General features: G+C 72.9%; 56 protein-coding genes and 1 pseudogene (2 of these 57 cut by a window edge). 25 read left to right on the top strand and 32 right to left on the bottom strand.

The features are described from left to right. On the top strand, nt 1–618 hold the 3' portion of the coding sequence (locus ACN28A_RS03670; protein ID WP_421404126.1) for an ABC transporter ATP-binding protein. Its footprint begins 390 nt before the window's first position; only the last 618 of its 1,008 coding nucleotides appear in the window; its start codon lies beyond the left edge, outside the window; the stop codon is at nt 616–618. On the opposite strand, the gene ACN28A_RS03665 is transcribed toward ACN28A_RS03670, so the two are convergent. After that, nucleotides 564–1,136, bottom strand: a complete 573-nt coding sequence (locus ACN28A_RS03665) for a helix-turn-helix domain-containing protein (RefSeq protein ID WP_421392298.1) — start codon at nt 1,134–1,136, stop codon at nt 564–566. The two genes, ACN28A_RS03670 and ACN28A_RS03665, sit on opposite strands and share 55 nt — an antisense overlap. A 54-nt stretch (nt 1,137–1,190) precedes the next feature. On the opposite strand from ACN28A_RS03665, the gene ACN28A_RS03660 reads away from it, so the two are divergent. From ACN28A_RS03660 to ACN28A_RS03650, 3 genes are read left to right on the top strand one after another with little or no spacing between them, the layout of a single operon-like run. Next, nucleotides 1,191–1,892: an AzlC family ABC transporter permease gene (locus tag ACN28A_RS03660; RefSeq protein ID WP_421392297.1), complete on the top strand. Its 702-nt coding sequence runs from the start codon at nt 1,191–1,193 to the stop codon at nt 1,890–1,892. Then, nucleotides 1,886–2,035: a hypothetical protein gene (locus ACN28A_RS03655; RefSeq protein WP_421392296.1), complete on the top strand. Its 150-nt coding sequence runs from the start codon at nt 1,886–1,888 to the stop codon at nt 2,033–2,035. Before ACN28A_RS03660 ends, ACN28A_RS03655 begins: the two co-directional genes overlap by 7 nt. Further along, a complete protein-coding gene (locus ACN28A_RS03650) occupies nt 2,029–2,337 on the top strand; it encodes an AzlD domain-containing protein (RefSeq protein ID WP_421392294.1) in 309 nt (102 codons plus the stop codon). The genes ACN28A_RS03655 and ACN28A_RS03650 overlap by 7 nt, the downstream gene beginning before the upstream one ends. Nucleotides 2,338–2,374: 37 nt before the next feature. Here the strand turns inward: ACN28A_RS03650 and ACN28A_RS03645 are convergent, their stop codons facing one another. The 3 genes from ACN28A_RS03645 to nadA form a co-directional block, all read right to left on the bottom strand. Next, nucleotides 2,375–2,983, bottom strand: coding sequence for a DUF3043 domain-containing protein (locus tag ACN28A_RS03645; protein ID WP_278063317.1), 609 nt, complete (start codon nt 2,981–2,983; stop codon nt 2,375–2,377). 104 nt (nt 2,984–3,087) lie between these two features. Further along, a complete protein-coding gene (gene murA, locus ACN28A_RS03640) occupies nt 3,088–4,443 on the bottom strand; it encodes a UDP-N-acetylglucosamine 1-carboxyvinyltransferase (protein ID WP_421392291.1) in 1,356 nt (451 codons plus the stop codon). A gap of 258 nt (nt 4,444–4,701) precedes the next feature. Next, nucleotides 4,702–5,871 (bottom strand): quinolinate synthase NadA, encoded by a 1,170-nt coding sequence (gene nadA / locus ACN28A_RS03635; protein WP_421392289.1) that lies wholly within the window; start codon nt 5,869–5,871, stop codon nt 4,702–4,704. 69 nt (nt 5,872–5,940) lie between these two features. Here nadA and ACN28A_RS03630 point away from each other — a divergent pair, with 69 nt between their 5' ends. The 3 genes from ACN28A_RS03630 (at nt 5,941) to ACN28A_RS03620 (ending at nt 8,946) form a co-directional block, all read left to right on the top strand. Beyond that, nucleotides 5,941–7,077, top strand: a complete 1,137-nt coding sequence (locus ACN28A_RS03630) for a glycerate kinase (RefSeq protein ID WP_421392287.1) — start codon at nt 5,941–5,943, stop codon at nt 7,075–7,077. Between the two features lie 230 nt (nt 7,078–7,307). Continuing rightward, entirely contained in the window at nt 7,308–7,676 is a 369-nt protein-coding gene (gene erpA, locus ACN28A_RS03625) for an iron-sulfur cluster insertion protein ErpA (RefSeq protein WP_421392285.1), read from the top strand. A gap of 295 nt (nt 7,677–7,971) precedes the next feature. After that, nucleotides 7,972–8,946, top strand: a complete 975-nt coding sequence (locus ACN28A_RS03620; protein ID WP_421392283.1) for a carbohydrate kinase family protein — start codon at nt 7,972–7,974, stop codon at nt 8,944–8,946. A gap of 33 nt (nt 8,947–8,979) precedes the next feature. On the opposite strand, the gene ACN28A_RS03615 is transcribed toward ACN28A_RS03620, so the two are convergent. Both ACN28A_RS03615 and ACN28A_RS03610 read right to left on the bottom strand, forming a co-directional pair. Continuing rightward, the gene (locus ACN28A_RS03615; protein WP_421392280.1) at nt 8,980–9,213 is read right to left on the bottom strand and encodes a sulfurtransferase TusA family protein; all 234 of its coding nucleotides are present in this window, start codon (nt 9,211–9,213) and stop codon (nt 8,980–8,982) included. A gap of 20 nt (nt 9,214–9,233) precedes the next feature. Then, a complete protein-coding gene (locus ACN28A_RS03610) occupies nt 9,234–10,385 on the bottom strand; it encodes a cysteine desulfurase family protein (RefSeq protein WP_421392278.1) in 1,152 nt (383 codons plus the stop codon). A 172-nt stretch (nt 10,386–10,557) separates the two neighbouring features. Here ACN28A_RS03610 and coxB point away from each other — a divergent pair, with 172 nt between their 5' ends. Both coxB and ACN28A_RS03600 read left to right on the top strand, forming a co-directional pair. Then, on the top strand, nt 10,558–11,520 hold the full coding sequence (gene coxB / locus ACN28A_RS03605; RefSeq protein WP_421392276.1) for a cytochrome c oxidase subunit II: 963 nt from the start codon (nt 10,558–10,560) through the stop codon (nt 11,518–11,520). 10 nt (nt 11,521–11,530) lie between these two features. Beyond that, nucleotides 11,531–11,956: a cytochrome c oxidase subunit 4 gene (locus ACN28A_RS03600; protein WP_421392273.1), complete on the top strand. Its 426-nt coding sequence runs from the start codon at nt 11,531–11,533 to the stop codon at nt 11,954–11,956. 557 nt (nt 11,957–12,513) lie between these two features. Here the strand turns inward: ACN28A_RS03600 and ACN28A_RS03595 are convergent. From ACN28A_RS03595 to ACN28A_RS03580, 4 genes are all read right to left on the bottom strand, one after another. Continuing rightward, on the bottom strand, nt 12,514–14,136 hold the full coding sequence (locus ACN28A_RS03595) for a cytochrome b (RefSeq protein ID WP_421392270.1): 1,623 nt from the start codon (nt 14,134–14,136) through the stop codon (nt 12,514–12,516). Then, a complete protein-coding gene (locus ACN28A_RS03590; protein ID WP_421392269.1) occupies nt 14,133–15,221 on the bottom strand; it encodes a ubiquinol-cytochrome c reductase iron-sulfur subunit in 1,089 nt (362 codons plus the stop codon). Before ACN28A_RS03590 ends, ACN28A_RS03595 begins: the two co-directional genes overlap by 4 nt. Continuing rightward, nucleotides 15,218–16,066, bottom strand: coding sequence for a cytochrome c (locus ACN28A_RS03585; protein WP_421392266.1), 849 nt, complete (start codon nt 16,064–16,066; stop codon nt 15,218–15,220). Before ACN28A_RS03585 ends, ACN28A_RS03590 begins: the two co-directional genes overlap by 4 nt. 76 nt (nt 16,067–16,142) lie before the next feature. Next, entirely contained in the window at nt 16,143–16,742 is a 600-nt protein-coding gene (locus tag ACN28A_RS03580) for a cytochrome c oxidase subunit 3 (RefSeq protein WP_278063302.1), read from the bottom strand. A 142-nt stretch (nt 16,743–16,884) separates the two neighbouring features. On the opposite strand from ACN28A_RS03580, the gene ACN28A_RS03575 reads away from it, so the two are divergent. The 4 genes from ACN28A_RS03575 (at nt 16,885) to ACN28A_RS03560 (ending at nt 20,386) form a co-directional block, all read left to right on the top strand. Further along, entirely contained in the window at nt 16,885–17,805 is a 921-nt protein-coding gene (locus ACN28A_RS03575; RefSeq protein ID WP_421404124.1) for a cytochrome c oxidase assembly protein, read from the top strand. A gap of 145 nt (nt 17,806–17,950) precedes the next feature. Further along, on the top strand, nt 17,951–18,361 hold the full coding sequence (locus ACN28A_RS03570) for a hypothetical protein (RefSeq protein ID WP_421392265.1): 411 nt from the start codon (nt 17,951–17,953) through the stop codon (nt 18,359–18,361). A 75-nt stretch (nt 18,362–18,436) separates the two neighbouring features. Next, a complete protein-coding gene (gene trpD, locus ACN28A_RS03565) occupies nt 18,437–19,498 on the top strand; it encodes an anthranilate phosphoribosyltransferase (protein WP_421392263.1) in 1,062 nt (353 codons plus the stop codon). A gap of 228 nt (nt 19,499–19,726) precedes the next feature. Further along, nucleotides 19,727–20,386 (top strand): DUF4142 domain-containing protein, encoded by a 660-nt coding sequence (locus ACN28A_RS03560; protein WP_421392260.1) that lies wholly within the window; start codon nt 19,727–19,729, stop codon nt 20,384–20,386. Between the two features lie 159 nt (nt 20,387–20,545). Here the strand turns inward: ACN28A_RS03560 and ACN28A_RS03555 are convergent, their stop codons facing one another. The 6 genes from ACN28A_RS03555 to ACN28A_RS03530 form a co-directional block, all read right to left on the bottom strand. Beyond that, the gene (locus ACN28A_RS03555) at nt 20,546–21,445 is read right to left on the bottom strand and encodes an alpha/beta fold hydrolase (RefSeq protein WP_421392259.1); all 900 of its coding nucleotides are present in this window, start codon (nt 21,443–21,445) and stop codon (nt 20,546–20,548) included. 113 nt (nt 21,446–21,558) lie between these two features. Beyond that, entirely contained in the window at nt 21,559–21,846 is a 288-nt protein-coding gene (locus ACN28A_RS03550) for an Lrp/AsnC family transcriptional regulator (RefSeq protein WP_278063297.1), read from the bottom strand. Nucleotides 21,847–21,954: 108 nt separating this feature from the next. Beyond that, nucleotides 21,955–22,779 (bottom strand): nucleotidyltransferase family protein, encoded by an 825-nt coding sequence (locus tag ACN28A_RS03545; protein WP_421404122.1) that lies wholly within the window; start codon nt 22,777–22,779, stop codon nt 21,955–21,957. A 134-nt stretch (nt 22,780–22,913) separates the two neighbouring features. Beyond that, entirely contained in the window at nt 22,914–23,450 is a 537-nt protein-coding gene (locus tag ACN28A_RS03540) for an NUDIX hydrolase (RefSeq protein ID WP_421392256.1), read from the bottom strand. A gap of 99 nt (nt 23,451–23,549) precedes the next feature. Then, nucleotides 23,550–25,331, bottom strand: coding sequence for a RelA/SpoT family protein (locus ACN28A_RS03535; protein WP_421392254.1), 1,782 nt, complete (start codon nt 25,329–25,331; stop codon nt 23,550–23,552). Between the two features lie 143 nt (nt 25,332–25,474). Then, nucleotides 25,475–27,241, bottom strand: a complete 1,767-nt coding sequence (locus ACN28A_RS03530) for a DEDD exonuclease domain-containing protein (RefSeq protein ID WP_421392252.1) — start codon at nt 27,239–27,241, stop codon at nt 25,475–25,477. A gap of 127 nt (nt 27,242–27,368) precedes the next feature. On the opposite strand from ACN28A_RS03530, the gene ACN28A_RS03525 reads away from it, so the two are divergent. The 4 genes from ACN28A_RS03525 (at nt 27,369) to ACN28A_RS03510 (ending at nt 31,918) form a co-directional block, all read left to right on the top strand. Then, entirely contained in the window at nt 27,369–29,018 is a 1,650-nt protein-coding gene (locus ACN28A_RS03525) for an NYN domain-containing protein (RefSeq protein WP_421392250.1), read from the top strand. Between the two features lie 187 nt (nt 29,019–29,205). Beyond that, nucleotides 29,206–29,427, top strand: coding sequence for a hypothetical protein (locus tag ACN28A_RS03520; protein ID WP_421392249.1), 222 nt, complete (start codon nt 29,206–29,208; stop codon nt 29,425–29,427). 92 nt (nt 29,428–29,519) lie between these two features. After that, the gene (locus ACN28A_RS03515) at nt 29,520–30,779 is read left to right on the top strand and encodes a M48 family metallopeptidase (protein ID WP_421404121.1); all 1,260 of its coding nucleotides are present in this window, start codon (nt 29,520–29,522) and stop codon (nt 30,777–30,779) included. After that, nucleotides 30,776–31,918, top strand: coding sequence for a glycosyltransferase family 4 protein (locus ACN28A_RS03510; protein ID WP_421392246.1), 1,143 nt, complete (start codon nt 30,776–30,778; stop codon nt 31,916–31,918). Before ACN28A_RS03515 ends, ACN28A_RS03510 begins: the two co-directional genes overlap by 4 nt. A 79-nt stretch (nt 31,919–31,997) precedes the next feature. Here the strand turns inward: ACN28A_RS03510 and ACN28A_RS03505 are convergent, their stop codons facing one another. The 4 genes from ACN28A_RS03505 to ACN28A_RS03490 form a co-directional block, all read right to left on the bottom strand. Then, entirely contained in the window at nt 31,998–33,383 is a 1,386-nt protein-coding gene (locus tag ACN28A_RS03505) for an RICIN domain-containing protein (protein ID WP_421392244.1), read from the bottom strand. Between the two features lie 389 nt (nt 33,384–33,772). Beyond that, the gene (locus tag ACN28A_RS03500) at nt 33,773–34,441 is read right to left on the bottom strand and encodes a response regulator transcription factor (RefSeq protein WP_130460771.1); all 669 of its coding nucleotides are present in this window, start codon (nt 34,439–34,441) and stop codon (nt 33,773–33,775) included. Nucleotides 34,442–34,448: 7 nt separating this feature from the next. Beyond that, nucleotides 34,449–36,143 carry a GAF domain-containing sensor histidine kinase gene (locus ACN28A_RS03495; RefSeq protein WP_421392242.1) on the bottom strand — a complete coding sequence of 565 codons (1,695 nt, stop codon included), beginning with the start codon at nt 36,141–36,143 and terminating at the stop codon, nt 34,449–34,451. 14 nt (nt 36,144–36,157) lie between these two features. Beyond that, nucleotides 36,158–37,972: an AMP-dependent synthetase/ligase gene (locus ACN28A_RS03490; protein WP_421392240.1), complete on the bottom strand. Its 1,815-nt coding sequence runs from the start codon at nt 37,970–37,972 to the stop codon at nt 36,158–36,160. A gap of 180 nt (nt 37,973–38,152) precedes the next feature. Between ACN28A_RS03490 and ACN28A_RS03485 the strand changes: the two genes are divergently transcribed. The 4 genes and pseudogenes from ACN28A_RS03485 (at nt 38,153) to ACN28A_RS03470 (ending at nt 41,474) form a co-directional block, all read left to right on the top strand. Further along, entirely contained in the window at nt 38,153–38,608 is a 456-nt protein-coding gene (locus ACN28A_RS03485) for an SRPBCC family protein (protein WP_421392239.1), read from the top strand. Between the two features lie 503 nt (nt 38,609–39,111). Continuing rightward, nucleotides 39,112–39,645, top strand: a pseudogene (locus tag ACN28A_RS03480) (hypothetical protein); the annotation flags it as partial. Between the two features lie 107 nt (nt 39,646–39,752). After that, nucleotides 39,753–40,700, top strand: a complete 948-nt coding sequence (locus ACN28A_RS03475) for an ROK family glucokinase (protein ID WP_421392238.1) — start codon at nt 39,753–39,755, stop codon at nt 40,698–40,700. A gap of 48 nt (nt 40,701–40,748) precedes the next feature. Then, nucleotides 40,749–41,474 carry an endonuclease/exonuclease/phosphatase family protein gene (locus ACN28A_RS03470; protein ID WP_421392235.1) on the top strand — a complete coding sequence of 242 codons (726 nt, stop codon included), beginning with the start codon at nt 40,749–40,751 and terminating at the stop codon, nt 41,472–41,474. A gap of 14 nt (nt 41,475–41,488) precedes the next feature. Here the strand turns inward: ACN28A_RS03470 and ACN28A_RS03465 are convergent, their stop codons facing one another. From ACN28A_RS03465 to ACN28A_RS03435, 7 genes are all read right to left on the bottom strand, one after another. Next, nucleotides 41,489–41,689, bottom strand: coding sequence for a hypothetical protein (locus ACN28A_RS03465; RefSeq protein ID WP_421392233.1), 201 nt, complete (start codon nt 41,687–41,689; stop codon nt 41,489–41,491). Between the two features lie 265 nt (nt 41,690–41,954). Further along, complete coding sequence (locus ACN28A_RS03460; RefSeq protein WP_421392231.1) at nt 41,955–42,617, bottom strand: hypothetical protein; 663 nt, start codon at nt 42,615–42,617, stop codon at nt 41,955–41,957. After that, complete coding sequence (locus ACN28A_RS03455) at nt 42,614–43,969, bottom strand: hypothetical protein (RefSeq protein ID WP_421392229.1); 1,356 nt, start codon at nt 43,967–43,969, stop codon at nt 42,614–42,616. Before ACN28A_RS03455 ends, ACN28A_RS03460 begins: the two co-directional genes overlap by 4 nt. Then, a complete protein-coding gene (locus ACN28A_RS03450) occupies nt 43,966–44,763 on the bottom strand; it encodes an ABC transporter ATP-binding protein (protein ID WP_421392226.1) in 798 nt (265 codons plus the stop codon). The genes ACN28A_RS03455 and ACN28A_RS03450 overlap by 4 nt, the downstream gene beginning before the upstream one ends. 105 nt (nt 44,764–44,868) lie before the next feature. After that, nucleotides 44,869–45,669 (bottom strand): zf-HC2 domain-containing protein, encoded by an 801-nt coding sequence (locus tag ACN28A_RS03445; protein WP_421392225.1) that lies wholly within the window; start codon nt 45,667–45,669, stop codon nt 44,869–44,871. Then, nucleotides 45,666–46,235 (bottom strand): RNA polymerase sigma factor, encoded by a 570-nt coding sequence (locus ACN28A_RS03440; RefSeq protein WP_421392223.1) that lies wholly within the window; start codon nt 46,233–46,235, stop codon nt 45,666–45,668. Before ACN28A_RS03440 ends, ACN28A_RS03445 begins: the two co-directional genes overlap by 4 nt. A gap of 204 nt (nt 46,236–46,439) precedes the next feature. Continuing rightward, on the bottom strand, nt 46,440–47,414 hold the full coding sequence (locus ACN28A_RS03435) for a glycoside hydrolase family 6 protein (RefSeq protein WP_421392220.1): 975 nt from the start codon (nt 47,412–47,414) through the stop codon (nt 46,440–46,442). Nucleotides 47,415–47,957: 543 nt separating this feature from the next. Between ACN28A_RS03435 and ACN28A_RS03430 the strand changes: the two genes are divergently transcribed. Then, nucleotides 47,958–48,971, top strand: a complete 1,014-nt coding sequence (locus ACN28A_RS03430) for a LacI family DNA-binding transcriptional regulator (protein WP_421392219.1) — start codon at nt 47,958–47,960, stop codon at nt 48,969–48,971. Between the two features lie 14 nt (nt 48,972–48,985). Here the strand turns inward: ACN28A_RS03430 and ACN28A_RS03425 are convergent, their stop codons facing one another. After that, a complete protein-coding gene (locus tag ACN28A_RS03425) occupies nt 48,986–49,447 on the bottom strand; it encodes a hypothetical protein (protein WP_421392216.1) in 462 nt (153 codons plus the stop codon). A 128-nt stretch (nt 49,448–49,575) separates the two neighbouring features. After that, nucleotides 49,576–50,271: a TetR/AcrR family transcriptional regulator gene (locus tag ACN28A_RS03420; protein WP_421392215.1), complete on the bottom strand. Its 696-nt coding sequence runs from the start codon at nt 50,269–50,271 to the stop codon at nt 49,576–49,578. Between the two features lie 106 nt (nt 50,272–50,377). Here ACN28A_RS03420 and ACN28A_RS03415 point away from each other — a divergent pair, with 106 nt between their 5' ends. Further along, the gene (locus ACN28A_RS03415; RefSeq protein WP_421392212.1) at nt 50,378–51,322 is read left to right on the top strand and encodes a DMT family transporter; all 945 of its coding nucleotides are present in this window, start codon (nt 50,378–50,380) and stop codon (nt 51,320–51,322) included. On the opposite strand, the gene ACN28A_RS03410 is transcribed toward ACN28A_RS03415, so the two are convergent. Next, nucleotides 51,213–51,527 (bottom strand): DUF397 domain-containing protein, encoded by a 315-nt coding sequence (locus ACN28A_RS03410; protein WP_421392210.1) that lies wholly within the window; start codon nt 51,525–51,527, stop codon nt 51,213–51,215. The two genes, ACN28A_RS03415 and ACN28A_RS03410, sit on opposite strands and share 110 nt — an antisense overlap. Before the next feature lie 115 nt (nt 51,528–51,642). Here ACN28A_RS03410 and ACN28A_RS03405 point away from each other — a divergent pair, with 115 nt between their 5' ends. Both ACN28A_RS03405 and ACN28A_RS03400 read left to right on the top strand, forming a co-directional pair. Next, complete coding sequence (locus tag ACN28A_RS03405; RefSeq protein WP_421392208.1) at nt 51,643–53,043, top strand: flavin-containing monooxygenase; 1,401 nt, start codon at nt 51,643–51,645, stop codon at nt 53,041–53,043. Further along, the gene (locus ACN28A_RS03400) at nt 53,040–53,846 is read left to right on the top strand and encodes an alpha/beta hydrolase (RefSeq protein WP_421392205.1); all 807 of its coding nucleotides are present in this window, start codon (nt 53,040–53,042) and stop codon (nt 53,844–53,846) included. The genes ACN28A_RS03405 and ACN28A_RS03400 overlap by 4 nt, the downstream gene beginning before the upstream one ends. 73 nt (nt 53,847–53,919) lie before the next feature. Here the strand turns inward: ACN28A_RS03400 and ACN28A_RS03395 are convergent, their stop codons facing one another. Together ACN28A_RS03395 and ACN28A_RS03390 are read right to left on the bottom strand one after the other, a co-directional pair. Continuing rightward, nucleotides 53,920–55,335, bottom strand: a complete 1,416-nt coding sequence (locus tag ACN28A_RS03395) for an alpha,alpha-trehalose-phosphate synthase (UDP-forming) (RefSeq protein WP_421392202.1) — start codon at nt 55,333–55,335, stop codon at nt 53,920–53,922. A 183-nt stretch (nt 55,336–55,518) separates the two neighbouring features. Then, nucleotides 55,519–56,225 carry the 3' portion of a DUF308 domain-containing protein gene (locus ACN28A_RS03390; RefSeq protein WP_421392200.1) on the bottom strand. 148 nt of this gene lie beyond the right edge of the window, so only the last 707 of its 855 coding nucleotides appear in the window; the start codon falls outside the window, past its right edge — the gene reads right to left on this strand; its stop codon occupies nt 55,519–55,521.

Here is a 56,225-nt window from a genome sequence, read left to right as displayed (position 1 = left end):
CGGGCCGAACTCGACCTGGACGGCTTCCTCGACGTGCCGGTCCGGCAGCTCTCGCTCGGTCAGCGGATGCGCGGCGAGCTGACCGCCGCGCTGCTGCACGGCCCGGAGGTGCTCTTCCTGGACGAGCCGACCATCGGGCTGGACGTGGTGAGCCGGCAGGCGGTCCGGGCGTTCCTGGCCGAGCTGGGCGCGGCCGGTGACACCACGCTGGTACTCACCACGCACGACCTGGCCGACATCGAGCGGCTCTGCCGCCGGCTGGTGGTGATCGACCACGGCCGGGTGGTGCACGACGGGTCGATCGAGGCACTGCACGCCCGGTACGGCTCCCGCCGGCAGGTGGTCGCCGATCTTGACGAACCGCTCGCCGAGCCGCCGGTGCTGCCCGGTGCGCCGCTGCTGCGCGCCGAGGCCGACGGGCGGCGGCTGGTCTTCGCCTGCGAGTCGGCGACCGCCTCCGAGGTGGTGGCCGGGCTGGCCCGGGTCGCCGCGCTGCGGGACATCGCCATCGTCGAGCCGGACATCGAGGAGGTCGTCGCCCGGCTCTACCGCGCACCCGCGGCTCAGGGGTGTTCCATCACCAGCACGGCGAACGTGCCGGGGGCGAGCGCCTCGTAGCGGTGTGGGACGTCACCGGGAAACCGGACGTAGTCGCCGGGTTCGAGTTCCACCGGCTCGGTCGCCGGGCCGGTGCGCAGCCGACCGGCGGCCAGCACCAGGTGCTCGACGCTGCCCGGCAGGTGCGGGTCGGCGTCGCGTACCTGGCCGGGTTCGAGGTCGATCAGGTAGATGTCCCGCCGGGCCCGGATCGTGCCGGCGGCGAGCAGGGTGCCGGTGAACTCGGCCTGCTGGGAACGCAGCCCCGGCCCCTGCCCGGCCCGGATCACCTGGACCGGCGGCGGGGGCTGCTCGACCAGCCGGCTGAACGGTACGCCGAGGGCGACCCCGAGCGCCCAGACCGTCTCCACGCTCGGGTTTCCGTTGCCGGCCTCCAGTTGCGAGAGGGTGGACTTGGCGATCCCGGCCCGCCGGGCGAGTTCGGCGAGCGAGAGGCCGGTGCGTTCCCGTTCCCGGCGCAGCGCGGCGGCGATCGCCGGCACCGGGGAGTCACCGGAGCGGGACTGTGTTCGGTCCATCGGGCCATCCGTTCGATTTGACGAACAGGTCTCGGGTGTTCATTATTCTGAACTATGCGTACGGCGAACCGAACACCGGTACCCGAACCGGTGGCCCCCCGGGCGCTGCTGCGCGACGTCGGCGCCCTGGCGGTCGCGATGACGGCGATCGGCGCCTCGTTCGGCGCCGTCGCCCTGGCGGCCGGGCTTCCGGTGCCGGCGATCGTCGCGATGTCCTCGCTGCTGTACGCCGGCGGCGCCCAGTTCGTCGCCGTCGGGCTGGTCGCGGCCGGCAGCCCGGTCGCGGCGGTCTTCGCCGGACTGCTGCTCAACGCCCGGCACCTGCCGTTCGGGCTGGCCCTGGCGGACGTGCTCGGCCCCCGGTGGCGGCACCGGCTGCTCGGCAGCCACCTGGTGACCGACGAGGTCACCGCGTTCACCCTGGCCCAACCCGATCCGGACGGCCGGCGCCGCGCGTTCTGGCTGGCCGGGATCCTGCTCTTCCTGGCCTGGAACCTCGGCACCCTGCTCGGGGTGCTGCTGGCCAGCCGGGTCGGCGACCCGCTCCGGCTGGGGCTGGACGCGGCGTTCCCGGCCGGGCTGCTGGCCCTGCTGATGCCGGCCCTGCGGGAGCCGGAGACCCGTCGGGTGGCCCTGGCCGGCGTGGCGGTCGCCCTGCTCGTCACTCCGGTGCTGCCGGCCGGCCTGCCGGTGCTGCTGGCGCTGACCGGCCTGGCCGTACTGCTGCTGCCCCGCCGCCGGGACCGACCGTGCTGACCCGCCGGCCGGGACCGACCGTGCTGACCCGCCGGCCGGGACCGACCGTGCTGACCCGCCGGCCGGGACCGACCGTGCTGACCCGCCGGCCGGCGTACCGGCCGACGGCACCGGAGGGTCCGACCGAGGAGTACGGATGCTGATCGCGGTGATCCTGACCCTGGCCCTCGGCACGTACGTCCTCCGGCTCTCCGGGGTGCTGCTGCGGGACCGGCTGGCCCTGCTCGGCGAGGTGAGCCGGCTGCTGCCGATGGCGGCGGCGGCCCTGCTCGCCGCGCTGGCCGTGACGGCGGCGCTGACCGAGGCGGGCGCGTTCGCCGGCTTCGCCCGCCCGGCCGGGGTACTCGTCGGCGCGGTACTGGCCTGGCGCCGGGCCCCGTTCGTCGCCGTGGTGGTCGCGGCGGCCGGCACGGCGGCCCTGCTCCGCCTGCTCGGCGTCCCGTGACGCCCGGTGCGGCGGTGACCGGGATGTGCCGCGTGGCTCAGATCGGGTCGCCGAGGTTTACCCGGGGGACCGGGGCGCGCATCCGGCGGAAGGTGATCGAGCGCATGATCGCGTAGATGTAGAGCGAGCCCATCCGCTGGTCGGTCTTGGGGAAGCGCTGCCGGACCAACTTCTTGATCTTCCGGGAGATCAACACCGAGTCGACCACCAGGGCGATGGCCAGCAGCCCCCACAGCAGGTTGGAGGCGAACCGCACCTCCGGCGGCATGGTGTTCGCCGAACCGATCAGCACCACCAGGGCGCCGCCGAAGAACCAGGTCCCGACGGTACGCCGGGAGTCCACCACGTCCCGGGCGAGCCCACGCTCCGGTGCCCGGTCCCGGGGACCGCCCTCGCGGCGGAACTCGGCAGCCGCCTCGGAGCGGGCCTGTCGGCGCCGTTCCCGGGCCTCCTGCTTGGTCAGCGGCTTGGTGTCACCCACCACCCGCCGGCCGGCGCTGGGCCGCTTCGGGGTCTCCCTGCCCAGCTCCTTCTTGCTCGGGGTGTATCCCCTGGGGCGGGCGGACGCGGACTCCTCCTCGGGGGCCACCTCGACGGTGGCCTCCTCGACGAGGTCGGCGGGCTTACGGCGAAACAGCGACGGCACGGGGGCAAGGGTAGCCAACCGCCGACGGCCGCCGCACCTCGCGGTCGCCGGACCGGTCGGCCCGGACCGGTCGGTCCCGCCGACCGGTCCGGCGACCGCGTCCGCTACGGCCGCTCGACGTGTGCGCCGAGCGCGGCGAGCTTGGCCTCGAAGTCCTCGTAGCCCCGGTTGATCAGGTCCACCCCGTAGACCCGGGAGGTGCCCTCGGCGGCCAGCGCGGCGATCAGGTGGCTGAACCCGGCCCGCAGGTCGGGGATGACCAGGTCGGCCGCGTGCAGCTTGGACGGCCCGGCGATCACGGCGGAGTGCTTGAAGTTGCGCCGGCCGAACCGGCAGGGTGTACCGCCGAGGCAGTCCCGGTAGACCTGGATGGTGGCACCCATCTTGTTCAGCGCCTCGGTGTAGCCGAGCCGCTGCTCGTACACCGTCTCGTGCACGATCGACAGGCCCCGGGCCTGGGTCAGCGCCACCACCAGCGGCTGCTGCCAGTCGGTCATGAACCCCGGGTGCACGTCGGTTTCCAGTGCCACCGCCCGCAGCTCGCCGCCGGGATGCCAGAACCGGATCCCGCCCTCCTGGCCGGCGCTGCCCTGCCGGGGCGGCCGGGTGTCGGTGACCTCGTACGCCCCGCCGACCGAGCGGAAGACGTTGAGGAAGGTCATCATGTCGGCCTGCTCGGCGCCGAGCACCTCGACCCGGCCGCCGGTGGCCAGCGCGGCGGCGGCCCAGCTCGCCGCCTCGATCCGGTCCGGGATCGGCCGGTGGGTGTAGCCGCCCAGCCGGGGGACGCCCTGGATCTCGATCACCCGGTCGGTGTGCACCTTGATGATCGCGCCCATCTTCTGGAGTACGCAGATCAGGTCGATGATCTCCGGCTCGACGGCCGCGTTGCGCAGCTCGGTGACGCCCTCGGCGAGTACCGCCGTCAGCAGCACCTGCTCGGTGGCGCCCACGCTCGGGTACGGCAGCTCGAACTTGGTGCCGTGCAGCCCGGTGGGTGCGGTCAGGTGCATTCCCTCGGGTGCCTTGTCCACCACCGCGCCGAACTGCCGCAGCGCCTGGATGTGGAAGTCGATCGGTCGGGGGCCGATGTGGCAGCCGCCGAGGTCGGGGATGAACGCGTGGCCGAGCCGGTGCAGCAGCGGACCGCAGAACAGGATCGGGATCCGGCTCGACCCGGCGTGCACGTTGATCTCGTCCGTGCTGGCGCTCTCCACGTTTGCCGGGTCGAAGACGAGTTCGCCGTCCTCGACGCCGTCGGTGACCTTCACGCCGTGCAGTTCGAGCAGGCCGCGGACGACCTCGACGTCGCGGATCCGGGGCACGTCGAAGAGCCGGCTCGGCTCGTCGCCGAGGAGCGCCGCGACCATCGCCTTGGAGACGAGATTCTTCGCGCCGCGCACTCGGATCTGCCCGGAAAGGGGCGTACCTCCGTGTACGACCAGGACGTCGTCGGTCACCGCAACCTCCAGCGGGTCCATGCTGCTCTACGTCGATGCTGTCCGCGCGGGCGGACCGTGCGGTCCACCCTGCCGTCGCCCCGTGGCCCGGCCACCGGGCGTCTGTCGTGCCCTCCGGCCCGGGCTCTGTCACGGCCCCGGGCAGCATAGCGCTCGGTCACCAAAAAGGAGCGGTCACAGCGCGACGGATGGCACGAAACGGGGACAGGGGCAGGAATCCAAACCCCGATAGTTACTTTCAGTAGTTGAACGCGTCCGCTACGGCAGGGCCAGCATCTGGTCCAGCGCCACCCGGGCGTGGTGTGCGGTGTCCGGGTCCACCGTGATCTGGTTCGGCACCCGGCCGGCGACCAGCTCCTCCAGCGACCAGACCAGGTGCGGCAGGTCGATCCGGTTCATCGTCGAGCAGTAGCAGACGGTCCGGTCCAGGAACATGACCTGCTTGTCCGGGTGCGCGTTGGCCAGCCGGCGGACCAGGTTGAGTTCGGTGCCGACCGCCCAGGCCGAGCCGGCCGGCGCCGCCTCGATGGTGTTGATGATGTACTCCGTCGAGCCGACCTGGTCGGCCGCGGTCACCACGTCGTACCGGCACTCGGGGTGGACCAGCACGTTCACCCCGGGCACTCGCATCCGGACCTCGTCCACGCTGCTCTTCGTGAACCGGCCGTGCACCGAGCAGTGCCCCCGCCAGAGGATCATCTTCGCCTCGCGGAGCTGCCTGGCGGTCAGCCCGCCGCCCGGCTTGTGCGGGTCGTAGAGCACGCAGTCGTCGGCGTCCAGCCCCAGCTTCAGCACCGCCGTGTTCCGGCCGAGGTGCTGGTCGGGCAGGAAGAGCACCCGCTGGCCGCGCTCGAACGCCCAGGTCAGCGCCCGCTCCGCGTTCGACGAGGTGCAGACCACCCCGCCGTTACGGCCGACGAAGCCCTTGATGTCGGCCGAGGAGTTCATGTAGGTCACCGGCACCGTCGAGCCGGCCACCCCCAGCGCGGCAAGCGTCTCCCAGGCGGTCTCGACCTGGGGCAGCGCCGCCATGTCCGCCATCGAGCAGCCGGCGGCCAGGTCCGGCAGCACCACCCGCTGGCTGTCGGAGGTGAGGATGTCCGCGCTCTCGGCCATGAAGTGCACACCGCAGAAGACGATGTACTCCGCGCCCGGCCGGGCCGCCGCCTCGCGGGCCAGCTTGAACGAGTCGCCGGTCACGTCGGCGAACTGGATCACCTCGTCCCGCTGGTAGTGGTGACCGAGCACGAACACCCGGTCACCGAGCGCCGCCTTCGCCGCCGTGGCCCGGGCGACCAGGTCGGGGTCGCTCGGCGGCGGCAACTCGCCGGGACAGTCGACCCCGCGCTCGCTGGCCGGATCGGCGCCCCGGCCGAGCAGCAGCAGGGCGGTGGCGGTGCTGGACGGCTCTACCCAGGTCGAAGTCACGGCTTCCATGCTTCCACAGCCGGGGCCGCTTTCCGGCCGCCCCGATGTGGGCTGCCACACTCGTGCTCCATGCGGATCCTGATCTGTCCGGACAAGTTCGCCGGCACCCTCTCGGCGTCCCAGGTGGCCGAGGCGGTCCGGGACGGGTGGCGGGAGGGGGCTCCCGGCGACGAACTGGTGCTGCGGCCGCTCTCCGACGGCGGACCGGGCTTTGTCGAGGTGCTCGCCGCGGCCCTGCCCGGCCGCCGGGTGCCGGTCCTGACGGTCGACCCGCTGGGCCGGCCGGTCGACGGGGAGATCCTGGTCACGGCCGACGGGACGGCGTACCTGGAGAGCGCCCAGGCGTGCGGCCTGCACCTGCTCGCCCCGGACGAGCGCGACCCGAAGCGGACCACCTCGTACGGCCTCGGCGCGCTGCTCGCCACCGCTGCCGAGGCGGGCGCCCGGCGGGCCGTCGTCGGGCTGGGCGGCTCGGCGGTGAACGACGCGGGCGCCGGGCTGCTGGCCGCGCTGAACGCCGTACCGGTGGACGCCACCGGAACGGCCCTGCCGTACGGCGGAGCCGCGCTGCTCGCCGTCGCCGGGCTGACCGGGCGGCCCCAGACGCGCGGGATGGAACTGGTGGCGGCGACCGACGTCGACAACCCGCTGACCGGGCTGACCGGCGCCTCGAACGTCTTCGGCCCGCAGAAGGGCGCGACCCGCGAGGACGTACTCCTGCTCGACGACGCACTGCGGCGCTTCGCCGAGGTGCTGGAGCGGGACCTGCCCGGCTGCCCGTCCGGGCTGGCCGGGCTGCCCGGTGCCGGCGCGGCCGGCGGGCTCGGCGCGGCGCTGCTCGCCCTCGGCGGCCGGTGCGAGTCCGGTATCGGACTGGTGACCCGGCTGACCGGTTTGGACGACGCCTACGACCAGGCCGACCTGGTGATCACCGGAGAGGGTTCCTTCGACCACCAGTCGCTGCGCGGCAAGGTGGTGGCCGGGGTGGCCGGCGCGGCCCGGGACCGTGGGATCCCGTGCGTGGTGCTGGCCGGCCGGGTCAGCGCCGGGCGGCGGGAGTCCTCGGCGGCCGGGGTGACCGAGGCGCACAGCCTGGTCGAGCACTTCGGTGGCGAGCCGCACGGCGGCGTCGAGCGGGCGATGAGCCGGCCGGCGGAGGGGCTGCGGGCCCTGGCGGCCCGCCTCGCCGGCCAGTGGAGCCGGTGAGCGTCGCCGCCGGCCGGCGACGGCTCGGCCGTACATCCGTGGGGCGTTCGTCACATTCGTCGGCCATACCGGACGAACCGGCACGCCGGGGCGGGTTCCGGCCGAGCGCGGGTGGCCTGCGTCTCTCGGGCCTAGAATCGGTTTTGTACCCGCATTGGGAATCACCGGCCAGCCGGCTAGCGTTGGCCAGTACGGACAACCATCGCACCGGCGCAGGGGAGACTTTCATCGTGACAACGCCAGCGCAGACCGAGTCGACCGCGGCAACCGCTCCGAGCACCGTCGTCCTGACCGACGTCGCGGCGGAGAAGGTGAAGGCCCTTATCGAGCAGGAGGGCCGCGACGACCTGCGGCTGCGGGTCGCGGTGCAGCCGGGTGGCTGCTCCGGCCTGCGTTACCAGCTCTTCTTCGACGAGCGTTCGCTCGACGGCGACGTGGTCAGCGACTTCGGCGGGGTCGAGGTCGTGGTGGACCGAATGAGCGCGCCGTACCTGACCGGCGCGACCATCGACTTCGCCGACCGGATCGACGCCCAGGGCTTCACCATCGACAACCCGAACGCGCAGAACTCGTGCGCGTGCGGTGATTCGTTCCACTGATTAGTGCTTTGTCCGGGTTTGCCCGGTAGAGCCCGATCCAACGTTCCATACTGACTGCCTGAGCGGGTCGCCCCGACGGGCGGCGTGACGTTTACCCGGAGAGTCCGTCACGCCGTACCGGCCGGAGGCGGCCCGTTCGGCGTTCCGGCGTTCCGGGCCGGTTCAAGGCCAGGTGAGGGCAGGGTGAGGGACGGGTGACATCCGGATGGCTGGTACCCGATCGATCGGGGGCGTGGCGGAGGACGGACCGGTAGGCTGACCCGGCCGCAATTCCGTCTCCGACCAAAGGGCCGACATGAAGATCGCCGTCACCGGCTCGATCGCCACCGACCACCTGATGAGCTTTCCGGGCCGGTTCGCCGATCAGTTCATCGCCGACCAGCTGCACAAGGTCTCGCTCTCCTTCCTCGTCGACGAGCTGGTGCTCCGGCGCGGCGGAGTCGCCGCGAACATCGCCTTCGGGATGGCACAGCTCGGCCTCCGGCCGGTGCTGCTCGGCGCGGTCGGCGCCGACTTCGACGACTACCGGTCCTGGCTGGAGCGGCACGGCGTCGACTGCGCCTCGGTGCACGTCAGCGAGGTGGCCCACACGGCCCGGTTCGTCTGCACCACCGACACCGAGATGTGCCAGATCGCGTCCTTCTACGCGGGCGCGATGAGCGAGGCCCGCAACATCGAGCTGGCTCCGGTCGCCGACCGGGTGGGCGGGCTCGACCTGGTGCTGGTCAGCGCCAACGATCCGGACGCGATGCTGCGGCACTCCGAGGAGTGCCGCCAGCGCGGGTACGCCTTCGCCGCGGACCCGTCGCAGCAGCTCGCCCGGATGGACGGCTCCACGGTGCTCGGCCTGATCGACGGCGCCGACTACCTGCTGACGAACGACTACGAGAAGTCGCTGTTGCAGAGCAAGGCCGGGCTGACCGACGAGCAGCTGCTGGACCGGGTGAAGATCCGGGTCACCACGCTGGGCAAGGACGGTGTCGAGATCGCCGGCCGGGAGATCGAGCCGATCCACGTGCCGATCGCCCGCGAGTTGCACGTCGCCGACCCGACCGGGGTGGGCGACGGGTTCCGGGCCGGGTTCTTCACCGGCCTGTCCTGGGGACTGAGCCTGGAGCGGTCCGCCCAGATCGGCTCGCTGCTCGCCACCCTGGTGCTGGAAACCGTCGGCACCCAGGAGTACGAGGTCCGGGGCGACCTGTTCGTCAAGCGCCTCGCCGAGTCGTACGGCGACGAGGCCGCCGAGGAGGTCCGGCAGCACCTGGGCTGAGGCGCCGCCGGCGGCTGGCTGGCCGGGGCGCGCTCAGTGTGCGCGTCGGATGTCGTACGCGGGGGAGCCGTCCACGGTCAGGGAGTCGACGAACTCCTGCCCTCGCATCCGGCACCAGGCGGGGATGTCGATCGCCGCGGCCGGGTCGTCGGCGAGTACCCGGAGCACCCCGCCGACCGGCAGTTCGGGCAGCCGTCGGGCCGCCGCGATGACCGGCAGTGGGCAGCGCTGGCCGAGACAGTCGAGCACCTCGTCCGGATCGTTCACCCGGGACGTCCCTTCCGGTGTCACAGGCCGGTCACCCCGGCCTCGGCGCGCAGTGCGGCCACGATCCCCGGTAGCTCGGCGAGGAACCGGTCGACCTCCGCCTCGGTGCTCTCCCGGTGCAGCGAGATCCGGACGTTGCCGTGCGAGAGCACTCCCATCGCCTCCAGCACGTGCGACGGGCGCAGCGTGGAGGAGGTGCAGGAGGAACCGGACGAGACGGCGAAGCCACGCCGGTCCAGGGCGTGCAGCAGCGCCTCGCCGTCGACGTAGAGGCAGGAGAAGGTGACCAGGTGCGGCAGCCGGTGCACCGGGTCGCCGACCACCTCGACGTCCGGCACCGTCGCCGGCACTGCGGCGCGGATCCGGTCGACGAGCGGGGCGAGCCGGGCCGCCTCGGCCGCCGCCTCCGCGTGCACCGCCCGCAGCGCGGCGGCCGCCGCCACGATCGCCGGCAGGTTGCCGACCCCGGGGGTACGGCCGGCCTCCCGCTCGTCCGCCGGGTACGGCGACTCCCAGCGGGTGCCCTTGCGGACCACCAGCAGCCCCACCCCGGGCGGGCCGCCCCACTTGTGCGCGCTGGCCGACAGCATCGACCAGCCCGCCGGCACCGGCAGCCGGCCCACCGACTGGGCGGCGTCGACGTACAGCGGCACCCCGGCGGCGGCGCACGCCTCGGCGGCCTCGGCGACCGGCTGCACCGTACCCACCTCGTGGCTGGCGCCGATCAGGGTGGCCAGGGCTGCTCCGGGGGCGGCCACCGCGGCCGACCAGGCGGCCAGGTCGAGCCGGCCGGTGCGGTCCACCGGCACCGAGGTGGCGGAGCCGCCGGCCGCCACGTGTCGCTCCGCCGCGTGCAGCACCGCCGAGTGTTCGATCGCCGAGTGCACGAGCGTGCCGCCCGCCCGGCGGCGACCGGCCAGCCCGCCGAGCACGGCGGCGTGCGCGGCGGCAGTACCACTGGGGGTGAAGGAGAGCTCGTCGGGGCGTACCCCGAGCACCTCGGCGGTGGCCGCCCGCGCCGCGTCGAGGAGCTGGCGGGCCCGGCGGGCCGGCGCGTAGAGCCGGGCCGGATCGGCCCAGCCGTCGGCCAGGGCGGCGAGCATCGCCTGCCGGGCTACCGGATGTAACGGTGCCGCGGCGGCGGCGTCGAAGTACGCCGGAGGCTCGACCACCCGGAAACCGTAGCGCGAGCCGGGATCCGACATGATCCCCCGGCAGGGTGGGGACGCGGACCCCAAGGCCGTCGAGCCGACGCAGGTCGAGTAATCTGCGACGGTCGGTGACGCCTTTGCCGCCGGTGTCGGGCAACGCCGGCACCGCGGCGCGCTAGGGAGGCAGGACCAGGTGGTCGCAAGGGGTTCGGAGGTACGGCCGTCGGCCGTGCGGTTGCGCAGTCCCCGGGACGCGGCGGGGCGCGGCCCGCGCCCGTCGGCGGGCCGGCTGGTCGGGCTCGGTGCCGGCGGTGCCGCGCTGCTCGCCCTGCTGACCGGCTGTGACGTCGGCCGGACGTTCGACGGCTTCGGCTGGCCGCAGGGCGGCATCACCCCCGAGGCCCACCGGATGTACGACCTCTGGATCGGCTCCACCATCGCGGCCCTGGCGGTCGGCATCTTCGTCTGGGGCCTGATCTTCTGGTGCATCATCCGCTACCGGAAGCGGGGCGAGGCGCTGCCGGTGCAGACCCGGTTCAACATGCCGATGGAGTTTCTCTACACCATCGCGCCGATCCTGGTCGTCGCCGTGCTCTTCTACTACACCGCGATCGTGCAGACCGGGGTGAACAAGCTCACCAGCAACCCGGACGTGACGGTCGAGGTCGTCGCCTTCAAGTGGAACTGGCAGTTCAACTACCGGGACCGACCGGGCGAGGACGCCAACACGGTGGCCTCGACGCTCGGCACCTCCGAGGTGATCCCGGTGCTGGTGCTGCCGACCGGCCGGAGCATCCGGTTCGAGGAGACCAGCCGGGACGTCATCCACTCCTTCTGGGTGCCGGAGCTGCTCTTCAAGCGGGACGTCTTCCCGGGCAACGTCCGCAACGTCTTCGAGGTCAGCAACCTCGACACCGAGGGGGCGTACGTCGGCCGCTGCGCGGAGCTGTGCGGCACGTACCACTCGATGATGAACTTCGAGCTGCGGGTGGTCTCGCCGGACGAGTACGACCGGTTCATCGAGGCGAAGCGGGCCGGCCAGTCGACCCAGGACGCCCTGGCCGCCATCGGCGAGGCACCGCTGGCCACCACCACCAAGCCGTTCGAGACCCGGCGGGACGTCAACAACTTCGGTAACGCGAGCGCGGGAAACTGAGGGCGGGCAGATGAAGACCGAGTGGAAACTGTTCGGCATCGTCTCGATCTTCCTGGCGCTGGCCGCGGTCGTCTACGGGCTCTGGACGAGTGGTGCGGACGGCCGGGTGGAGTGGATCGGCACCGTCGCGCTGGCGCTGTCGTTCCTGCTCACCGCCATGTGCGGCGGCTTCTTCTGGTTCGTCTCGCGGCGGATCGACCCGCGCCCGGAGGACCGGCCGGACGCCGAGGTGTCGGACGGCGCGGGTGAGGTCGGTTTCTTCAGCCCGGGCAGCTACTGGCCGTTCGGGCTGGCGGCCGCCGCCACCGTCGCCGGCCTGGGCCTGGTGTTCTGGCAGTGGTGGCTGATCGCCGCCGGGCTGGTCGCGGTGATCTTCGGCGCCTGCGGCCTGCTCTTCGAGTACTACTCCGGCACCCGGCGCACCGCCGAGCACTGACTCGGTCGTTCGGCACCGAGACTCACCGGCCAGCAAGCCGCACCGGCGACCCGCAGCCTGCCACAGGTGTGCGGGTCGCCGTCTTGTGCGGCCGTCCCGCGCCCGGCCACGACCACCGCTCCGAATCCCGCGACCCGGGCAGGCAGGCGCCTGCAGCTCTTCGTCCCTCGCGGTCCCGGCTCGTCCCCGACCGGCAGGGACATGTCGCTAAGCCGTGATACCACCCTGTCATCAGGATGAACCGGTGGTATCACGGCTGGCAGACCATACGCTCGCCAGCCGCCAGCCGCCAGCCGCCAGCCGCCAGCCGCCAGCCGCCAGCCGCCAGCCGCCAGCCGCCAGCCGCCAGCCGCCAGCCGCCAGCCGGCCCGCTGCCAGCCCGCCGGGCAGGCCCGCTGCCAGCCCGCCGGGCAGGCCCGCTGCCCCGGGGCAGGGGGCGCCGCCGTCGGGGCCAGGGGCGCCCCACAGGGCAGACCGGGAACGGCAGCAGGCCCGGAAACGGCAGTGGCGCCCGCCGGTCCTCCGGCGGGCGCCACTGGTGGGGCTTCGTCCGTCGCTCAGCGGCGCTCGCCGCTGCCGATCTCCTGGCGCTCGGGGCGCGGTTCGACCGGCGGGTGGCCGGGCGAGACCGGCGCCTCGACCGGCTTCTCGATGGGGTAGAAGAAGCCCTTGATCGCCGGCCCGAGCGCGCCGAGCCGGTTCATCTTCTTCGGCACCACCCAGCCGACGTACTCCAGCTCGCTGTGGCCGTGCTCGTCGGTCCGGCCGAGCGGCTGGTGCACCTCCACGAACTGCCCGCTCGGCAGCCGGCGGATGATGCCGGTCTCGACGCCGTGTGCGAGTACCTCCCGGTCGTGCTGCTGGAGGCCGAGGCAGATCCGGTAGGTGAGGTAGTACGCCAGCGGCGGAAGGACGATAAGCCCGATCCGGCCGGCCCAGGTCATCGCGTTCAGGCTGATGTAGAACTTCTCCGCGATCACGTCGTTCGCGCCGGAGAGCGTCAGCACCAGCCAGAACGTCACCGCCATGGCGCCCAGGGCGGTACGGCCCGGAACGTCGCGGGGACGCTGGAGCAGGTGGTGGCTGCGCTGGTCCTTGTTGAGCCGGGCCTCGATGAACGGGTAGAGCAGCGGCACCACGGTCAGGATCCCGGGCAGCACCACTGTCGGCCAGAACAGCGGTGGGATGACGTAGCCGTCGCCGATCGGGATGGAGATCTGCCACGGCGGCATCAACCGGGTCGAGCCGTCGAGGAACATGACGTACCAGTCGGGCTGGCTGGCCGCCGAGACCACCCCGGCCTCGTACGGGCCGAACAGCCAGATCGGGTTGATCTGCGTCACCCCGCCGAGTACGGCGATCACCCCGAAGACGATCATGAAGAAGCCGCCCTGCTTCAACGCGTAGCGCGGGAACATCCGTTCGCCGACCACGTTCGCGTTGGTCCGGCCGGGGCCGGGCCACTGGGTGTGCTTCTGCTTGAAGACCAGGCCGAGGTGCACGCTGATCAGCGCCACCAGCAGGGCGGGGATCAACAGTACGTGCGCGATGAAGAACCGGCTGATGATGATCTCACCCGGGAACTCGCCGGCGAAGATGGACGAGGTGACCCAGGTGCCGATCACCGGGATGGACAGCATGATCGCCGAGGCGATCCGCAGGCCGGTGCCGGAGAGGCCGTCGTCCGGCAGCGAGTAGCCGGTGAAGCCGGCCAGGAAGCCGACCCAGAAGAGCAGGTAGCCGATGATCCAGTTCAGCTCGCGCGGCTTGCGGAACGCTCCGGTGAAGAAGATCCGCATCATGTGCACGATGATCGAGGCCATGAACAGCAGCGCCGCCCAGTGGTGCATCTGCCGCATGATCAGGCCGCCGCGTACGTCGAACGAGATGTTCAGCGACGACTCGTACGCGGCGGACATGTGCACGCCCTGCAACGGCCGGTAGCTGCCGTCGTAGGTGACCTCGCGCAGCGACGGCTCGAAGAACAGCGTCAGGTACACGCCGGTGAGCAGCAGCACGATGAAGGAGAAGAGCGCGATCTCACCGAGCAGGAACGACCAGTGGTCCGGGAAGACCTTGTTCAACAGGGAACGCAGCGGGGTCGCCACGTGGTATCTGTCGTCGACCTCGCGGGCGGCCTTGCCGGGCACCGCCGCCATGTCGAACCTTCGACGCTTCATGGCCGCTCCCAGAAGTCTGGCCCGACGGTCTCGGTGAAGTCGGACTTCGCCACGAAGAAGCCGCCCTCGACGTCGAGCGGCAGTTGGGGAAGTCGCCGGTTCGCCGGGCCGAAGATCGGGCGGGCGTTGTCGGTGATCAGGAACTGGGACTGGTGGCAGGGGCAGAGCAGCCGGTTGGTCTGCTGCTCGTAGAGGCTCGCCGGGCAGCCCGCGTGGGTGCAGATCTTGGAGTACGCGATGTAGTTGCCCCACATGTAGTCCGGCTTGTCCTCCCGGACGTTCGCCGCCTTCGCCCGCTGCGCGTCGCTTTCGCGCAGGTGGATCAGCAGCACGGGGGAGTCGGCGTACTTGTTCGTGGCGCCGCCCTCGATGCCGGGGAAGACCGTGATCTGGCCGCCGGCGCTGACGTCCTCCGGGCGCACCGGGGTGCCGTCGTGGTGGGCCAGGTGGATCCGCTTGCCGTCCTGCGGCTTCCAGCCGGTGGTGAACATCTGGTTGTTCTTGTGCGGCTGCTCGATCATGCCCCCGATGAGCGGGGCCGCGGCGACCGCACCCACCGGGGCGAGTCCGGCCAGCAGGGAGACGCCGAGCAGCGGCCGGCGCCGTACGCCCATCTCGTCGGCGAGGTAGAGCATCGTGTTGCCGGTGAGCTTGCGCTCGTCCTCGCTGACGTGCTCGTCGTGCCGGCCCTGGATCGACACCTCCTTGGGCAGCAGCTTCTTGCCCCAGGCGAGCAGGCCGAAGCCGATCAGCAGCAACGCGAGACCGAGGGTGAGGCCGAGCAGCGGGGTGTAGAACACGCCGAGCCCGCTCTGCGACTCGTAGTCCCAGGGCCACCAGATGTAGACCACCAGGAAGGCGGTGGCCAGGGCGCCGACCAGGAGGAACATGAAGGTGATCGTCCGGGTCAGCCGACGCTCCGCCCTGGTGCCCGGGACCGGGAACTGCGACTCGTAGTGGACGATCTCGATGTCGTCCCGCCGGGCGCCCTCGCGGACGATGTCGAACCGGGACAGGGACGGGTCGTCCAGGTCCACCGGCGCCCGGCCGGCCCCGTGTGGCTGTCCGTCGTTGCCAGTGCTCATGACTTACCCGCAATCCACAGAGCAGCGAAGATCAGTGCCACGATGCCGACCAGGAAGATCACCAGCGCCTCGGTGGCCGGGCCGTAGCGGCCGAGGTTGAGGCCGCCCGGATCGCGGTCGGACTGCACGGTCTCGTTCAGGTACGCGATGATGTCGGCCTTCTGCTCCGGCCGGATCTGGTTGTCGCCGAAGACCGGCATGTTCTGCGGCCCGGTCAGCATCGCGGCGTAGATCTGCCGGTCGGTCGCGTCCCGCAGGTTCGGGGCGAACTTGCCGGAGGAGAGCGCACCGCCGCCGCCGCCGAAGGCGTGGCAGGAGGAGCAGTTGATCCGGAACAGCCGGCCGCCCTCGGCCGCGTCCCCGCCACGGTGCAGGTTGTCGCCCTCGGGCAGCTGCGGCCCGCCGCCGAGCTCCTGGACGTACTGCGCGAGCTGGGTGGTCTGGTCGTCGGTGAAGACCTGCGGCTTCTCCTCGGCCTGCGCCTCCTGTCGGGCCAGCGGCATCCGCCCGGTGCCGACCTGGAACTCCACGGAGGCGGCACCGACACCGATCAGGCTCGGTCCCCGTCCCTCGACGCCCTGCGCGTTGCGGCCGTGACAGCTCACGCAGCTCGTGTTGAACAGTTCCTTGCCCTCCTGCGCCGCCGAGGTGAGCTGCGGGGTGTCCTGCGCCGAAAGGCCCGGCGCGAAGACGGTGTAGGCGCCGCCGGCCAGGATGAGTGCGGCCAGCAGCCGGACCGCGGCGCCCAGTCGACGGCGGGCCTTGCCGCGCGGCCTGGACCGCGCGCGGCGCAGCCGCGAGAGCAGCCCGCGGGAGCGGTCGCCGCCGGGGGTGTCAGAAGTCATGGCCTGTGTCCTTAACGGTTTTCTCGACCTTGTCTGAAGGGACGGGGCAACGGGGCGGAACGTGACAGCTCCAAGATCACTGAAGCCAGTAGATCATGCCGTAGAGCGCGATCCAGACCACGTCGACGAAGTGCCAGTAGTAGGAGACGACGATCGCCGAGGTGGCCTGTGCCGGCGTGAACCGGCCCATGGTGGTCCGGATCATGAAGATGATGAAGGCGACCAGACCGCCGGTCACGTGCAGCGCGTGGAAACCGGTGGTCAGGTAGAAGACCGACCCGTACCCGTCACCGTTGATCTTCACGCCGTGGTGCACCAGCTCGCGGTACTCGTTGAGCTGGCCCAGGACGAAGACCAGACCCATCACGAAGGTGAGCGTGAACCAGCGACGCAGCGCGTGCACGTCACCCCGCTCGGCGGCGAAGACACCCGCCTGACAGGTGATCGAGGAGAGCACCAGGATCACCGTGAACGTCGTCGCGTACGGGATGTTCAGCACCTCGGTGTGCTTCTCCCACTGCTCGGGCGCCGCCGCCCGGATGGAGAAGTACATCGCGAACAGCGCCGCGAAGAACATGAGTTCGCTCGAGAGCCACACGATCGTCCCGACGCTGACCATGTTGGGTCGGGTCAGCGAGTGGATCCGGCTCTTGTCAATGGCTGAGGCGGCAGTCACGCGGTCATTATTGCCCCTGATCGGCATCGGCCATCGTCGGGGTGGCCTAACTCCCTCGTCGGACGGGGTGACTCAGCCCGACCGGTTCGTCTGGCCTAGCCTGAAAAGCGTGCTGCACCTCGACACCGGCCCCGCCCCGGCGGTGCCCCCGGCACCGGCCGTCCTCGCCGGTGGGGGCGCCGAGACGACGCCGTTCACCGTCTCCGCCGTCTTCACCGAGAGCACGCTCGACAGCTGGCTCGCCGTCGGCCTGGTGCTGGCCGCCGGCCTCTACCTGTACGGCGTACACCGGCTGCGGGTGCGCGGTCACTCCTGGCCGGTGCTGCGCACCGTGCTCTTCCTCGGGCCGGGGCTGGGCGGGATCGCCGCGGTCACGCTCAGCGGACTGGGGGCGTACGACACCACCCTGCTGTCGGTGCACATGGTCCAGCACATGGTGCTGTCGATGGTGGCGCCGATCTTCCTCGCCCTGGGTGCCCCGGTGACCCTGGCGCTGCGCACCCTGGGCAGGGCGCCCCGCAAGCGGCTGCTCGCGGTGCTGCACAGCCGGGTGGCGAGGGTCTTCTCCTTCCCGCTCTTCGCCTACGCGATCTTCGTGGTCAACCCGTTCGTGCTCTACTTCTCCGGCCTCTACCGGTGGACCCTGGAGAACTCCTTCGGGCACGAGCTGGTGCACGCGCACTTCATCCTGACCGGCTGCCTCTTCTTCTGGCCGCTGGTCGGGCTCGACCCGCTGCCGGGCCGCTGGCCGTACCCGGCCCGGGCACTGCTGATGATCCTCTCGGTGCCGTTCCACACCGTGCTCGGGCTCACGGTGATGCAGAGCACCACGCTGTTCGGCGGCGACTGGTACCCCTCGCTCGGGCTGGACTGGTCCGACCCGTTCAACGACCAGAAGGTGGCCGGCGGCATCCTCTGGGCCGGTGGCGAGTTCGTCAGCGTGACGATGCTGGCCGTGCTGCTGGTGCAGTGGGTGCGGCAGTCCGAGCGGGAGGCCCGGCGCACCGACCGCGAGCTGGACCGCCAGGAGGCCAGGGAACGGGCCGCCGGCAGCCCGGTGTAACGGGCCGGGCCGCGGCGGTGGCCGGCGTACCCGGATGTCCCGGGATTCGGGCGGCACCGGCCCCGCAGGCCGGGCGGGCCGGTCGGACCCGGGAGCCGACCGGTACGATCGGCTCCGCAGCTACGAGGTGGGAGCCCAGCGACCGATGAGCGATCGTCAGTACACCGTCCTGCTCTACAGCGACGACCCGGAGGTCCGGGACCGGATGCGGCTCGCCGTCGGCACCCGCCCGGCGGCCGACCTGCGCGTCGAGTTCGTCGACGCGGAAAGCTACGACGAGTGCATCCGGCTGGTCGACGACTACGAGATCGACCTGCTGCTGCTCGACGGCGAGGCGACCCCGACCGGCGGGCTCGGCATCGCCCGGCAGATCAAGGACGACCGCGACGAGGCCCCGCCGACCTGCGTGGTGATCGCCCGGGCCGCCGACCGGTGGCTCGCGGCCTACGCCCAGGTCGACGCCACCCTGGTGCACCCGCTCGACCCGGTGACCACCGGCCAGACCGTGGCCGGCCTGCTCCGCTCCCGCGCCAGCGGGGCCGGCGCGCTCTCCTAGGGCTCCGGGCACGCACCACCACGCACCACCACCACACACACCGCCAACCACCCCGCCCCGCCCGGGAGGCCCGCAATGGGTGAACGGACCTGGCCCAACCTGCTCGCCGCGCTGCTGCGCGCCGAGGAACTCTCCACCGCCGACACCGCCTGGGCGATGGGGGAGATCATGTCGGGGGCGGCGACCCCGGTCCAGATCGCCGGGTTCGCCACGGCACTGCGGGCCAAGGGGGAGACCCCGGCCGAACTGGCCGGACTGGTCGAGGCGATGCTGGGCCGGGCCACCCTGGTCGAACTGCCGGCCGCGCTGCGCGCCGAGGCGGTCGACGTGGTCGGCACCGGCGGCGACCGGGCGCACACCGTCAACATCTCCACCATGACCGCGATGGTGGTCGCCGGTGCCGGGGTACGCGTGGTCAAGCACGGCAACCGGGCCGCCTCCTCCTCCTGCGGCGCCGCCGACCTGCTCGAATTCCTCGGCGTGCCGCTCGACCTCGGGCCGGCCGGGGTGGCCCGGTGCGTCTCGGAGGTCGGCATCGGCTTCTGCTTCGCCGCCCGCTTCCACCCCGGGATGCGGCACACCGGCGGGCCCCGGCGTGAGCTCGGCGTGCCGACGGTCTTCAACTTCCTCGGCCCGCTGACCAACCCGGCCCGGCCCCGGTCCGGCGCGGTGGGCTGCTTCGACTCCCGGATGGCGCCGGTGGTGGCCGAGGTCTTCGCCCGGCGTGGCGACTCGGTGCTGGTGATGCGCGGCGAGGACGGGCTCGACGAGTTCAGCACCGCCGCGCCGACCCGGTTGTGGCTGGCCCACCAGGGCCGGGTCACCGAGATGCTGGCCGACGCCGCCGACCTCGACCTGCCCCGCTCGGCCCCCGGCGACCTGCGCGGCGGCGACGCCGCGTTCAACGCCGACGTGACCCGCCGGCTGCTGGCCGGGGAGCACGGCCCGGTCCGGGACGCGGTACTCGTCAACGCCGCCGCCGCGCTCGCCGCCAACGGCGGCTTCCCCGGCGGGCTGTTGCCGGCGATGCGCGACGGACTGCTCCGGGCGGCCGACTCGATCGACTCCGGCGCCGCCGCCCGCACCCTCGACACCTGGGTCGAGGTGGCCAAGTCCGCCAAGTCCGAAGAGCCCTGACCTCTTCCCGCCCCACCGCGCAGCGCGCTGCCGCGCGCGTTGCGCCCGCAGGATCGCGCTATTTCCGGGAAAGAGTGGCCTCGTCGCGCCCGAAGACCACTCTTTCCCCGAAAGAGCGGGCCTGCCCGTCCCGGATTCGGCGTACCCGGCGCGTCGAACGGTAAACGACTCGGCGTGTGGGCGGAGGTACCGGGTATCCCCGGAGTTCAACGACGGAGGGGGGAACACATGTTGGTCGTCAAACGCCTGGGCGTGCTCGTCTCGATGGCGGTACTCGGCCTCGTACCGGCCGGTGCGGCATACAGCGCCGCGGCCGCGCCGTCGGGGACACCGTCGGCCACGCCGTCCGCTTCGCTGTCGGCGCAGGACAGACAGTTCCTGCAGTCGATCCACCAGGTGAACCTCGCGGAGATCGCGACGGGCAACCTGGCCAAGCAGAAGGGGGCGAGCCAGGAGGTCAAGGACCTCGGTGGCCGGATCGTGACGGACCACACCCAGCTCGACCAGAAGGTGCAGAGCGTCGCCTCGGCGGCCTCGCTGACACTGCCGAACAAGGTGACGAGCGAGCAGCAGGCGGTCGTCAACCAGTTGCAGAACGTCTCGGGTGCGGACTTCGACACGCAGTGGGTCACGGCCCAGCTGACCGCGCACACCCAGGCGATGCAGCTGGTGCAGGCCGAGTTGACCCAGGGTTCCGACCCGTCGGCCAAGCAGGTGGCGCAGCAGGCGGCTCCGGTGCTCCAGGCGCATCACAACGCGCTGGTGGCGGTGGCCCAGAGTCTGGGCATCCCGATCCCGGGTGGCACCACGGTGGGACCGAGTCCGGGAATCAGCTCCGGCGCTCCGTCGCCGGGCCGGACGGGCACGCCGAGCCCGACCATCAGCTGATCCACCGCCGCGACACGGCGGCATGACGGGTTCTCCGGCTGTGACACCGACGCCGGGGGACCCGTCGTCGCCGGCACCCACTGGTCGTGCCCCCCGCCGGACGGGCCCGGTGGGCGACGCTGCCGAAGCCGCTGCCGGGCCGGGGATCGGGGGGCGGCGCTATCGGGGCGGCAGCTCCGCGACGAAGGCGGCCACTTGGGCGACGACCGGTGCCGACGCGCGTACCCAGGTGAAGTGGTCGAGTCGGGCACCGCTCTCGGCCTCGGTGTAACGGGTACGCCGGACCGGGGCGGCGACCAGCTTCTCGCAGAGGAAGTCGAGGGTCCCGTGCGGGGTGTACTGGTCGTGGTCGACGCTCACCGCCAGCACCGGGGTACGCACCTGCCGGACGGCGGCTTCGGCGTCCACCCCGTCGAGCCGGGGAAACCGACCTGTCCGGGCGGTGTGCGCCCAGTCCCGGATCACCCCGCGCGCCTGCCGGCCGCCGAAGCCCCAACCGGGCCAGCTGCGCAGCGCGACCGCGCAGCAGTGGATGAGCTGGGTGCTGGCGAGGATGCCGAGCCGACGAGGCTCCGGATAGGCCCGCCAGTACGGCAGCCCGACCGCGACCAGGGCAAGTCCGTCGACAGGTGCGGCCGGGTCGAGGGCCAGGTGCAGCAGCGCGGCCTGCCCGCCGAGCGAGTGGCCGAGCAGGATCGTGGTCCGGCCGTCGAGCCGTGGCTTGAGGCTGGCCAGCACCGCGCCGACGTCACCGGCCAGCTCGGCGTAGCCGTACCGGGAGGCGCGGCTCGGTGCCGGGGTGCTGGCGCCGGTGCCGCGCAGGTCGGCCACGACCACGGCCAGCCCGGCGGCCCGCAGCGCGGCGGCGAGCGGGGCGTAGTAGCTGGCCCGTACCCCCATCGCCGGCCAGATCAGCACGACCGGCGCATCCGGCGCGCCGACCGGGTCGGGATAGCTGCGCAGGGCGATCCGGTCGCCGTTCCGGTCGACGAAGATCTCCTCGTGGTCCGGGGCCGGAGCCGGCTGCGGGGGCTGTCCCGGGCTGCTGTCGCTGCTCATCCGGCGAGCGTAGCGACCACACGTTACCGGCCGGTAGCCGGCGTGGCCCGGCCGGCGGTGGCCAGTCCGGCCCGGCGCTGGCGAGCCCGCCGGTCAAGCCCGGCCGGCGGTGGTCAGTCCGCGTCGGGGAGGCCGATCGCGAACGCCTCCTCCAGGTCGTGCTGGGAGTACGCCCGGAAGGCGATGTGCGACTCGGTGCCGAGCACCCCGGGCACCTTCGAGATCCGTCCGGCGATCACCTCGGCGATCTGCTCGAACTCGCGCACCCGGACGATCGCGATCAGGTCGACGTGACCGGCGACCGAGTAGACCTCGCTGACGCCGGGTACCGCGGCCAGCGTCTCGGCCACCTCGGGGATCGAGTCGGTGGCGCAGTCGATCAGGACGATCGCGGTGATCACCGGAGAACTCCTCTCGTCGACGTGCCCGCTGGCGCGACGCCGCGCCCGGCGGAGACCGGAAGCCGGGTTGCGGCTGCCCGCCCATGCTAGAGGTTCCCGGCGGGACCCTCAGCCTCCGGCCGGGACTGTCAGGGTGTCGCCGACCCGGATCGCGTCGGTCAGGTGCTCGTCGGCGCGGACCAGGCCGCCGGGCCAGACCACGCAGCGGTCGAGCGTGCCCCGGACCACCGCCCCGGCACCGACCACCGCCGCCCGGTGTCCGCCGGTCACCTCGGCGGTCGGGTCGAGCAGGCTGCCCCCGCCCGCCGCGTGCAGGTTCGCCGCCAGGTAGTCGGCGGGCGTTCCGGTGTCGAGGTACCGGCCGGAAAACTCGACCACCTCCAGTTCGCCGGCCGCCTCGGCGGGGCGCCACACGGTGTGCACCAGTTCCGTCGGCTCGACCGGCAGGTCGTGGACCCGGGACCAGGGCAGCAGGGAGAAGCCGGCGAACCGGTGCCGGCCGAAGTCGCCGGGCTGGGGCGGGCCGTCGACCGGCTGACCGAGCAGCCGTACGGTGCGGCCGTCCCAGCCGGCGAGCAGCGCGGCGACGTCCGGCCCGGGTGACGCGTCCGGCGCGGCGAGATAGGCGTCGGCGTTCCCGACGAGTACGCCCCGGCCGTCGATCCAGCGGCGCAGGTTGGCCACCCCGCCGGTGGTGCCGAGCGGGTCGCCGGGCTCGACCGAGAGGGCGGCCCGGCCACCGACATGCTCCACCACCCGGTCGCCGAGATAGCAGGCGTTGACCGCTACCGTCGCGGGACCGTCGAAGCCGAGCGCGGCGACCCGGTGCAGCGCCCGGTCCAGCAGCGGTACGTTCCCGACCGGACAGAGCGCCTTCGGCAGGTGCTCGGTGAGCGGGCGCAGTCGGCGGCCCTCCCCGGCGGCCAGCACCACGGCGCAGACCTCGACGCCGCCGGCCCCGCCGGAGCGGACTGCCGCCGGAGCGGGCCCGACCGTTGCCGCGCCGGAGCGGGGCGCCGAGTCGGAGCCCGCTGCCGGAGCGGGGGGTGGCGGCGGGTCGGGAGCGGTCACGACGGTGGCGGTGTGTCGGCCGGGTCGGTCTCGACGAGCGGGCCGATCCGGTAGTTGGCGAGCAGCCGGGCGGTCGCGGTGCTGAGCCGGGGCAGTTCGTCGAGCGGATGCCAGGCGGCCTCGAGGACCTCGGCACCGTCGACCACCAGTTCGGTGGTCGAGGCCGGCACGTCCACCTCGAAGACCATGTCCACCCAGCCCTTGAGGTGCACCACCGCGTTCGGCACCGCCGGCCGGAACTCGGCCAGCGGCAGCCTGATGCCGGTCTCCTCGTGCAGTTCCCGGGCGGCACCGACCAGCGGCTCCTCACGGTGCTGGAGCAGCCCGGCCGGCAGGGTCCAGCCCCGGTTGGAGGGCTGGCGCAGCAGCAGGATCCGGCCCGGTGCCGCCGCTTCGGCGTCGTGCACCAGGGTGACCGCGCCGACGATGTACTTCGGCACCGCCAGTCGGACCAGCTGGCGGCGCACCCCGAGGGGAAGACGGTAGAAGATCTTGTAGCCGACGGCGCGGGCCGGCGAACGGCGGGGGGTCACCGAACCAGGCTAGATGGCGTACCGGCCGGGCGGTTGGCCCGGGGCACGACGAGTCGGTCCCGCTGGGTCGGACCGGTCACTCCCGCTGGCCCGGACCGGTCACTCCTGGTGGTCCACGAGTGCGATCAGCTGCTCGACCACCGTGTCCGGCTCGACCGTCCGGTCCACCACCGCGACCAGCAGGGTCTCCAGGTCGGGATAGCCCTGTTCCTCGGCCAGCCGGCGCAGCGGCAGGTCGTTGGCGAGTCCGCGGTCGTGCTTGCGCAGCGTCAGCCCGATGGTGGCCCGGCCCAGCCGCACCTTGTCGGAGATGGAGATCGCCGGCTCCTGGTGCTCGGCGAACCAGCGGTTGATCTGCATCTGCGCGTGCGGCGACTTGACGAAGCCGAGCCACTCCCTGCGCGGCCCCGGCGGGGCGACCGCCAGGTCGAAATCGCCCTGCGCGTCGGTCTCGCTGAAGATCTCGACCACGTCGCCCTCGTCCAGCTCCGACGAGAGCGGCGCCAGCCGACCGTTGATCTTCGCGGCGAGGCAGTGGTCGCCGCGGTGCGGCCCCAACTCGTAGGCCAGGTCGACCGGGGTGGAACCGGCCGGCAGGACGATCTGCCGGCCCTCGGCGAAGACCTGGATCTGCGTCTCGGCCAGGTCGCAGCGCAGCGACTGGAGGAACTGCGCCGGGTCGGCGGTGTCCCGTTCCCAGTTGAGCACCCGTTGCAGCCAGTCGAGCTGTTCGGCGCTGCCGGCGGCGTCCACCCCGGGCTTCGGGTAGCGGTAGTCGGCGGCGATGCCGTACTCGGCGCAGCGGTCCATCTGCTTGGTCCGGATCAGTACCTCGACGATCCGCTCGCCGGGGCCGATCACCGTGGTGTGCAGGGACTTGTAGAGGTTGTTCTTCGGCGCGGCGATGTAGTCCTTGAACCGGCCGGCGACCGGCCGCCAGAGCCCGTGGATCGAGCCGAGCGCGGCGTAGCAGTCGGTGTCCGGACCGTCGACCACGATGGCGATCCGGGGCAGGTCGAAGGGGACGGCCTGATCCCGGGCGACGGTGTCCTTCCAGATCGAGTAGTAGTGCCGGTCCCGGCGGCGCACCGTGGAGACGATCTTGTCGCGCCGGAGTACCACCTTGGCCTGGGCCACCACGTCGTCCAGATAGCTGGCCCAGTCCGGCCGGTTGCGCACGTACTCGTCGATCCGGTCGTACGCCTCGGGTTCGAGGTGGCGCAGCACCACGTCGTCGAGGTCGCGCTTGAGCGCCTGGATGCCGAGCCGGTCGCAGAGCGGGACCAGCACCTCCTGGGTGGCCCCGGCGATCCGGGCCCGGGAGGCGAGCGAGCGGGCGTCCAGGGTACGCATGTTGTGCAGCCGGTCCGCCAGCTTGATGATCAACACCCGGACGTCCTTGCCCGCCGCGATGATCATCTTGCGGATCGTCTCGGCCTCGGCGGCCTTGCCGTAGAACGCCTTGTCGAACTTGGTCACCCCGTCGACCAGGTGCGCCACCTCGCGTCCGAAGTCGCCGGTGAGTGCCTGGAGGGTGTAGCGGGTGTCCTCCACCGTGTCGTGCAGCAGCGCGGCGACCAGGGTGACCGTGTCCATCCCCAACTCGGCGCAGATCTGCGCCACCGCCAGCGGATGGGTGATGTACGGGTCGCCGCTCTTGCGGAACTGTCCCCGGTGCATGCTCTCGGCAATGGCGTAGCTGCGGCGCAGCACCCCGACGTCGGCGTTCGGGTGCACGTTGCGGTGTGCCCGGACGAGTTGGGTCACCGGATCGTCCTCAGCGGACGGCCAGGAGAGCAGCGAGCGCAGCCGACGACTCAGCGTGATCTCTGTCGGGCGGGTGCTTCCGAAGGCAGCACCGTGACCGGCTTCGAGGTCCACGCGGAGCCACCTCCTCGCTCACCATCCCGTCCGGTGCCCATGGACGCGCCGGAACACCGGTGCGAACGCAAGCCCCGAAATCGGGCAGGACTGCACTTCTCTAACAGCCTAAAGGAGTGAAGGTCGTCCGATCGGTCACTTGCTCATGTGCGTTCGGTCGGGAGTTGTCGGGACGACGCTGCCTCGGCCCGGACCAGCAGGTCACGGAACCGCCCCGCACCCCTGGCCGGGCAGGCCCAACCGGTCGAGGTCTCGACCAACCGCGTGTCGGGTCGTTCCAACCAGGACAGGATGCGTTCGGACTCCTCGGCCGTGGCGTTCGGCACCGGGCCGTGACCGGGCGGCACCGTCTCGGCGGTGGCCCGGACCAGGTCGAGCACCCGCCGGGGCGGCTCGCCCGGCGCCGCGGTGCCGGCCCCGGCCAGCCGGCCGTGCCGGATCACCGCGATCTCCCAGCCGCCGTCGGAGGCCCGCCGGGCGGCCGAGAGCTCGCCGATCCGGGCCAGCCCGAGCAACCGTTGCATCCGGACGGTCGCCCGGAGCACCGCCGCGAGCCGGCTCCGGACCACCGCCGCCTCCTCGTAACGCTGTGTGTCGGCCAGCGTTCCGATCCGGGCCAGCAGCGCGTCGACGACCACCCCCGGATCGTCGGCCAGCGCGGCGCGGACCGGCTCGACCGCGCGGGCCGCGTACTCCTCGACCGAGATCCGGTGCTCGCAGGGTGCCGGGCAGCGACCCAGCTCGGCCAGCGCGCAGGCCGGGCTGGTGGTCCGGACCGAGAGCCGGGGGGTGCACTGGCGCAGCTGCACCGCGTCGTGCACCCCGGCCGCCGCCAGCTCGGCGGCCCGGCGGGACCCGAACGGGCCCAGATAGGCCGCGTCGTCCGGCCCCAGCGACCGGACCAGCGACAGTCGCGGGTACGGCTCCGAGGTCAACTTGAGCCAGACCACCCGTTCCGGGAACTTCGACCGCCGGTTGTACGGCGGGGCGTGCGCCGCGATCAACCGCAGCTCGCGGACCTCCGCCTCCAGCGGGTGGGCGCACTCCACCGCCTCGACCCGCTCGGCGGCGGCCAGCATCTCGGAGATCCGGGCCCGCTTCTCGGCGGCGGTGAAGTAGCTGCGCACCCGGGTGGCGATGTCGCCGGAGGTGCCGACGTAGAGCGGCCGGTCGTCGGCGGCCCGGAAGATGTAGACCCCCGGCACCCTGGGCAGGCCGTCGGCGAGGTGCCGCTTGCGGCGCTGGGTCGGGGTGACCGCCCTGGCGAACTCGATCGCCTCGCCGAGGGTCTCCACCCGGTGCCCGCCGAGCCGGGCGATCAGCCCGTGCAGCACGTCCACGGTGGCCCGGGCGTCGGCCAGCGCCCGGTGCGTCGGCTGGTGCGGGGTGCGGAAGAAGGCCGCCAGGGTGCCGAGCTTGCGGTTGGGCACCTCGTCCCGGGTGAGCACCCGGCGGGCCAGCGCCGCCGTGTCCAGCACCCGGGGATTCGGCCAGGTGTAGCCGTGCCGGGCGCAGGCCGCCTTGAGGAAACCCACGTCGTACGGGGCGTTGTGCGCGACCAGCACCGCACCCCGGAGGAACTCCAGCAGGCTCGGCAGCACCTCCTCGACCGGCGGGGCCGGCAGCAGCATCGCCTGGGTGATCCCGGTCAGCACGGTGATGAACGGCGGAATCGGCTCACCGGGGTTGACCAGGGTGGCCAGCACCCCCAGCTCCTCGCCGCCGCGCACCTTCACCGCGCCGATCTCGGTGATCCCGCCGCCGTCCGGGGCGCCTCCGGTGGTCTCCAGGTCGAGGACCACGAATGTGGTCCCGCGCAGCGACTGCGCCTCGTCGGGCCAGCCGTCCGAGCCGGGAGTGCCGTCCGACAGGCCGTCCAGCGTGCCCTGGACATATTGAGGTGAGACCACGGCGGGCAGGGTAGGCGGCACGTACGACACTTACGCATCATCCGTACCAGTCGTTACCAGGGGCCGACGGGGCGAGATCATCTGAGGTGTTGGGCGATCGGTAGGGTGTCGGTGGGAGACTGGCGACATGCCCCGCGCCGAACCGTCCGACGACCGCCTCCCCGAGGAGGCGGCGCAGCCCGCGCGCTCCCAGCGTGCCGGCTCCCCCGGGCGGGACGGCGGCACCGACGAGCCGCGTCCGGCCGTACCCCGGGCGGAGGCCCCGGACCCGATCCCGGAGAGCCCGCTCGGCTCCGTCGGCGACGCCCGCACAGGCGATCCGACCGCCGGTGATCCGGCTGGCGGTGACCCGTCGGAAGGTGTCGGGCCGGACGGTGATCCGGCTGGCGGTGACCCGTCGGAAGGTGTCGGGCCGGACGGTGATCCGGCTGGCGGCGACCCGCCGGACGGTGCCGGGCCGGGGGCCGGGGAGGCGGGGGAGCCGGAGCCGACGCTGCCGGAGCCGGTCCGGGCCCGGATCGTCAGCCTGGCCGCCGCCGCGCTGCCGACGCTGCCCGCCGAGGAGCTGCCGCCGCCGCTGCGCCGGGTCGCCAAGTTCGCGCCGAACCGGCGGGCCCGGCTCGGCGGTGGTCCGATCGCCACCCAGCTCGCCGCCGATCCGCTGTTCCGGCAGCGGGTGGCCAGCCGGGTGCTCGCCGAGGCCGGCGAACTCGGTTCGGTGGTGGTCTCCGGAGGAAGTCCGGCCGCCGCCGACCCGGTGGAGGTCGCCGCGCTGGCCTACCTGACCCGCCCGCCGGGCTGGCGGGACCTGGTCTCCGACGCCGGTGCGGCGGTCCAGGCCGAGGCGGACAGCGCGGTCGTCGCCGAACTGGTCCGGGAGGCCGAACAGCGGGCCACCCGCGCCGAGCACGACCGTGCGGTGGCGAAGGTGGAGGCGGACAAGCTGCGCGACGAGGTGGCCCGGCTGCGCGAGGAGATGGGCCAGCTCCGGGAGGAGAACCGGGTGCTGGGCCGGACGCTGCGGGAGGCACAGGCCGGGCAGCGGCGGGCGGCCGAGCTGCTGGCCACCGAGAAGGGCCGGGCCGGCCGGGCGGCGGCCGACCACGAGGCGGAACTGCGCCGGATCCGCGCCCGGCTGGCCGAGGCGGAGGCGGCCGCGGGCGCGGTCCGGCAGACCGCCAAGGAAGCCCGCTCGGTCGACGACGCCCGGCTCTGGCTGCTGCTGGAGACGATCGGCCGGGCCGCCGTGGGGCTGCGCCGGGAACTCGCCCTCGATCCCGCCGACCGGTTGCCGGCCGACTACGTCGCCGACGCGTTCGCCGAGCGCCCGGCGGCGGCGAACTCGGCCCGGGCGCTGGACGCGGACGACCCGGCCCGGCTCGACGAGCTGCTGGCGCTGCCCCGGGCACACCTGGTGGTGGACGGCTACAACGTCACCAAGCGGGGCTTCGGCGACATGTCCCTGGAGCAGCAGCGCAAGCGCCTGATCACCGGGTTGGGCGGCATCGCGGCGCAGACCGGGGACGAGGTGACGGTGGTCTTCGACGGTGCCGAGCGGGTGCACGGGCTGCCGCCCGCGCCGCGCGGCGTACGGGTGCTCTTCTCCCGGAAGGGGGAGACCGCCGACGACCTGATCCGCCGGCTGGTCCGGGCCGAGCCGGCGGGCCGGCCGGTCGTGGTGGTCTCCTCCGACCGCGAGGTCGCCGACGGCGTACGCCGGCACGGCGCCTACCCGCTCGGCGCGGACGCCCTGCTCCGCCGCCTCGCCCGCTCCTGACCAGCCGCCCCGCTCGCTGCTCTGAACGGCCCGGCCAGCCGGGCTGACCCTTACGTCCGTTGATCAGCTGGATGGGGGCGTTGGGCGGCAACGCAGGTTTTGTCGTACCCCTGTCCTAGCGTCGAAGTCACGGACGGTGGCTGCCTGCTGACCTCCACCGTTGCCCGCTGTTATGAGGAGAGCGCAGATGCTCATCGACTGCGACAGTTGCCCCCGAGGGGGTGCGGCCTGTTCCGGGTGCCTGGTGAGCGCCCTGCTGGACCAGCCACCCGGGCAGGCCGCACTGACCGCCGACGAGATGCACGCGATCGAGGTCTTCACCCGGGCCGGCTTCGACGTCGAGATCCTGGACGCGCCGGTCTCGGCACCGGTGCGGCTCGCCAACCGGCGCCGACGCCGGGTCGCGTAGCCCGCCCCGCAACGCGCCGGCCCGCTCCGGGCATAGGATTGGCCGCGCGATCGGAGGGCGGAGCGGATGACCGAGTGGGTACGGGCGACACCGTGACGCCGCGTGCCTGGGCCGGCCTGACCCTTGTCGCCCTCCTGTTGCTGCTCGTCGCGGCCACGGTGCTGCTGGTGCCGTGGCACCGCCCGCCGGCGCCCCGCGCCGACCAGCTCGCCGCGCTCGACGAGCTGGACCCGGCCGACGTGGCCAGGGGCCGGGCCTTCGCCGCCGCGCTGCGTCCGGGCGGCTACGCCGCGCTGGCCGTCGGGCTGGTGGTCGCCCTGCTGCTCGGCCTCACCCCGCTCGGCGCGAAGCTGATCGCCCTGGTCGGGCGCCCGTTCGGCGACAACTGGATCGCCCAGGCCGTGCTCGGCGGTCTCGCCGTGGTGCTGGTCGCCGACCTGGTGACCCTGCCGTTCGCCGCCTGGCGGCACGCCGTGGTGGCGCGCTACGGGCTCTCCACCCAGGGCTGGGGCGGCTGGACCGTCGACCTGCTGAAGTCGTACGCGGTAAGTGCCGTGATCGGCGCGGTGGCGCTGCTCGGCTTCTACGCGGTGACCCGGTTCGCCCCGAGGTGGTGGTGGGCGTTCGGGGCGCTCGGCGCGGCGGTGCTGGTCACGCTCGGCTCGTTCGTGCTGCCGGTGCTGGTGGAGCCGATCTTCAACCGGTTCACCCCGATGGAGCCGGGGCCGCTGCGCGTCGAGCTGATGGCACTGGCCGAGGCCGACGGCGTACCGGTGAAGGACGTGCTGGTCGCCGACGCGTCCCGGCGGACCCGGGCGGTGAACGCGTACGTCTCCGGGTTCGGGCCGACCCGGCGGATCGTCGTCTACGACACCCTGCTGCGGGAGGCGCCGCCGGCCGAGGTGGCCAGCGTGGTCGCGCACGAGCTCGGCCACGCCAAGGACCGGGACGTGCTCACCGGCACCCTCACCGGTGCGCTCGGCGCGGCGGCGGCGGTCGTCGCGCTCTACCTGCTCGGCTCCGCCGGTGCGCTGTTGCGGGCCGCCGGGGTCGACTCGGTGGCCGAGCCACGGGCGTTCCCGCTGCTGTTGGCCCTGGTGACGGTGGCCGGTCTGCTGGCGTCACCGGCCCAGGCCTGGGTCTCCCGGCAGGTCGAGGCACGGGCCGACGCGCACGCCCTGGCCCTGACCGGTGATCCGGCCGCCTTCGAGGCGATGCAGCGGCGGCTCTCCAGCACCAACCTCGCCGACCCCGACCCGCCCCGGTGGGAATACCTGTTCCGGGCGAGTCATCCATCCACAGTGCAGCGCATGGCCGCGGCCCGCGCGTACGCCCGAGGAGCCGGCGGTTGACCAGGACTCTGCTCGTCACGAACGACTTCCCGCCCCGCCCCGGCGGGATCCAGTCCTTCGTGCACGGTCTCGCCGTCCGGCAGCCGCCCGGCTCGGTGGTGGTGTACGCGTCGACCTGGCGTGGCGCCGACAAGTTCGACGCCGACCAGCCCTTCGAGGTGGTCCGGGAGCCGACCGGGATGCTGCTGCCGACCCGGCACGTCGCCCGGCGGGCGGCGGAGCTGGCCAGGGCGTACGACTGCGACACCGTCTGGTTCGGCGCGGCGGCCCCGCTGGGGCTGCTCGCCGCCGGGTTGCGCCGCCGGGCCGGCATCGTCCGGGCGGTGGCCCAGACGCACGGTCACGAGGTCGGCTGGGCGGCCCTGCCGGGTGCTCGTACGGCACTGCGCCGGATCGGCGACGGTGTGGACGTCACCACCTATCTCGGCGAGTACACCCGGGTCCGGCTGGATCGGGTGCTGCGTGGGCGCACCGAGCTGCGCCGGCTGGCGCCCGGGGTGGACGTCGACGTCTACCACCCGGACGTGGACGGTGCGCAGGTCCGGGCCCGGCACCGGCTGGATGACCGGCCGGTGGTGGTCTGCGTCTCCCGGCTGGTGCCGCGCAAGGGGCAGGACACGCTGGTCCGGGCACTGCCGGAGATCCGTCGCCGGGTGCCCGGGGCGGTGCTGCTGGTGGTCGGCGGTGGGCCGTACCGGGGCGCGCTGGAGAAGCTGGCCCGGCGGGTGGGGGTCGCCGCGGACGTGGTCTTCACCGGTTCGGTGCCGACCGCCGAGCTGCCGGCGCACTACGCGGCCGGGAACGTCTACGCGATGCCGTGCCGGACCCGCAACGGCGGGCTGGACGTGGAGGGCCTGGGCATCGTCTACCTGGAGGCGTCCGCGACCGGGTTGCCGGTGGTGGCCGGCAACTCCGGCGGGGCGCCGGACGCGGTCCGGGAGGGCGAGACCGGGTACGTCGTCGACGGCCGGAACGTCGGCCAGCTCGCCGACCGGGTCGCGGCGCTGCTCGCCGACCCGGAGCTGGCCCGGCGCCTCGGTGCCGCCGGCCGGGCCTGGGTGGAGCGGGAGTGGCGCTGGGAGCGGCAGGCGCAGCGGATGACGGAGCTGCTGGCCGGCGGGGAGAGCGTCCCCGGGTAGGGGCGGGCTGCCGGCCGGCGAAGGTGCTGGAACACCCTGCCGACCGGCGACCCGCCCCACCCGGGTTCGGCCGGTGTGCCTAGAACTGCGAGAAGAACCGCCACACCTCGCCCTTGGTCCAGGTCCGGGCGCCGCTGTCGCCGCCGCCGTCGACCGGACCGGGGGTGTGTCCTCCGTCGAACGCGCCCCACTGCACCGGATATCCGGCCCGGCAGCCGGAGTAGACGGTGGTGACGTGGGTGCGGCTGCCCGCCGCCGGCTCACGCGGGCTCTGCGGGGTGCAGCCGTTGTTGCTGACGAACCTGTCCCGGAGCGAGCGCCCACCGGCGATGTTGTCGGAGATGCCGTGGATCCCGAAGTACGCGACCGGCTGGGTGCCGCCGGTGCAGCCGCTGAGCAGTCCGGGGGCGCCGTAGACGGTGACGGCCCGGAAGACGGTCGGCCGGGCACAGGCGAGCGCGTAGCTCATGGAACCGCCGTAGCTGAAACCGAGGGCGAAGCGCTGTGCCGTATTGACGCAGAGGTCGCTCTCGATCCGGCGGATCATGTCGTCGACGAAGGTGAGGTCCTGGCCGCCGGAGTTGGCCCAGCCGTTGTCGATGCCCTGGGGTGCGACCAGGATCGCGGTGTTGTTGGACTGTTCCTGCTGCCCGTAGTAGGCCCAGGCGGCCCCGTCCGCACCGCCGTACGCCACGTCGCCGGCGGTGCCGCCCCACCAGTGGAACGCGAACATCAGCCGGTAGGGGTTGGCGTTGTTGTAGTTGGCGGGGATCCTGAGGATGAAGCTGCGGCTCCGGCCGTTGCTCTGGATGGTGTGCGTTCCGCTGGTCAGCGTCGGGGTCTTGCCGCATCCCGCGCCCGGGTCGCCGCCGCCCGGCGGTGGCGTGGTGGGGGTGCCGCCGCCGATCCGGGACAGCTGCCACTGCTGGTTGGTTCCGTTGCCGTCGGCGTACTGCACGACGTTCGCGCCGTCGGCCGTCGAGGCGCCCTGCACCTCCACCGCCTTGTTGCTGTTCCGGTTGAGCAGCCGGACGTGGCCGCCGTCGGAGTCGGCGAGCCGGAACTGCTGGTTGGTCCCGTTGTGGTCGGACCACTGGACGATCGCGCCGCCGTCGGCGGTCGACGCGTTCGACACGTCGAGGACCTTGCCGGAGTGCCGGGACTTCAGCCGGTAGTAGCCGCCGCCGGAGTCGACGAACTGCCACTGCTGGTTGGCCCCGTCGTTGCGGGTCCACTGGCTGATCCGCGCGCCGTCGTTGGTGGCCAGGCCGTACAGGTCCAGGGCCTTGCCGCTGTTCCGGTTGACAAGCACGTACCAGGCGTTGGTGTCCACCGTCGCGGCGGCGGCGGGCGCCATGTTGACCACGACGAGCGTGCCGGCGGCCAGCAGTGCCGCGCCGGCCGCGGCCAACCAGGACCGGCGACGGCGTCTGGCGGGGGAGGCGGGACGAACCTCACCGTTCATCGAACTGCTCCTTCGATCGGGACCACGCGCGATCGGAACGGGACGCGCGTTGCCGCAGGGTCGGCGTCCGGGAGCGGGGTGGTGTCAGCGCATGGGCCGACCTGCGAGCCAGTGCATCACGGTAGCCTCGTCATACGTCATACGTCAATTACCTACGTCGATGTCTTGGCCGTCGGTGTCGTGGTGCGGATTCGGGACGACTCGGCGCAGGTCGGGCACGGCGGCTCGACGCTTCCCTCACGATGGGGCAGAGCTCGCGATGGGCAGAGCTCGCGATGGGCAGAGCTCGCGATGGGCAGAGCTCGCGATGGGCAGAGCTCGCGATGGGCAGAGCGAGCACGCGCACAGCGTGGCCGCCCCGCGACGCGGGGCGGCCACGCATGACGCTCTCAGAACTTCGGGGCGTCCGGCGCTTCCAGCAGACCCAGCCGGAGCGCGGTCATCAGGGCCTGCGCCCGGTTGGCCGCGCCGAGCTTCTCGTAGAGCTTCGAGATGTGGGTCTTGGCCGTCGACTCGCTGACGAAGAGCTGCTTGGCGATGCCGGCGACACTCATCCCGTCGGCGAGCAGGCGGAGCACCTGCCCCTCCCGGGGCGAGAGCTGCGGGCCGGACGGGGCGAGCCGGCGCTTCATCGCCTCGGCCAGGTCGGCGGCGGTGAAGGCACTCGGCGACGAGGCGGCGTGCCGGGCGGCGGCGACCACCTCGTCGGCGGGGGCGGTCTTCGGCACGAAGGCGCTGGCGCCGGCCTCCAGGGCACCGAAGAGCTGGTCGTCACCGGCGTACATGGTGAGCACCACGATCCCCATGGTGGCGCTGGACTTGCGCAGCGCCCGGGTCGCCTCCAGGCCGCTGCCGTCGGGCAGCCGGAGGTCCATGATCACTACATCGGGTTGCAGGGCGCCGGCCTGTCGCACCCCCTCGGCAGCGGTGGCGGCCTCGCCGACGACCTCGAACTGCCGGTCCCGCTCGAACGCGTGCCGCAGGCCCTTGCGGATCAGGTCATGATCGTCGACGAGCAGGACCTTGGTCCGAGTGGTCGGCGTGGGGCTGGTGGTCATGCTCGGGTTACTCCCCTTCTGATGCGGTGACGCTATCGCGCACGTTATCGCGCCGGGACGAGGTTCCGAGCACCACGGCCACCGTCGTGCCGCTGGGGTGTCGCGGACTGATCTCTAGCCGGCCCCGGATACGTTCCGCCCTCTCCGCCATGATCGCAAGACCATACCTGCCATCGGGCCGCTGGTCAGCGATGCCCTGACCATCATCCGACACTTCAATCTGGGCGAATGGGGGGTCCACGGCACAGGTGACCCAGAGATTCGACGCTCCGGCGTGCTTGCGGGCGTTCGTGATCGCCTCCTGCGCGATGCGCAGCAACTCCGCCTCGGTCGCCGCCGGCAGCCGGGCGGTGGACTCGTCGAGGGTGTAGTGCACCCGCAGACCGGCGGAGGCGCCGACGGTGCGGGCGTACTCGGCGATGGCGGCGGCGAGCCCGCCGTGCCGGTCCACCTCGCTGCGCAGCTCGAACAGGCTCAGCCGCAGCTCGGTGATCACCCGGGTCACCTCACCGCGCAGCGTACGCAGCTCCTCGGCGGTGTCGGTGGCGTCCTCGGGAAGGGTGGCCAGGGCGTTGTCGATGCCGTAACCGACCATCACGAGTTCCTGGGCCACCCCGTCGTGGATCTCCCGGGCGAGTCGCTGCCGCTCCTCGTTGGTGGCCAGCGAACGTACCTCGTCGAAGAGCAGCGCCGCCTCCAGCCGGAGCGCCGCCGGTCGGGTCAGCGCGGTCACCTGGGCCACCACCGGCGGCGGGTAGGCGCCGGTGACGTCGGCCTCCAGGGTGACCAGGCCGACCGTGCGTACCCCGGCGACAAGCGGAACGACGAGTGCCGACACCTCGCCGCCCGGGTGCGAGCGGGCCTGTGACCGGTGTGCCGTCTGGGGTTGCTGACTCGCCCAGGCGTCGGCGATCGCCGAGTCGGCGTCCAGCGTCGTCTCCCAGTCGACCCGGTCCACCCCGGCCTGGGCGAGCACCACCAGCCGGCCGCCGCCGCTGGCGGAGAGCACCGCCGCCCGGTCCGCCCGGGTGACCCCGCGCAACTCCTCGATCAGGTGCTCGGAGATGCTGCCCGGGTCGAGGGTGGCGCCGGGAAGCTGCCGGGCCACACTGCGCAACTGGGTCAGCAGCCGGGTCGCCTCGGTGTACGGCTGCGGCCGGGGCTCGCCCCGGGCCTGCACCATCCGTTGCAGCGAACCCGCCGCGAAGAGCCCCAGCGCGGCCAGGATCACCCACTGGGCCGCGACGGTCAGATAGCCGACCTGGCTGATCTGCGGCCCGTCCTCACCGGCGGCGAAGAGGCCACTGAGCAGTAGTGTCGCGGCGGCCACCGCGATCAGTCCGATGCCCTCCCGGTGCCGCCGCTGCAACGCCGCCACGGTGAGCGGTACGGCCAGGTAGGGCAGGATCGCCGAGGCACCGACCCCGGGCATCGGGGTACCGATGTTCGCCGCCGCGGCGACCTGGCCGGCGGCCAGCCCCACCAGGACGACCTCGGCGAACCGGCCCAGCGGGGCCAGCACCCGGTGCCGGGGAGCCATTACCGCCGGAATGCCGGCCACGGCGAGCAGGGCCACCCAGCGCAGTTGCCCCGGCTCCCGGGTGGCGATCAGCGTGAGCACCGCGACGAGCGCGAGCATGACGACCCGCGCCGCCGCCGCGAGGGGATGCGGACGGGGGAGGCCGGAGGTCGAGGCGGGCACCTGACGGATGGTAGTCAGTCGCCGTAGATCTCGGCGATGTCCGCCGAGTACGTGTCCTGCACGACGCCGCGCTTGACCTTCATCGACGGGGTCAGCTCGCCGGTCGCCTCGGTGAAGTCCCGGGGCAGGATCCGGAACTGGCGGATCGACTCGGCCCGGGACACCGCCTGGTTGGCCTCGTCCACGGCGTTCTGGATCTCCCTGCGCAGGTCCGGGTCGTCCCGCAGCTTCTCGACCGGGGTGTCCGTCGGGCGGCCGTGCCCGCGCAGCCAGGCCGGCAGCGCCTCCTCGTCGATGGTGACCAGCGCGGCGACGAAGGGCCGCCGGTCGCCGACCACCATGCACTGGCTGACCAGCGGGTGCGCCCGGATCCGGTCCTCCAGTACGGCCGGGGCGACGTTCTTGCCGTTCGCCGTGACGATGATCTCCTTCTTCCGCCCGGTGATGCAGAGGTAGCCGTCGTTGTCGAGTTCGCCCAGGTCACCGCTGCGGAACCAGCCGTCCGGGGTGAGTACCTCGGCGGTCGCCTCCGGGTTGTTCCAGTAGCCCTGGAACACCACGTCGCCCTTGATCAGGATCTCGCCGTCGTCGGCGATCCGGACGGTCACCCCGGGCAGCGGCCGGCCGACCGTGCCGATCCGGATCGCGCCGGGCAGGTTCACCGCGACCGCCGGGGAGGTCTCGGTCAGGCCGTACCCCTCGTAGACCTGCACCCCGACGCCCCGGAAGAAGTGCCCGAGCCGGGCGCCGAGCGGAGCTCCGCCGGAGATCGCGTTCTGGCAGCGCCCGCCGAGCGCGGCCCGGAGCTTGCGGTAGACCAGCCGGTCGAAGACCCGGTGCCGCAGCCGCAGGCCCAGGCTCGGCCCGGACGGGGTGTCCAGGGCCTGGCTGTACGCGATCGCCACCTGCTCGGCCCGGCCGAAGATCTTGCCCTTGCCCTCCTGGGCCGCCTTCTGCGCCGCGCCGGTGTAGACCTTCTCGAAGACCCGGGGGACCGAGAGCACGAAGCTGGGCTTGAACTCCTTCAGCTCGTCGACCAGGTTCTTCACCTCGGCGCTGTGCGCCACGGTGGTCCGGGCCCGGACCGTGCCGATCTGGATCAGCCGGGCGAACGAGTGGGCCAGCGGCAGGAAGAGCAGCGTCGAGGCGCCCTCGTTGAAGAGGTTCGGCAGCACCGGGATGGCGTTGCAGATGTCCGCGAGCAGGTTCCGGTGGGTCAGTACGCAGCCTTTGGGCCGCCCGGTGGTGCCGCTGGTGTAGATGATGGTGGCGATGTCGGCCGCCCTGACCGCCTTGCGGCGTACCTCGATCTCGGCCGGGTCGACCCGCTCGCCGAGTGCCACCAGCTCGTCGAGACCGCCGAGTTCGAGCTGCCAGACCTGCTCCAGCTTCGGCAGTTGGTCCCGGAGCCCGGACAGCGCCATGGCGTGCCCGTTGGTCTCCAGCACGCAGCCGACCGCGCCGGAGTCGGAGAGGATCCAGGCGACCTGCTCCGGGCTGGAGGTCTCGTAGATCGGCACGGTCACCCCGCCGGCCGCCCAGATCGCGTAGTCGACGAGGGTCCACTCGTACCGGGTACGGCTCATCAGGCCCACCCGGTCGCCGGGGTTGATCCCGGCGGCGACGAACCCGCGGGCCAGCGCCACCACCTCGGCGCGGAACTGCCGGCAGGTCACGTCGGCCCAGCCGCCCTGCCGACCGGCGGCGTCCACCGTCCGCCGGACGAACTGCACGCTGTCCGGGGCCTCCTCGGCGTTGTCCCAGACCGGGTCGGTGAGGTTGGCCGCGTCCCCGACCGTGACCGCCGGGGGAACCGAGAACTCGCGCACCTGCACTCCCTCGTGCTCGTATCGACCTCGTGCTCGCGCCGACCGGGCCACCTCGGCCGGTCGGACTACCCGCAACCTACCTTCGACCGCCTCCGACCGCCCGGCCAGGTGGGTCGAGTGGGAACGAACGGGTCGAGGCGGTCGGCCGGACCCACCCGATCGCGGGGTAGCCTGCCGAGCATGGCGGATTCCTCCACCCAGTCGATCGTGATCGCCGCGCCGCCGGCTCGGGTGACGGCGGTCATCTGCGATTTTCCGCGTTACCCGGAGTGGGCCGACGCGGTCAAGCGGGTCGAGGTGACCGAGGAGTACGAGGACGGCTATCCGGCCCGGGTGCGGTTCGTACTCGACGCCTCGGTGATGACCGACGAGTACACGCTGGCGTACGAGTACGCCGAGGACGTCTCGCGGATCGAGTGGCACCTGGTGGAGCCCTCGCGGATGCAGAGGGTGCAGAACGGGTCGTACGACATCGAGGACAACGGGGACGGCACCTCGACGGTGACCTACACCCTGGAGGTCGAGCTGTCGGTCGGCATGCTGGGGATGTTCCGGCGCAAGGCCGAAAAAATGATCATGGATGCCGCGCTGACGCAGCTCAAGAGGCGGGTGGAGACTCTGAACAGGGCGGGTTGACGGCAGCGCGGACTGGCGCCGGCCCTGCTGTGCAGCCGACCGGGGGTGGGGAGCCGATCATGGAAGACAGAAGTTCGTCCGGAACGTCCGATCCGGGTTCCGCCCGCGAGGAGGCGGAGCGGCTGGTCGCCGCCGCGCTGGCAATGGCCCGGACCGCCGCCGCCGAGGCGCGGGGCCGGGCCGGGTCGTTCGGGTCGTTCGGGCAGATGATCTCGGACGTACTGGACCAGGCCGGCGTGCCGACGCGCCCTGACCGCCCTGGCCGAACCACCCCGGAATCAGCGACTCCAGAGGCGGCCACTCCAGGGCCGGCCACTCCAGGGCCGGCCACTCCAGGGCCGGACACCCCGGAACCCGTCGCTCCCGAGCCGGCCACTCCGGAACCCGTCGCTCCCGAACCGGTCACGCCGGAACCTCGCGACTCCGTCCCGCCACCGCCACCGTCGCCTGACGACGTGCCGCCGGGGGCCGGGCAGGGCGGGCGGCCGGAGGCCGGTACCGGCTCGTTCGGGGCCGGCTTTGCCACAGGTGATCCCGAATGCTGCGTCTGCCCGGTCTGTCGGTCGATCGCCGCGCTGCGGGACCCGAGCCCGGAACTGGCCGGACGACTCGCCACCGGTGCCGGGGACTTCGCCGCCGGGGTGGCGAGCCTGCTGCGCGCACTCTCCTCGATCACCGGACCGGCCGGTGCGGCGCAGGCGCCGGGCGGCGGGGCCGAGCCGGCCGGGGCGTCGCCGGGTGACACACCGGGCCGGTGGCGGGACACCGTGTGGCGCGAGGCGACCGGTACCAGGCATGATTCGTGGCCGACGGACACGCCCGGCGACGTCTGGGCGGCCGCCACCCGTGCCGAGGCCGGAACCCGGGAGACCGGGACGACCACCGGTCCGGACCGGGCGAACCCGGCCGGGGCGGAGCCGACCCGGTCCGCCGCGCCGCCGGCCACCGGTCGACCACCGGTGCCCGCGTCGCGGTCCCCGGAGGAACCGGCTGCCACCGGCTCCGGTGAGCAGGCCGCGCCCGGCGAGGACGGCTGACCACCGGAGGCGGGTCCGCCGGTGGACGCCGGGCGGAACGGCACGGTACGGCGGCAGTGGCGGGACGGTGACCGCGTGGGCGCGGTGTGGCAGAGGGGAGCGGCTCGGTGACGCTGACCATCGGAGTCGACGTCGGGGGTACCAAGGTGGCCGCCGGGGTGGTCGACGTCGACGGTGTGGTGCGGGCGCAGACACGCCGGGAAACTCCCGCCGAGGACGTGGCCGGGACCCGTGACGTGATCGTCGAGGTCGTCAAGGAGTTGACCGCCGAGTACGAGGTGACCGCCGTCGGCATCGGCGCCGCCGGCTGGATCGACGCCGCCCGCTCCACGGTGCTGTTCGCCCCGAACATCGCCTGGCGGGACGAGCCGCTGCGGGACTTCGTCGGCAACGCCGTCGGGCTGCCGGTGATCGTGGAGAACGACGCCAACGTGGCGGCCTGGGCGGAGTTCCGCTACGGAGCGGCCCGGGACGCCGACGACTCGATGGTGCTGTTCACCATCGGCACCGGGGTCGGCGGGGGCATCGTGCTCGGCGGGGAGTTGCTGCGCGGTGCGCACGGCATCGCCGCCGAACTCGGGCACATGCTCTCGGTGCCGGACGGCCACGTCTGCGGCTGCGGCCGGCTCGGCTGCATCGAGCAGTACGCCAGCGGCAACGCCCTGGTCCGGTTCGCCCGGGCCGGCGCGCGGCAGGAACCCACGCGGGCCACCATCCTGCTCGACCTGGCCGGCGGTGACGTCGAGGCGATCACCGGACCGATGGTGACCGCCGCCGCCCGCTCCGGTGACCCGGTCTCCGGCACGGCCTTCGCCCAGATCGGGAACTGGCTCGGCGTCGGGCTGGCCGACATGGCGCAGATCCTCGACCCGCAGCTACTGGTCGTCGGCGGCGGTGTGGTGGAGGCGGGTGAGCTGCTGATGGGTCCGACACGTCGGTCCTACCTGGACGCTCTCGCCGCGCGTGCCACAATTCCGGTGGCCGAGATCCGCCCCGCCGAGCTGGGCAACTCGGCCGGCATGGTCGGTGCCGCCGACCTGGCCCGCCGCCGCTAGCCGGGCACCGGCGGGGGCGGAGCGGAACCGACGAGCAAGGGGTACGGCGTGGGTCAGCAACAGTCCTCCGGCGGGCAGACGTCAGCGGTGCGCCTTCGGGTGCTCTCCTACAACGTGCACGGCCAGCGGGACGACACCGACGCGCTGGCCGGGGCGGTCCGGGCGCTGGCGCCCGACGTGGTGATCGTGCAGGAGGCGCCGCGCCGGTTCCGCTGGCGGCACAGGTGTGCCGCCCTGGCCGACCGGTTCGGGCTGGTGGTGGCGGCCGGCGGCCTGCCGGCGCTCGGCAACCTGCTGCTGACCAGCCTGCGGGTCCGGGTCTACCGCACCTGGTGCCAGCAGTTCCCGTTGACGCCGGGCCGGCACCTGCGGGGTGCGGTCTTCGCCGAGTGCGGGATCGGGGCGGCCCGCTTCGTGCTGGCCGGCTCGCACCTCTCCACCGACCCGGCCGAGCGCCCGCACCAGGCGGCCCTGCTCAAACAGGAGTTGACCGCCCTGCGGCTGCCGGTGGTGGTCGGGGCCGACCTGAACGAGAACTCGGGCGGCGGTGCCTGGCGTACGGTGGCCGACGGACTGACCGACGCGGCGGTGGCGGCTGGCGGCGAGGACCTGTGCACCTTCCCGTGCCGGGAGCCGCGCGACCGGATCGACGGGCTCTTCGTCGGCCCCGGGATCGAGGTGCTCGACTACGACGTGGTGGACACCGCGCAGACCCGGCGGGCCAGCGACCATTTCCCGATCCGCGCCGACCTGCTGTTGCCGGCCGCCGGCTGACCTTCCAGCCCCGGTCAGCGGCTGACGCCGTCCTCCGGACTCGTGTTCCGGGCGCGGATGGCCGCCTCCAACCGAAGACCGGTGCCGAGGAGCACCAGGAGCAGCGCCAGGATGAACGGCCGGTCGGTGCTGGTGCCGAGGGTGAGTACGGCGACGAGCAGTCCGACCGTGACGGCGGCGGTCCCGACGTTGCGTAACGTGATGGTGGGCAGCACGGCGCCGAGTGTGCCAGGGCGGGTCCTCGGCCGCCATCCGGCGGGTGCGACAGTGCGGGGCCGCACCGATCCCCGGCGCCAGGGCCGGGACCAGTGCGGCCCATCGGCATCCGCGTCTGTCACCGCAGGGGCGGGTCCGCGCCGCCGGGAGTAGCGTGGCCGCCGTCGCTAAGCTGCCCCACTGCTCGGGCATCCGGGACACCGGTAGGACCCTGACGACCCGGGGTCGGTTCGGCTGGCGCCGGCCCGACCCCCGGGGGCGTGCCTACTGGCCCATCGCCGTCTCGGCGGCGGAGGGCGGAGGGCCGACCCGCGCGGCGTACCCGAGGAGGCCGGCGAGGAGCAGCGCCCCGGCGGTGACGGCTGCCGTGCGGCTTTCCGGCGGCTGGACCATCCACAGCAGCGCCTGCCGCCAGGGTGGGCCGTCCGGCAGCGGCACGAAGCACTGCGCCGCGGCCCAGCTGAACGGCGCCTGCCACGACCACGAGGTGCCGGCGAGCGCCGTACCGAGGCCGAGCAGGCCGACCAGCCCGGCGCTGTTGCGCGCGATCTGCCCGGCCGGACCGAAGTCGGTGCCGGCGAGTCGGGCGGCGACCAGTACCCCGGCGACGACCGCCGCGGCCGTGAGCAGGTGCAGTGCGCGGCGTGGCGGCCAGCGCAGTGCGGCGGTCTTCTCCAGCGCGGCGTCGTCCCCGGCGAGGGTGGGGATGACCGGGGCGGCCGCCAGTGCGACCGTGAGCACGGCGAGGCTCTGGTGGACCCGGGGCTGGTCGGTGACGCCCACCCACGCGGCCGAGACGGCCGCGACCGCGCCGACCGACACGGCCACCGCGAGCGGTACCCGCCGGGACCGCAGGTACAGCGGGAGCCAGCCCCGGCCGAGCGGGAGCCAGCCTCGGCCGCCGGCAGCGGACGCCGAGACGGTCACGAGACGCCCTCGCTGCCGGTGAGCAGCGTCAGCAGGTCGGGTTCACACCGGTTCGCGGCCTCCCGCAGCGCGGTCACCCGGCGGAGCTGTTCGGTCTCGGGCACGGCACGCAGCTGCCGCACGGTGTCCCGGATCTCCTGCCGGAGTTCGTCCGGGTACTCCCAGCCGTCCTCCACGATCCGCAGGTCGTCGGTGCCGAGCAGCCACGCCCCGGCGGCGGCCTTGGCGACATCGTCGTCCTGGGCACACCCGTTCCAGCGGGTGCCGGCGCCGTAGACGATGCTCGCCGCCAGGTCCGGGTCCGTCCGGCTGGTGCCGACCAACTCCAGGACGAACAGCACCGTACCGGGGTCGCTCGTCGGCTGGCCCGTCCAGAACTGGTTGGTGCTGAACGTACCCGGGGTGTCCGGTCGGAACTCCGCCGCCCGGGTGGGTGCGTCCGGCAATTTCGCGAGTGCGGTGAGCGCGCGGCGGACGTCCGGGACGATCCCGGGCAGGGCGTAGGCGTGTACCGCTGTCACGCAGACCTCCGGGGCGTCGTCGGCGCAGACCACCCGCTGCGCCGACGGCTCCACCCGGTACCGGTTCGTCTGCCCGGAGGGCGTGACGAGGAGCAGGCCGGCCACGCCGGCGGCGAGCGCCGCGGTGCCCACTCCCCGGTACCACCACGACCTGGTCGCGACCAGCAGGAAGCCGCCCACCGCGAGTCCGGCGCCGAGCGCCAGGCGGCCGAGCAGGGCCCGCCAGGTCGCGTCCTCCCACGGAAACTCCGCAGGCTGCACCACGAGGTTCAGGTTCCGCCACGGACTCGGGTTCGCGGTCGGCAACGCCACCACGTCGACGCCGAGCTGCACGGCCAGCGCCGCCGCCGCGAGCATCGGCGGCAGCAGGGGCGACGCCCAGGCCCGGCCGGCGGCGACCCCGGCCCAGGCGGCGCCGACGAGCAGTGCCGTGTCGATCAGCACGGTCGGGATGCCGGCCGGGCCGAGGTAGCTGCCGGTCACCGCGACGAGCGTGCCGGCGAGCGCGAGGAAGAGCAGGTGCGCGGCCGCGACCCCGACAGCGGTGGCGGCCATCGTCGGGGTCACCCGCTGCCAGCGCGGGCGCCCGGTGCTGGCGATCAGCTCGGCGGCGCCGGTGCGCCGGTCGCGGCGTCCGATCAGCGCGCCTCCGGCCAGCGCCAGCGGTACGGCCAGGAAGAGCGTGGTGGTCTCGACGTAGGTGAACACCAGCCACTGCGCCCACCAGGCGCGGTACATCGCGGCGGCGCTGAGGGCGAAGACGCCGAAGAGCAGGATCGCCAGGCTCTTCGCGGTGGAGCGGAGCAGCTCCGCACGGACGACCCGGATCACGACGCGCTCCGGTGCTGCCGCAGCAGGTGCGAGTAGCCGCGTTCGGCAGGGCTGTCCCCGACGCCGCCGGCCGCGCCGAACCGGGCCAGGTCCGCGGGTACGCCCTGGAAGACCAGGGTGCCGTGGTCCAGCAGCAGGACGTCGGAGCAGGCGGCCACCACGTCCTCGACCAGATGGGTGGAGACCACGACGCAGCTCGTCGCGCCCAGTTCCCGGATCAGGTCACGGAACTCGACCCGCTGCTCCGGGTCCAGGCCGACGGTCGGCTCGTCGAGCAGCAGCAGCTCCGGTTCGTTGACGATCGCCTGCGCGATGCCGGCGCGGCGCAGCATGCCGCCGGACAGGGACTTGAGCCTGGAGTCGGCGCGGTCGGCCAGGTGTACCCGTTCGATGGCGCGCTGCGCCGCACCGGGTACCGCGGACGAGGGCATGTCGCGCAGCCAGGCCATGTACTCGACGTAGTCGCGCACCGTGAACCGGGGATAGAAGCCGAGCTGCTGGGGCAGGTACCCCAGTCGGCCGCGCACGTCGCGCAGTCCCCGGCCGGCGGCGGCGTCCTGGCCGAGCAGCCGCAGCGTGCCGCCGGTCGGCTTGACCACCGTGGCGAGGGCGCGCATCAGGGTCGTCTTGCCGGCGCCGTTCGGCCCGAGCAGCCCGTGCACGCCGGTGCCGAGGGCGAGGTCGAGCCCGTCGACGGCGAGGTGCCTGCCGGCCCTCACCCGCAGTTGCCCGGTCTCCACCTCCCAGGCGTGTGTGGTGGCTCGGACGTCATGTGGATCGATGGCGCGTACCATCTCGTCTCCTGGTTGCTCGGGGCAGGGGTCATCGGCCGGCGTCGTCCCACCCGGTACGGTCTTCCGGTTGTGCCGGGCGGGCGGTGCCGACAGGGGTGGTGCGGGTCAGCGCCAGCTGGCGAGGCGCCGGAAGTCGTCGGAGCGCAGTGCGGCGAGCACGGTGGCGACGGTGGCGGCCACCGCCCAGCCGGGCAGGCTCTCGGGCTGGACGAGGGCGGGTGCGCGTGCGGTTACCAGCGCTGGTGCGGCGACCGCAGCGACCCAGCCGAGGCCCAGGACCACGGCGGCGGGTGTGACGCCGATCCGGCCGCCGAGCAGCAGCGTCGCCGCGGTGAACGTCAGGCAGGGCAGCAGCCAGAGCGCGGGGGAGGTGCCCAGCAGCCAGCCCGCGACCGCGAGCGGCGGCAGCGCCAGGGAGAGGATCGCGGCGGTACGGCGGAGCAGCAGCTCCAGGCCCGCCCGCGCGGTGCCGGCGACCACCTCCCAGGCCGGGTCGGTGTGCCGCGACCAGGCGACCACGAGGCCGGTGAGCGGAGCCACCGGGGCGAGCAGCAGCACCGTCGACGGCCGGTGCGGGTACGCGGAGTCGAGCAGGAACGCGACGAGGACGGCGATGCTTGTCGTCGCGGCCCAGGCCGGTAGCGACCAGTCCGTCCAGCGCCACGTCCACCGCCGCCACCGGGAGCGGCGCGCCGGTCCCGGCCCGGTCCGCGCCCGATGCATGATGGTTTCCCGTGCGTTGTCGAGCAGTTCCCGTACCGGGGGAGCCGCGAACCCGGCGAGCCGCGCCCGGCACTCGGCGCAGCCCTCGAGGTGCACCTCCACCACCCAGGTCGCGGCGTCGTCCGCCCCGGGGCGACCGCGCGCGTACACCTCCAGTGCGGCGGCCGGAACGTGAGCGGTCATGACAGGGCCTCCCGTAGCGCGTTGCGGGCGCGCCGCGCCCGGCTCTTCACCGTGCCCTCGGGCAGTCCCAGCAGGGCCGACGTCTCCCGTACCGTCAGTCCGTCGACGACCATGGCGCTGAGCACCGCGCGGAGTTCCGGCGCGAGCCGGTCCACCGCCGCACCCAGCTCGTGCCCGATCGTCCGGTCCAGTGCCACGTCCTCGGCGGCCGGCGCGTTCGGCACCGGCAGCGACTCGGCGGGCAGTACGTCCGGCTGCCGGGCACGGCGTCGCAGGGCGTCCACCAGCCGGCGCGCCGCGATCGTCCAGATCCAGCCGGCCGCGCTGCCGCCCTGGGCGTCCGCGTCGCCGGAGGGGCGCAGCGCGGCGAACGACCCGGCCGCCCGCCAGACCGTCAGGTAGGTGTCCTGGAGCACCTCCGCGACGATCCCGTCGTCCGCGCAGCGTCGCCGCAGCCGGATGGCCAGCCAGGGCGAGGTGCGCCGGTACAACTCGTCGAATGCGTCCAGATCGGCCCGCGCGACGCGTCGCAGCAGGTGCTCCTCGTCCGGCTCGCTCGCTCTCACGTCCTGTCAATCGATCGTGCCGGGGTATCCGGATCTCCCGGCAGGGTGATCTGGGTCACTTCCGCCGGAACGTGGCCCGGACCCTCCGCCCGACCGTAGTTCCCCCATCCGCGAAGTGCCCCTCCCGCATGATCGCGGGAGGGGCACTTCCATCTGCCGGTACGCCCGGTGAGCCGGCTCGATCACCGTGGCGCGGCACGCATTTCAGTACCCGTAGACCATCTTGTAGGCCACCTCGGGCAGGAACTGCCCGGCGCTGGATCCGGATCCGACCCCGCAGTTGCCGTCGGACTCGCCGGGCGTCTTGAGCCACAGCAGCATCTCGGCGCCGCCGCCCATCTGGGTCGGCGTGCCGATCCTGCGGCCGCCCGGGTTGCACCACTGACCGTTGGCACCGTTGCCGTTGCGGCTGGTGTCGATCACGAAGGGCTTGGAGTACCCGTAGCTGCTACGCAGCGTGTTGGCGACGTTGTTGCCGTAGTTGGTGTTCTCGCCCGTGGTGAAGTAGTTGGAGACGTTCAGCGCGAAGCCGTGCGCGTTGCCGACACCTGCCGAGTTGAGGCGTTGCGCCATGGTCCGGGCGTCGACCCAGCCGGGGTTGCCGGCGTCGAGGTAGGCCCACGTGTTGGGCGCCCGGGTGCGGAACTGGTTGGCGGCGCGGCTGAGCATGCCGACCCGGTCGTTGATCTGCCCCTGGTTCATGCAGTTGAAGTCGCCGAGCGAGTCTGGTTCGAGGACGACCACGGCGGGCCGGTTGCCGATGGCGCCGGCGAAGGCCGAGATCCACGCGTCGTAGGCGGCGACGCTTCCGGCGCCACCGCCGGAGTGTCCGCCGCAGGCGTCCCTGCCGGGAAGGTTGTAGGCCACGAGCAGGGGGAGCTTGTCGACGGCGTCCGCGGCACCGACGTAGTTGCCGACCGCGGATCCGATGTCGCCACTCCAGTTGCCGAACCAGGAGGCCATCGGCTTCTGGGCGATCGCGGTCCTGATCGCGTTGGCGCGTCCGTCACCGGGGTTGGCGGCGACCCAGGACGCGGGGCTGGAGTTGGGGTTGACGTAGAAGCCGCTGGTCTGGCTGATCGGATCGGCGTGGGCGGCCGACGAGCCGAACAGGATCGTCGGGACCGCCACTGCCAGTGCGGCCGCAACCGCGAGCAGCGGACGGGCGGGTCGTCTCATCGCGAGTCTCCTAGAGCGTTGGGAGGTGTCGACATGAACCGGTGGTGGGTGTGCCGCCAACCGTCTGGTCACCGCGTCGCGGTCGGTGCCCTTTGCCGTCCCGCGTCGGGGCGCCCGTGAACGCCCTCGGGCGCCAGATCGGGCCAGACTGGAAGCGCTTCCAGTTGCAGTCTATCTATCGATGTCAATTTAATGTTGGGCATGTGACGAGTAAAAGTCAAGGTTGCCCCGTCGGCCCCGGCTCCGGTGCATCGCCCATGTCAGGCCGATACTGGAACCGCTTCCAGTGCCACGGCACCGCTCTCCACCGACGGGGCCGAATCCGTACGGCCGGCGACGGGCGCCCCGGACCAACACCCGTGCGCCCTGCGGCGCGCGACGTCACCGTGTCGACCTTGATCGCCGAAGGTCGATATCATCTACCGGCGACGCCAGCCCCGCCGGTAGCCGGGTCGGCGCCGACCGAGCCACGCCGGGTGCCCGTCGTCGGCCTGTCTCCGACGTTAGGCAACCGACGTTAGGCAGGAAGGACGCGGCGGCACGATGGAAACAGGGACGGGCCGGCGCCAGCCCACGCTCGACGAGGTGGCCGCACGTGCCGGTGTGTCACGCTCCGCCGCGTCCCGGGTCCTCAACAAGGCCCCGCATGTCAGCCGCGCCACCCGGGAAGCCGTCGAGAAGGCGATCAAGGAACTGGGTTACCTGCCCAACCGCACCGCTCGGGCCCTGGCCACCCGGCAGACCGGAATCGTCGCCCTCGCCATCTCCCACGACGACCCCGAACTCTTCGCCGATCCGTTCTTCGGCCAGGTCATCGTCGGGGTATCCGCGACGCTGGAGGAGACCGACCTGCACCTGTTGCTCTGCCTGGCCAGCTCCGGCCGGGGCCGGTCCCGGCTCACCAACCTGCTGAACACCCGGGGCGTGGACGGCATCATGCTGATGGCGCTGCGCGGGGACGACCCGCTGACCCGCATCGTGCGCCGCGCCGGCCTGCCGGCCGTCTACGGCGGTCGGCCGTTGCACTTCGAGCCGCAGTGGTACGTCGACTCCGACAACCTCGGCGGGGCGCGGCTCGCCACCGAGCATCTTCTCGGCCTCGGCCGGACCCGCATCGTCACCATCACCGGTGAACTGGGCACCGAGGCCGGCACAGCCCGCTACCGGGGCTACCGGGAAGCGATGATCATGGCGGGCCTGACTCCGTACGGCGTGGCGGAGGGTGACTTCACCGAGGCCAGCGGCGCCGCGGCGATGAAGACGCTGCTCGACGACCACCCGGATCTCGACGCCGTCTTCGCCGGCAGCGACAACATGGCGGCCGGCGCCCTGCGGGTGCTCAGCGATTCTGGCCGGTCCGTACCGGCGGACGTGGCGGTCGTGGGCTTCGACGACCTGGGGATAGCCGGACGCACCGATCCGCCGCTGACCACGGTCCACCAGTCGATCCAGGCGTTGGGCAAGGAGATGACCCGGGTGCTCCTCGAGGTGATCGCGGGACGGGAGACCGCCTCCCTCATCCTGCCCACCAGACTGGTGCTGCGCGACTCCGCGTGACCGGGCGACCCGGTCTACTCGGGAGCGAGCTGCTGGGTCAGCTGGTCCAGGCCCCTCCTGATCAGCTGCCCGTACTCGTCGTCGCCGAGCGCGTCGATTCCCGCCCGCGCGTGTCCGAGGTGTTCGCGGGCCCGGTCGAGGTCGCCGAGCTTGCGGTGGCAGTCGGCCAGGTTGAGATGCAGCGACGGGTACAGGCCGGCCACCCGCATCGGCACCCCGGCCTCCGCGAGCCGGGCGTCGCTGAGCAGGTCGACCGCCGCCAGCGCCCGTTGATCCCAGAGCAACTCCTCGGGTACGTCGTCCTGCACGTCGGCCATCGCGTGCGCGAGGACGCAGACGTGCAGCGGATCGCCCTGTTCCCCGCCGATCTCCTCCCAGATCTGCGCGAACAGGTCCCGAGCGGCCTCGCGCCGGCCCTGCTGGTGATGCGCCTGCACCCCCTCGTTGATCCGGGCCAGTGTTGCATCGACGATCATCGGCTGCTCCCGTGCGACTCGGCACAGCGAAGGTGGCATGGATCGTACGTACTCGGCACCCGTGCGGGCCGCCCCGTGTCGCCAGGTGTCCGAATCGCCGGTGGGGGCCGTCCCACCCTCCGCGGTGGTCAGCCGCGCGGGACCGCGGCCAGCAGCCGACGGGCGAGCAGGCTCAGGTTCCTGGCGACTCGCTCGCGGGAGAGGCCGAGTTCGTGGCGCTGGAAGTGGTACAGCTCCGGCGCCAGTGGACTGAGTGCGATGTCGACCAGGGCATCAGGGTCGGGCGTGTCGGCGTCCGCCAGGACCGCCCGGACATGGGCCCGCCAGAATCCGTAGGCGCCGGTGCTGAACCGGGCCGGTCCGGTCTCGGCGCCCAGGGCCAGTGGCAGATGTCGCTCGAGAAGGTCGAGCGCGGCCAGGTAGAAGGCGACCAGGCGCTCGTCGGCCGGGGCGCCCGGACCGAGTGGTGGTGGTCCCTGGATCAACTGGGCCTGCAGGCGGCGTTCGTGTTCGTCGAGCAGGGCGACGGCGATCGCCGCGGGGTCGGGGAAGCGCCGGTACAGGGTCGCCCGCCCGATCCCGGCGGCCTTGGCGATCTGGTCCATGGTCACCGTGCGCGGGTCCTGCTCCGCGAACAGCCGCTCCGCGACCTGCAGAATGCGGGCACGGTTGCGTACCGCGTCCGCGCGCTCCTTGGGTGCGGAGGAGCGGGCGGCGACGCGGGCTCCAGGTCGGCCGCCACGGGTCGCAGGTTCGGCGTTGTGTGTCTGCTGGCGTCGCGCGGCCGACGGCCGCTGGCCGGGGCGCTCGTCGCTGGTCGTCACGAGGTGACCCTACCCGGGAGCTAATTGAGATGACTGCCCATTTGTCGCGCTGCCGGTTATGCTAAGCGGACGACCTGTCCACTTCTCTTGCTGTGAAGGTTACCCCATGCACCCCGCGCTCCTCGCCGCCGCGCTGCTCGTCGGTTGTCTGCTGGCCGTCCAGGCATCGGCGAACATCCAGCTCAACGCCGCCGTCGGCACGCCGTACGGCGCCTCCACCCTTCAACTCGGCGTGGCCACCGCCCTGTTGGCCGTGCTGGCTTTCGCCCTCGGCGCCCTCGGTGCCCTCGGCCGGCTTCCGGACGTCCCGACCTGGTACCTGTTGGGCGGGCTGGCCAGCCCGCTCTACATCACCAGCGGCATCCTGCTCTTTCCCCGCCTGGGCGCCCTGGTCGCCGTGGGGCTGTTCGTCACCGGCCAGATGTTCGCCTCCCTCGCCCTGGACCTGTTCGGCCTGCTCGGCCTGGCGCGCCAGGACGCCACCCCCGCGCTCGTCCTGGGCGCGCTCGGCGTACTCACCGGGATCGTCGTGATCATCAAGGGGCAGCAGGCTGGCGCTGCCCCGGGCACCGACGCCGGCGGGAACGCCAGCGCGGGTCACCCCGGCTGGCTCGCCCTGGGCGTCTTCGCCGGAGCGGCGCTGCCGGTGCAGGGCGCCGTCAACGCCCGGCTGCGCAGCGAACTCGACGAACCGCTCGCGGCAGCCCTGACCAGCTTCATCGTGGCCACCCTCACCATCGCGGCCGTGCTGTTGGTGCTCCGCGCCACCCGGCGCACCCCCCGTCCCCAACTCGCCCCGCTGGGCCGAATGCCGTGGTGGGGTTGGCTGGGCGGTGCCTGCGCGGCCGCCTACGTCACCGGCACCTTCCTGCTCATCCCCGCCATCGGGGCGGCGGTGACCGTCGCGCTGACCGTCACCGGCCAGCAGTTGACCTCAGCCGTCATCGACCAGCGCGGCCTGTTCCGGCTGCGTCGCCGCGCCCTGACCACCCCCCGCCTGACCGGGCTGGCCCTGCTGCTGGGCGGCTCCCTGCTCGTCCAGCTCGGCTGACTCCTGTACGGTCCGGTTGCCACTGCCGAACTGGATTCCGCCGGTTTGCCACCTCGGCGACGAAGTCTCGCCAGGCAGCGGGGGCGAAGCCCGGCGCCCGGCCGGCCGGGTCCTTGCTGTCCCGGACCCGGCCGATACCCGGCAGGTTGTCCGCGACCTCGCGCTGTCGCCGGCAGAACTGCCGGACGAGGCGAGCGCGCGGCATCGGCTCCAGTGGTACTTGCCCGGAAGTGGCGCGCGTTGGGCTGGACAAGGACGACGGCAGCCGAGAGGATTCCCCCGCACGTCGGCACTCGTGCCGGACAAAAGGAGATTTCTCGGTGTCCACCTTCAGCGACCAGGAGAGCAACGACCCGGCCGCGACCCTCTGGCGGGACGGCCGACCGGTCTACGACCGGGGCGGCACCGTCTGCGTGATCGGCGCCGGGGCCAGCGGCCTCACCGCGATAAAGAACCTGAAGGAGTACGGCTTCGGCGTCGACTGCTACGAACGGGAGACCGGCGTCGGCGGGGCCTGGAACTGGCGGCACGACCGCAGCCCGGTCTACGCCAGCACCCACCTCATCACGTCCCGCCCGCTCACCGAATACCCCGACTTCCCGATGCCGGACACCTGGCCGGACTATCCACACCACAGCCAGCTGCTGTCCTATCTGGAGCACTACGCCGACCACTTCGACCTGCGGCCGCACATCTGGTTCGGCACCGAGGTCGTCCGGGTCGAGCCGGCCGAGGGCGACAGGTGGGACGTCACCACCCGCAGCACCGGCGGCTACGGTGCCGAGCGCACCTCCCGGTACGCGGCCGTGGTGGTGGCGAACGGGCACAACTGGTCGCCGAAGATGCCGGCGTACGAGGGGCTGGAGGAGTTCCGGGGCAAGGTGATCCACGCCTCGGCGTACAAGGACGCCACCCAGATCCGGGGCAAGCGGGTGCTGGTGGTCGGGGCCGGCAACACCGGCTGTGACATCGCCGTCGAGGCGGGACAGCAGGCGGTCAAGTGCTGGCACTCCACCCGGCGCGGCTACTGGTACGCCCCGAAGTACGCCTTCGGCCGCCCCGCCGACCAGGTCAACGACTCGCTGGCGCCGTACCGGCTGCCGCTGCGGCTGCGGCAGTGGCTGTTCCACCAGGTGTTGAAGCTGACCGTGGGCCACCTGACCCGGTTCGGGCTGCCCCGCCCCGACCACCGCGTCTTCGAGACCCACCCGATCGTCAACAGCCACCTCGTGCACCAGCTCGGGCACGGCTCGATCACGCCGGTGCCGGACGTCGCGCGGTTCCGCCGCAACAGCGTGACCCTTGTCGACGGGCGGGAGGTCGAGCCGGACCTGGTGGTCTTCGCCACCGGTTACCTGCCGCGCTTCGAGTTCCTGGCACCGGAGCTGCTCGGCACCGACGCGTCCGGCCGGCCCGCCCTCTACCTGAACGCCTTCCCCCGGCGGCATCCGACGCTGGCGGTGGCCGGCCTGCTCCAGCCGGACTCCGGCCTGCTGCCGCTGCTGCACTGGCAGTCGGTGCTGATCGCCCGCTGGCTGCGGCTGCGTGAGACCGCGCCGGAGCGGGCCCGCCCGTTCGCCGCCCGGATGGACGCCGAGGCCGGCAACCGGTGGCACCCCGCGAGGGTGAAGGAGAGCACCCGGCACTGGTTCGAGATCGGGCACGTCGACTACCTGCGTACGGTGCAGCGCACCCTGGACGAGCTGGAGGTGCCGGCGTGAAGACCCGGGTCGTACGGGTGCGGGACTGGACCCGCCCGGTGCCGGCGGTGTTCCGGGAGGTACGCGCCGCCACCCCCGAGGCGCCGGAGGGCAAACCGCCACTGCTGTTCGTGCCCGGGTTCGGGCACGGGGCGTGGGCGTTCGCCGAGAACTGGCTCGAACACGCCGCGACCCGGGGCTTTCCGGCGCACGCGGTGAGCCTGCGCGGGCACGGCGGCAGCGGGCGGGCGCCGAAGGCGACGCTGCGGGCGTACGCGCACGACGTGGTGCAGGTGGCGGCCGGCCTGGACCGGCAGGCGGTGCTGGTCGGGCACGGTGCCGGCGCGCTCGTGGTGGCACACGCGCTGGCCCGCTATCCGGCCCGGGCCGGCGTGCTCGTCGCGCCGGTCTTCGGCGGCTGGAGCACGTTCGGTGCCGCACTGCTGCGCAATCCGGCCGGTACGCTGCCGGCGGTCTTCGGCGGCCCGCTCCGGCTGAGCCACCGGCAGTTGTTCAGCCGGGAGCTGCCGGACGCGGCCGGCCGGGAGTACACCGCCCGGCTGGGTCGGGCCTCGGCGCGGGCGCAGTGGCAGTTGCTCCGGCAGCGGCCGGCCGAGCCGGCGGTGGGCCGGCCGCCGATGCTGGTGCTCGGCAGTCCCGACGACCGGGTGGTGCCGCCGTCGGCGCTGACCCGGGCGGCCGGCCGGTACGGCGTCGCCCCGCTGCTCTTCCCCGGCATGGGTCACGACATGATGCTGGACGCCCGCTGGCGCGAACCGATCGACGCCGTCCTCGACTGGCTCGACAAGGCTTCCACGGGCTGACCCGGGCAGCCGGTGATCAGGGAGCGTCCGGCGTGCCACAGCGGGCCGAACGCTCCCCGGTCACGGAAGACGGTCAACTGGTGGTGAGGCGGCGGGCGAGAGTGCCGGTCTGGTCCAGGGCGGTCAGGTAGGAGCGGGCCCAGGCCCGGATGTCGTTCACCCGCAACTGCTCGCGCATCGCGGTCATCCGGGCGGTCAGGTCGGCCGGGATGGCCTGGAGCGCGTGCATCAGGGTCAGCTTCAGTCCCTCCAGGTCGTGCGGGTTGACCAGGAACGCCTCCGGGAACTCGGCGGCCGCCCCGGCGAACTCGCTGAGCAGCAGCGCACCGCCGTTGTCGACCCGGGCCGCCACGTACTCCTTGGCGACCAGGTTCATCCCGTCCCGCAGCGGAGTCACCGCCATGATGTCGGCGGCCCGGTAGAGCGCGACGAGTTCCGCCCGGTCGAACGGCTGGGTGAGGTAGTGGATCGCCGGTTCGCCGACCCGGCCGAACTCGCCGTTGATCCGGCCGACCTCGCGCTCGACCCGGTCCCGGAGGATCTGGTACTGCTCGACCCGCTCCCGGCTCGGCACCGCGACCTGCACCATCACGGTGTCGCGGACCTTCACGTGCCCGGTGGCCAGCAGTTCGCTGTACGCCTTGAGCCGCTGCTCGATGCCCTTGGTGTAGTCCATCCGGTCCACGCTGAGCAGTACGTGCTGCGGGTCGCCGAGGTCCCGCCGGATCCTGGCGGCCCGGGCGACCACGTCGGGATGGTCGGCCAGCGCCTCCATCTCGGCCATGTCGATCGAGACCGGGAAGGCGCCGATCCGCACCACCCGGTCGTCGACGGCGATCCGCCGGTCGGTGGCGGTCAGCCCGAGCACCTTGGTGGCGAGCTGGGCGAAGTTGTGTGCCGCCTGCGGGCGCTGGAAGCCGACCAGGTCGGCGCCGAGCAGCCCGCGCAGCAGCTCGGCCCGGCGGGGGAGTTGCATGAACAGCTCCGGCGGCGGGAACGGCACGTGCATGAAGAAGCCGATCCGCAGGTCGGGTCGGGTCGCCCGGAGCAGGGCGGGCACGAGTTGCAGGTGGTAGTCCTGCACCCAGACCATGGCGCCCGGCTCGGCGGCCTCCGCCGCCGCCTCGGCGAACCGCTGGTTGACCCGCTGGTACGCCTCCCACCAGCGGCGGTGGTAGACCGGCTGCTCCACCGCGTCGTGGTAGAGCGGCCAGAGCGTCGCGTTCGCGAAGCCCTCGTAGTGGTCCCGTACGTCGTCGCCGGCCAGCGGCACGGTGTGCATGCGTACGCCGTCGATGTCGGCGAGCATCGGTGCGGGACCGGTGCCACCGGCCCAGCCCACCCAGGTCGCCGGGGTGTGTTGGAGTAGGGGGTGCAGTGCGCTGACCAGCCCACCGGGGCTGCGGCGCCATTCACAGGCGCCGTCCGGCGCCACGCTGTCGTCGACGGGCAGCCGGTTGGCCACCACCACGAGGGAACTCTGTCGCAATCGGGCACCTCGTTCCGGGCGAGGCGACCACCGCGAATAGGAGCGATCGGGGCAGTCGTGAGGGGAAGGTAACTTACAGCAGTATTCCTACTGAGGTGAAATTACGCGAGTGTTACGCCTTGGCTCCACGGGGTGATGAATCTCGCGATCTGGACAGCGGGGGACGGCGGGGACAGCCGGGGCTCAGACCACCGCTCCGTCGTCCGGGTCGTCGTCGGGCTCGTTGCCGGGCCGCAGCCGCCAGATCAGCGTCACGAACCCGGTGAGGATGCCGGCGAAACCGAGCATGGTGACCAGCCCCCGGTCGATCGGGAGCAGGTGCGGGAAGAGGAAGAGGGCGAAGCCGGCGACCAGGGCCAGCACCCCGACCACCGCGTACTTCGACAGCCGGGGCAGCGGCGGCGGCGGTGGCGGGACGTATCGCTCGTCGTCCGGGTCGCCGGGCAGGTCCGCGCCGAAGGTGTCCAGCCCGTCGAGCAGCGACGGCTCGTCGGCCCTTCCGCCGACCGAGATGCCGGAGAACTCGGTGGCCGAGGGAAGCCGGCGTACGCCCGGGTCGGCCGGGCCGGCGGGATCGGTGCCCGGCCGGGCGGTGCTCGTCCCGGTGGGCCGGTCGGTCGACTCGGCGGCCGCGACGTCCTCGACGGCGGGCCAGGACCGGGAGTCGGCCGCGACCTCGGTGTGGTAGCCGGCGACGATCCTGGCCCACTCCGCCTCCACGTCCGGGTCCGGGTCCTGCCGTGGGGCCGGCGGCTGGCCGGGCGGGTCCTCGTCGGCGAGCTGGGTCAGGTAGTCCCGGGCGGTGGACAGGAAGCTCCGGTCGACGTAGAGCCGGTCCACCGGCCGGGGCGGCACGGTGGTGGTCCGGGTCACCGGGTTGAGGTCGGCGG

This window comes from Plantactinospora sp. WMMB782, from assembly GCF_049179135.1.
Taxonomy (GTDB): domain Bacteria; phylum Actinomycetota; class Actinomycetes; order Mycobacteriales; family Micromonosporaceae; genus Plantactinospora.
The sequence above is the reverse complement of the archived record's forward strand: the minus strand, read 5'-3'. Positions and strand labels throughout refer to the sequence as shown.

Excerpts from the sequence above, each read along its gene's own strand:
- ACN28A_RS03435 (WP_421392220.1), bottom strand. The coding sequence starts at position 47,414 with ATGAGACGACCCGCCCGTCCGCTGCTCGCGGTTGCGGCCGCACTGGCA.
- ACN28A_RS03650 (WP_421392294.1), top strand. The coding sequence starts at position 2,029 with ATGCTGATCGCGGTGATCCTGACCCTGGCCCTCGGCACGTACGTCCTC.
- ACN28A_RS03585 (WP_421392266.1), bottom strand. The coding sequence starts at position 16,066 with ATGACTTCTGACACCCCCGGCGGCGACCGCTCCCGCGGGCTGCTCTCG.
- ACN28A_RS03415 (WP_421392212.1), top strand. The coding sequence starts at position 50,378 with ATGCACCCCGCGCTCCTCGCCGCCGCGCTGCTCGTCGGTTGTCTGCTG.
- ACN28A_RS03570 (WP_421392265.1), top strand. The coding sequence starts at position 17,951 with ATGAGCGATCGTCAGTACACCGTCCTGCTCTACAGCGACGACCCGGAG.
- ACN28A_RS03560 (WP_421392260.1), top strand. The coding sequence starts at position 19,727 with ATGTTGGTCGTCAAACGCCTGGGCGTGCTCGTCTCGATGGCGGTACTC.
- ACN28A_RS03630 (WP_421392287.1), top strand. The coding sequence starts at position 5,941 with ATGCGGATCCTGATCTGTCCGGACAAGTTCGCCGGCACCCTCTCGGCG.
- ACN28A_RS03505 (WP_421392244.1), bottom strand. The coding sequence starts at position 33,383 with ATGAACGGTGAGGTTCGTCCCGCCTCCCCCGCCAGACGCCGTCGCCGG.
- ACN28A_RS03590 (WP_421392269.1), bottom strand. The coding sequence starts at position 15,221 with ATGAGCACTGGCAACGACGGACAGCCACACGGGGCCGGCCGGGCGCCG.
- ACN28A_RS03410 (WP_421392210.1), bottom strand. The coding sequence starts at position 51,527 with ATGCCGCGCGCTCGCCTCGTCCGGCAGTTCTGCCGGCGACAGCGCGAG.
- ACN28A_RS03430 (WP_421392219.1), top strand. The coding sequence starts at position 47,958 with ATGGAAACAGGGACGGGCCGGCGCCAGCCCACGCTCGACGAGGTGGCC.
- ACN28A_RS03500 (WP_130460771.1), bottom strand. The coding sequence starts at position 34,441 with ATGACCACCAGCCCCACGCCGACCACTCGGACCAAGGTCCTGCTCGTC.
- ACN28A_RS03445 (WP_421392225.1), bottom strand. The coding sequence starts at position 45,669 with ATGACCGCTCACGTTCCGGCCGCCGCACTGGAGGTGTACGCGCGCGGT.
- ACN28A_RS03660 (WP_421392297.1), top strand. The coding sequence starts at position 1,191 with ATGCGTACGGCGAACCGAACACCGGTACCCGAACCGGTGGCCCCCCGG.
- ACN28A_RS03620 (WP_421392283.1), top strand. The coding sequence starts at position 7,972 with ATGAAGATCGCCGTCACCGGCTCGATCGCCACCGACCACCTGATGAGC.
- ACN28A_RS03600 (WP_421392273.1), top strand. The coding sequence starts at position 11,531 with ATGAAGACCGAGTGGAAACTGTTCGGCATCGTCTCGATCTTCCTGGCG.
- ACN28A_RS03485 (WP_421392239.1), top strand. The coding sequence starts at position 38,153 with ATGGCGGATTCCTCCACCCAGTCGATCGTGATCGCCGCGCCGCCGGCT.
- trpD (WP_421392263.1), top strand. The coding sequence starts at position 18,437 with ATGGGTGAACGGACCTGGCCCAACCTGCTCGCCGCGCTGCTGCGCGCC.
- ACN28A_RS03425 (WP_421392216.1), bottom strand. The coding sequence starts at position 49,447 with ATGATCGTCGATGCAACACTGGCCCGGATCAACGAGGGGGTGCAGGCG.
- ACN28A_RS03555 (WP_421392259.1), bottom strand. The coding sequence starts at position 21,445 with ATGAGCAGCGACAGCAGCCCGGGACAGCCCCCGCAGCCGGCTCCGGCC.
- ACN28A_RS03520 (WP_421392249.1), top strand. The coding sequence starts at position 29,206 with ATGCTCATCGACTGCGACAGTTGCCCCCGAGGGGGTGCGGCCTGTTCC.
- ACN28A_RS03595 (WP_421392270.1), bottom strand. The coding sequence starts at position 14,136 with ATGAAGCGTCGAAGGTTCGACATGGCGGCGGTGCCCGGCAAGGCCGCC.
- ACN28A_RS03665 (WP_421392298.1), bottom strand. The coding sequence starts at position 1,136 with ATGGACCGAACACAGTCCCGCTCCGGTGACTCCCCGGTGCCGGCGATC.
- ACN28A_RS03525 (WP_421392250.1), top strand. The coding sequence starts at position 27,369 with ATGCCCCGCGCCGAACCGTCCGACGACCGCCTCCCCGAGGAGGCGGCG.
- ACN28A_RS03450 (WP_421392226.1), bottom strand. The coding sequence starts at position 44,763 with ATGGTACGCGCCATCGATCCACATGACGTCCGAGCCACCACACACGCC.